The sequence below is a fragment of the Streptomyces sp. NPDC050564 genome (assembly GCF_044457265.1).
In the GTDB taxonomy this organism is placed as follows: domain Bacteria; phylum Actinomycetota; class Actinomycetes; order Streptomycetales; family Streptomycetaceae; genus Streptomyces.
Window position 1 is genome coordinate 56,096 of the sequence record NZ_JBITGS010000028.1, and the last position, 56,641, is coordinate 112,736.

52 protein-coding genes (2 of these 52 cut by a window edge) are annotated in these 56,641 nt (G+C 69.2%); 20 read left to right on the plus strand and 32 right to left on the minus strand.

Going from position 1 to position 56,641, the window contains the following annotated elements:
- The 4 genes from ACIBK0_RS35795 to ACIBK0_RS35810 form a co-directional block, all read right to left on the minus strand.
- On the minus strand, positions 1–1,330 hold the 5' portion of the coding sequence (locus ACIBK0_RS35795) for a GntP family permease (protein ID WP_399089249.1). The gene continues 155 nt to the left of window position 1, outside the view; 1,330 of the gene's 1,485 nt are visible here — the first part of the coding sequence; its start codon is at positions 1,328–1,330; the stop codon falls past the left edge of the window.
- 336 nt (positions 1,331–1,666) lie between these two features.
- Positions 1,667–2,077: a RidA family protein gene (locus ACIBK0_RS35800; protein ID WP_399089029.1), complete on the minus strand. Its 411-nt coding sequence runs from the start codon at positions 2,075–2,077 to the stop codon at positions 1,667–1,669.
- 9 nt (positions 2,078–2,086) lie between these two features.
- Positions 2,087–2,845 carry an IclR family transcriptional regulator gene (locus ACIBK0_RS35805; RefSeq protein ID WP_399089031.1) on the minus strand — a complete coding sequence of 253 codons (759 nt, stop codon included), beginning with the start codon at positions 2,843–2,845 and terminating at the stop codon, positions 2,087–2,089.
- The gene (locus ACIBK0_RS35810) at positions 2,842–4,017 is read right to left on the minus strand and encodes a sugar kinase (RefSeq protein WP_399089252.1); all 1,176 of its coding nucleotides are present in this window, start codon (positions 4,015–4,017) and stop codon (positions 2,842–2,844) included. Before ACIBK0_RS35810 ends, ACIBK0_RS35805 begins: the two co-directional genes overlap by 4 nt.
- A 269-nt stretch (positions 4,018–4,286) precedes the next feature.
- Here ACIBK0_RS35810 and ACIBK0_RS35815 point away from each other — a divergent pair, with 269 nt between their 5' ends.
- Both ACIBK0_RS35815 and ACIBK0_RS35820 read left to right on the plus strand, forming a co-directional pair.
- Complete coding sequence (locus tag ACIBK0_RS35815) at positions 4,287–5,564, plus strand: amino acid deaminase (protein WP_399089033.1); 1,278 nt, start codon at positions 4,287–4,289, stop codon at positions 5,562–5,564.
- Between the two features lie 9 nt (positions 5,565–5,573).
- Positions 5,574–7,184: an amidohydrolase family protein gene (locus ACIBK0_RS35820; RefSeq protein ID WP_399089035.1), complete on the plus strand. Its 1,611-nt coding sequence runs from the start codon at positions 5,574–5,576 to the stop codon at positions 7,182–7,184.
- Positions 7,185–7,218: 34 nt separating this feature from the next.
- Here ACIBK0_RS35820 and ACIBK0_RS35825 read toward each other — a convergent pair whose 3' ends face one another.
- The 3 genes from ACIBK0_RS35825 to ACIBK0_RS35835 form a co-directional block, all read right to left on the minus strand.
- The gene (locus ACIBK0_RS35825) at positions 7,219–8,079 is read right to left on the minus strand and encodes a trypsin-like serine peptidase (protein WP_399089037.1); all 861 of its coding nucleotides are present in this window, start codon (positions 8,077–8,079) and stop codon (positions 7,219–7,221) included.
- Between the two features lie 112 nt (positions 8,080–8,191).
- Positions 8,192–9,952 (minus strand): P-loop NTPase fold protein, encoded by a 1,761-nt coding sequence (locus tag ACIBK0_RS35830; RefSeq protein WP_399089039.1) that lies wholly within the window; start codon positions 9,950–9,952, stop codon positions 8,192–8,194.
- A gap of 46 nt (positions 9,953–9,998) precedes the next feature.
- On the minus strand, positions 9,999–10,649 hold the full coding sequence (locus tag ACIBK0_RS35835; protein ID WP_399089041.1) for a hypothetical protein: 651 nt from the start codon (positions 10,647–10,649) through the stop codon (positions 9,999–10,001).
- A gap of 126 nt (positions 10,650–10,775) precedes the next feature.
- Between ACIBK0_RS35835 and ACIBK0_RS35840 the strand changes: the two genes are divergently transcribed.
- The 5 genes from ACIBK0_RS35840 (at position 10,776) to ACIBK0_RS35860 (ending at position 15,422) form a co-directional block, all read left to right on the plus strand.
- Entirely contained in the window at positions 10,776–11,987 is a 1,212-nt protein-coding gene (locus ACIBK0_RS35840; protein WP_399089043.1) for a pyridoxal phosphate-dependent aminotransferase, read from the plus strand.
- Positions 11,988–12,090: 103 nt separating this feature from the next.
- Positions 12,091–12,513, plus strand: coding sequence for a hypothetical protein (locus tag ACIBK0_RS35845; RefSeq protein ID WP_399089045.1), 423 nt, complete (start codon positions 12,091–12,093; stop codon positions 12,511–12,513).
- Positions 12,514–12,800: 287 nt separating this feature from the next.
- Positions 12,801–13,316: a tetratricopeptide repeat protein gene (locus ACIBK0_RS35850; protein WP_399089047.1), complete on the plus strand. Its 516-nt coding sequence runs from the start codon at positions 12,801–12,803 to the stop codon at positions 13,314–13,316.
- A gap of 52 nt (positions 13,317–13,368) precedes the next feature.
- Complete coding sequence (locus tag ACIBK0_RS35855; protein WP_399089049.1) at positions 13,369–14,643, plus strand: glycosyltransferase; 1,275 nt, start codon at positions 13,369–13,371, stop codon at positions 14,641–14,643.
- Positions 14,644–14,819: 176 nt separating this feature from the next.
- On the plus strand, positions 14,820–15,422 hold the full coding sequence (locus ACIBK0_RS35860) for a tetratricopeptide repeat protein (protein WP_399089051.1): 603 nt from the start codon (positions 14,820–14,822) through the stop codon (positions 15,420–15,422).
- Between the two features lie 66 nt (positions 15,423–15,488).
- On the opposite strand, the gene rfbD is transcribed toward ACIBK0_RS35860, so the two are convergent.
- The 5 genes from rfbD to rfbA all read right to left on the minus strand — a co-directional run bounded on the left by rfbD (position 15,489) and on the right by rfbA (position 20,075).
- Positions 15,489–16,400: a dTDP-4-dehydrorhamnose reductase gene (gene rfbD, locus ACIBK0_RS35865; protein ID WP_399089053.1), complete on the minus strand. Its 912-nt coding sequence runs from the start codon at positions 16,398–16,400 to the stop codon at positions 15,489–15,491.
- Positions 16,397–17,371 (minus strand): dTDP-glucose 4,6-dehydratase, encoded by a 975-nt coding sequence (gene rfbB / locus ACIBK0_RS35870; protein WP_399089055.1) that lies wholly within the window; start codon positions 17,369–17,371, stop codon positions 16,397–16,399. The genes rfbD and rfbB overlap by 4 nt, the downstream gene beginning before the upstream one ends.
- A gap of 176 nt (positions 17,372–17,547) precedes the next feature.
- Entirely contained in the window at positions 17,548–18,306 is a 759-nt protein-coding gene (locus ACIBK0_RS35875; protein WP_399089057.1) for a hypothetical protein, read from the minus strand.
- Between the two features lie 161 nt (positions 18,307–18,467).
- Positions 18,468–19,112: a dTDP-4-dehydrorhamnose 3,5-epimerase family protein gene (locus ACIBK0_RS35880; RefSeq protein ID WP_399089059.1), complete on the minus strand. Its 645-nt coding sequence runs from the start codon at positions 19,110–19,112 to the stop codon at positions 18,468–18,470.
- Positions 19,113–19,142: 30 nt separating this feature from the next.
- The gene (gene rfbA / locus ACIBK0_RS35885; protein ID WP_399089061.1) at positions 19,143–20,075 is read right to left on the minus strand and encodes a glucose-1-phosphate thymidylyltransferase RfbA; all 933 of its coding nucleotides are present in this window, start codon (positions 20,073–20,075) and stop codon (positions 19,143–19,145) included.
- A gap of 137 nt (positions 20,076–20,212) precedes the next feature.
- On the opposite strand from rfbA, the gene ACIBK0_RS35890 reads away from it, so the two are divergent.
- Positions 20,213–21,493 carry a hypothetical protein gene (locus ACIBK0_RS35890; RefSeq protein WP_399089063.1) on the plus strand — a complete coding sequence of 427 codons (1,281 nt, stop codon included), beginning with the start codon at positions 20,213–20,215 and terminating at the stop codon, positions 21,491–21,493.
- A gap of 132 nt (positions 21,494–21,625) precedes the next feature.
- On the opposite strand, the gene ACIBK0_RS35895 is transcribed toward ACIBK0_RS35890, so the two are convergent.
- Positions 21,626–22,684: a glycosyltransferase family 2 protein gene (locus ACIBK0_RS35895; protein ID WP_399089065.1), complete on the minus strand. Its 1,059-nt coding sequence runs from the start codon at positions 22,682–22,684 to the stop codon at positions 21,626–21,628.
- A 129-nt stretch (positions 22,685–22,813) separates the two neighbouring features.
- On the opposite strand from ACIBK0_RS35895, the gene ACIBK0_RS35900 reads away from it, so the two are divergent.
- The 5 genes from ACIBK0_RS35900 to ACIBK0_RS35920 all read left to right on the plus strand — a co-directional run bounded on the left by ACIBK0_RS35900 (position 22,814) and on the right by ACIBK0_RS35920 (position 26,433).
- Positions 22,814–23,299, plus strand: a complete 486-nt coding sequence (locus tag ACIBK0_RS35900; RefSeq protein ID WP_399089067.1) for a GtrA family protein — start codon at positions 22,814–22,816, stop codon at positions 23,297–23,299.
- A gap of 143 nt (positions 23,300–23,442) precedes the next feature.
- Positions 23,443–23,727, plus strand: a complete 285-nt coding sequence (locus ACIBK0_RS35905) for a hypothetical protein (RefSeq protein WP_399089266.1) — start codon at positions 23,443–23,445, stop codon at positions 23,725–23,727.
- Positions 23,728–23,771: 44 nt separating this feature from the next.
- Positions 23,772–25,418, plus strand: a complete 1,647-nt coding sequence (locus ACIBK0_RS35910) for an IS200/IS605 family accessory protein TnpB-related protein (protein ID WP_399089069.1) — start codon at positions 23,772–23,774, stop codon at positions 25,416–25,418.
- Between the two features lie 108 nt (positions 25,419–25,526).
- Positions 25,527–25,841 carry a hypothetical protein gene (locus ACIBK0_RS35915; RefSeq protein WP_399089269.1) on the plus strand — a complete coding sequence of 105 codons (315 nt, stop codon included), beginning with the start codon at positions 25,527–25,529 and terminating at the stop codon, positions 25,839–25,841.
- On the plus strand, positions 25,828–26,433 hold the full coding sequence (locus tag ACIBK0_RS35920) for a hypothetical protein (protein ID WP_399089071.1): 606 nt from the start codon (positions 25,828–25,830) through the stop codon (positions 26,431–26,433). The genes ACIBK0_RS35915 and ACIBK0_RS35920 overlap by 14 nt, the downstream gene beginning before the upstream one ends.
- Before the next feature lie 7 nt (positions 26,434–26,440).
- Here the strand turns inward: ACIBK0_RS35920 and ACIBK0_RS35925 are convergent, their stop codons facing one another.
- The 7 genes from ACIBK0_RS35925 to ACIBK0_RS35955 all read right to left on the minus strand — a co-directional run bounded on the left by ACIBK0_RS35925 (position 26,441) and on the right by ACIBK0_RS35955 (position 34,132).
- On the minus strand, positions 26,441–27,604 hold the full coding sequence (locus ACIBK0_RS35925) for a hypothetical protein (protein ID WP_399089073.1): 1,164 nt from the start codon (positions 27,602–27,604) through the stop codon (positions 26,441–26,443).
- Entirely contained in the window at positions 27,601–28,398 is a 798-nt protein-coding gene (locus ACIBK0_RS35930) for a PP2C family serine/threonine-protein phosphatase (protein ID WP_399089075.1), read from the minus strand. The genes ACIBK0_RS35925 and ACIBK0_RS35930 overlap by 4 nt, the downstream gene beginning before the upstream one ends.
- A gap of 71 nt (positions 28,399–28,469) precedes the next feature.
- Complete coding sequence (locus ACIBK0_RS35935; RefSeq protein ID WP_399089077.1) at positions 28,470–29,231, minus strand: hypothetical protein; 762 nt, start codon at positions 29,229–29,231, stop codon at positions 28,470–28,472.
- A 99-nt stretch (positions 29,232–29,330) separates the two neighbouring features.
- Positions 29,331–30,401, minus strand: coding sequence for a hypothetical protein (locus tag ACIBK0_RS35940; protein ID WP_399089079.1), 1,071 nt, complete (start codon positions 30,399–30,401; stop codon positions 29,331–29,333).
- A gap of 117 nt (positions 30,402–30,518) precedes the next feature.
- Positions 30,519–30,983, minus strand: coding sequence for a hypothetical protein (locus tag ACIBK0_RS35945; protein WP_399089081.1), 465 nt, complete (start codon positions 30,981–30,983; stop codon positions 30,519–30,521).
- Positions 30,970–31,956: a serine/threonine-protein kinase gene (locus ACIBK0_RS35950; RefSeq protein WP_399089083.1), complete on the minus strand. Its 987-nt coding sequence runs from the start codon at positions 31,954–31,956 to the stop codon at positions 30,970–30,972. Before ACIBK0_RS35950 ends, ACIBK0_RS35945 begins: the two co-directional genes overlap by 14 nt.
- A 349-nt stretch (positions 31,957–32,305) precedes the next feature.
- Positions 32,306–34,132 (minus strand): phosphoenolpyruvate carboxykinase (GTP), encoded by a 1,827-nt coding sequence (locus tag ACIBK0_RS35955; protein WP_399089085.1) that lies wholly within the window; start codon positions 34,130–34,132, stop codon positions 32,306–32,308.
- 322 nt (positions 34,133–34,454) lie between these two features.
- Here ACIBK0_RS35955 and ACIBK0_RS35960 point away from each other — a divergent pair, with 322 nt between their 5' ends.
- Complete coding sequence (locus ACIBK0_RS35960; RefSeq protein ID WP_399089087.1) at positions 34,455–35,183, plus strand: hemolysin III family protein; 729 nt, start codon at positions 34,455–34,457, stop codon at positions 35,181–35,183.
- A gap of 156 nt (positions 35,184–35,339) precedes the next feature.
- On the opposite strand, the gene ACIBK0_RS35965 is transcribed toward ACIBK0_RS35960, so the two are convergent.
- Positions 35,340–36,755, minus strand: a complete 1,416-nt coding sequence (locus tag ACIBK0_RS35965; RefSeq protein ID WP_399089089.1) for an RNA-guided endonuclease InsQ/TnpB family protein — start codon at positions 36,753–36,755, stop codon at positions 35,340–35,342.
- Between the two features lie 258 nt (positions 36,756–37,013).
- Here ACIBK0_RS35965 and ACIBK0_RS35970 point away from each other — a divergent pair, with 258 nt between their 5' ends.
- Complete coding sequence (locus ACIBK0_RS35970; protein ID WP_399089091.1) at positions 37,014–37,697, plus strand: TetR/AcrR family transcriptional regulator; 684 nt, start codon at positions 37,014–37,016, stop codon at positions 37,695–37,697.
- Between the two features lie 4 nt (positions 37,698–37,701).
- Positions 37,702–38,439: a Mut7-C RNAse domain-containing protein gene (locus ACIBK0_RS35975; protein WP_399089093.1), complete on the plus strand. Its 738-nt coding sequence runs from the start codon at positions 37,702–37,704 to the stop codon at positions 38,437–38,439.
- On the opposite strand, the gene ACIBK0_RS35980 is transcribed toward ACIBK0_RS35975, so the two are convergent.
- The 6 genes from ACIBK0_RS35980 to ACIBK0_RS36005 all read right to left on the minus strand — a co-directional run bounded on the left by ACIBK0_RS35980 (position 38,436) and on the right by ACIBK0_RS36005 (position 47,752).
- Complete coding sequence (locus tag ACIBK0_RS35980; protein WP_399089095.1) at positions 38,436–40,859, minus strand: galactose oxidase-like domain-containing protein; 2,424 nt, start codon at positions 40,857–40,859, stop codon at positions 38,436–38,438. The genes ACIBK0_RS35975 and ACIBK0_RS35980 overlap by 4 nt on opposite strands.
- Positions 40,856–42,058 (minus strand): glycosyltransferase, encoded by a 1,203-nt coding sequence (locus tag ACIBK0_RS35985; protein ID WP_399089097.1) that lies wholly within the window; start codon positions 42,056–42,058, stop codon positions 40,856–40,858. The genes ACIBK0_RS35980 and ACIBK0_RS35985 overlap by 4 nt, the downstream gene beginning before the upstream one ends.
- On the minus strand, positions 42,055–43,695 hold the full coding sequence (locus ACIBK0_RS35990) for an ArnT family glycosyltransferase (protein WP_399089099.1): 1,641 nt from the start codon (positions 43,693–43,695) through the stop codon (positions 42,055–42,057). Before ACIBK0_RS35990 ends, ACIBK0_RS35985 begins: the two co-directional genes overlap by 4 nt.
- Positions 43,692–44,954 carry a glycosyltransferase gene (locus ACIBK0_RS35995; RefSeq protein WP_399089101.1) on the minus strand — a complete coding sequence of 421 codons (1,263 nt, stop codon included), beginning with the start codon at positions 44,952–44,954 and terminating at the stop codon, positions 43,692–43,694. The genes ACIBK0_RS35990 and ACIBK0_RS35995 overlap by 4 nt, the downstream gene beginning before the upstream one ends.
- Positions 44,955–45,147: 193 nt before the next feature.
- Positions 45,148–47,172: a thioredoxin domain-containing protein gene (locus ACIBK0_RS36000; RefSeq protein WP_399089103.1), complete on the minus strand. Its 2,025-nt coding sequence runs from the start codon at positions 47,170–47,172 to the stop codon at positions 45,148–45,150.
- Positions 47,153–47,752 carry an ArsR/SmtB family transcription factor gene (locus tag ACIBK0_RS36005; protein ID WP_399089105.1) on the minus strand — a complete coding sequence of 200 codons (600 nt, stop codon included), beginning with the start codon at positions 47,750–47,752 and terminating at the stop codon, positions 47,153–47,155. Before ACIBK0_RS36005 ends, ACIBK0_RS36000 begins: the two co-directional genes overlap by 20 nt.
- Before the next feature lie 93 nt (positions 47,753–47,845).
- Between ACIBK0_RS36005 and ACIBK0_RS36010 the strand changes: the two genes are divergently transcribed.
- Both ACIBK0_RS36010 and ACIBK0_RS36015 read left to right on the plus strand, forming a co-directional pair.
- A complete protein-coding gene (locus ACIBK0_RS36010; RefSeq protein WP_399089107.1) occupies positions 47,846–48,250 on the plus strand; it encodes a hypothetical protein in 405 nt (134 codons plus the stop codon).
- Positions 48,251–48,342: 92 nt separating this feature from the next.
- Positions 48,343–51,543, plus strand: a complete 3,201-nt coding sequence (locus ACIBK0_RS36015) for a tetratricopeptide repeat protein (RefSeq protein WP_399089109.1) — start codon at positions 48,343–48,345, stop codon at positions 51,541–51,543.
- 395 nt (positions 51,544–51,938) lie between these two features.
- On the opposite strand, the gene ACIBK0_RS36020 is transcribed toward ACIBK0_RS36015, so the two are convergent.
- Positions 51,939–52,190: a hypothetical protein gene (locus ACIBK0_RS36020; protein ID WP_399089111.1), complete on the minus strand. Its 252-nt coding sequence runs from the start codon at positions 52,188–52,190 to the stop codon at positions 51,939–51,941.
- The gene (gene mca, locus ACIBK0_RS36025) at positions 52,183–53,064 is read right to left on the minus strand and encodes a mycothiol conjugate amidase Mca (protein ID WP_399089113.1); all 882 of its coding nucleotides are present in this window, start codon (positions 53,062–53,064) and stop codon (positions 52,183–52,185) included. Before mca ends, ACIBK0_RS36020 begins: the two co-directional genes overlap by 8 nt.
- A 173-nt stretch (positions 53,065–53,237) precedes the next feature.
- Between mca and ACIBK0_RS36030 the strand changes: the two genes are divergently transcribed.
- Both ACIBK0_RS36030 and greA read left to right on the plus strand, forming a co-directional pair.
- The gene (locus ACIBK0_RS36030; RefSeq protein WP_399089116.1) at positions 53,238–53,639 is read left to right on the plus strand and encodes a DUF4307 domain-containing protein; all 402 of its coding nucleotides are present in this window, start codon (positions 53,238–53,240) and stop codon (positions 53,637–53,639) included.
- Positions 53,640–53,862: 223 nt separating this feature from the next.
- Positions 53,863–54,360: a transcription elongation factor GreA gene (greA, locus tag ACIBK0_RS36035; RefSeq protein WP_399089119.1), complete on the plus strand. Its 498-nt coding sequence runs from the start codon at positions 53,863–53,865 to the stop codon at positions 54,358–54,360.
- Positions 54,361–54,424: 64 nt separating this feature from the next.
- On the opposite strand, the gene ACIBK0_RS36040 is transcribed toward greA, so the two are convergent.
- The 3 genes from ACIBK0_RS36040 to ilvA all read right to left on the minus strand — a co-directional run.
- The gene (locus ACIBK0_RS36040; RefSeq protein WP_399089122.1) at positions 54,425–55,282 is read right to left on the minus strand and encodes an ABC transporter permease; all 858 of its coding nucleotides are present in this window, start codon (positions 55,280–55,282) and stop codon (positions 54,425–54,427) included.
- Entirely contained in the window at positions 55,279–56,289 is a 1,011-nt protein-coding gene (locus ACIBK0_RS36045) for an ATP-binding cassette domain-containing protein (protein WP_399089125.1), read from the minus strand. Before ACIBK0_RS36045 ends, ACIBK0_RS36040 begins: the two co-directional genes overlap by 4 nt.
- A 175-nt stretch (positions 56,290–56,464) precedes the next feature.
- Positions 56,465–56,641 carry the 3' end of a threonine ammonia-lyase gene (gene ilvA / locus ACIBK0_RS36050; RefSeq protein ID WP_399089128.1) on the minus strand. The gene runs 1,053 nt beyond the window's last position, so the window shows 177 of its 1,230 coding nt (coding positions 1,054–1,230); the start codon falls outside the window, past its right edge; it ends in the stop codon at positions 56,465–56,467.

Genomic DNA, 56,641 nt, shown 5'->3' on the forward strand with positions numbered 1-56,641 from the left:
TGGAGCCCGCGGAGATCGCCATGATGACGAGGGCGACGAAGGCCTGGGAGTGGTGGCCCTCGGCGAGCAGGGGCGCCACGATCCCGGCCGTGGTGACGATCGCGACCGTCGCCGAACCCTGGGCGACCCGCAGTACCACGGAGATCAGGTAGGAGAGGACGAGCACCGGAAGGCCGACGTCGTTGAAGGTGTCGGAGAGGGCCTGCGCTACACCGCTCGCCTTCAGCACGGCGCCGAAGATGCCGCCCGCGCCGACCACGAGCAGGATGTTGCCGACCGGCTTCAGGGACGAAGTCGACACCGTCTCGAGGGACTTGCGGGACCAGCCGCGGCGGATGCCGAGGAGGTAGTACGCGAGGATCAGCGCGATCGTGAGGGCGACGAAGGGGCTGCCGAAGAACTCGATGACCGAGCGGACGGTGGAGGGGTCGAGGGCGATCGAGGAGAAGGTGGCCGCGAGGATCAGCACCAGCGGCGTACCGATGATGCCGAGGACCGTGCCGAGCGGCACCGGCTTCTCGCGCGGCTCTACGCCGGCCGCGCGCTGTTCCTCGATGACGGCCAGCTTGGCCTCGGCCGCCGCCTCGACCATGTCCTGCGGTACGGCGACGAAGATCCGCTTGCCGATCCAGGCGGAGTAGACCCAGGCGGCGAGCACGGCGGGGATGCCGCAGACGATGCCCATGAGGATGACCCAGCCGAGCTGGACGTGGAGGAGACCGGCCGCCGCCACCGGGCCGGGGTGCGGGGGCAGGAACGCGTGGGTCATCGACAGGCCGGCCAGCAGCGGCATGCAGTAGAGCAGGATCGACTTGCCGGAGCGCTTGGCGGCGGCGTACACGATCGGCGCGAGGACGAAGATGCCGACGTCGAAGAAGACCGGGATACCGAAGATCAGGCCGGTGAGGCCCATCGCCAGCGGCGCCCGCTTCTCGCCGAAGAGGTTGAGCAGCCGGGACGCCAACACCTCGGCGCCGCCGCTGACTTCGAGGATCGCCCCGAGCATTGTGCCCAGACCGATGATGATCGCGACATGGCCGAGGATGCCGCCCATGCCGGACTCGATGACGGAGACGGCCGTGGACCGCTGGACCGTGCCGAAGAGCTCCGTGACCGAGAGTCCGGCCGCGAGGCCGACGGCTATGGAGACGGCGAGCAGGGCGACGAACGGCTGGAGTCTGGCCTTGATGATGAGGACCAGGAGGAGGGCGATACCGAGAGCGGCGACCGTGAGCAGGCCCGCGGTGCCGTCGACGAGGAGGAGCAGGCCACCGGTGTGGGGTGGGGTCTCGGGGGTGGCTGGGGCTGTCGCTGCGAGCGGATACGACAACAAGGGGGACGGCATGGAGGGCCTCTGTTTCGTAAGTGCATGGTCCGGGGGGTGGGAGGTGGGCGTCCCCCCACTGGGCACAGCCAGGGCAGGGGGGATCGCGGTGCGGCGCCCCGGGATGACGGGCGCCGCACCGTGACGACGTACGGAGTGCGGGAGTTGCGGAAGGAGCGTCAGCTCGCGAGTGGCGAGTGCGGGTTCACGAGCGGCGAGCGTCGGCTCACAGGTGACGAGCGCGGGTTCACGAGCGGCGAGCGTCGGCTCACAGGTGACGAGCGCGGGTTCACGAGCGGCGAGCGTCGGCTCACAGGTGACGAGCGACGGTCACGAGTGACGTCAGCCGAGTACGGCCAGTACGTCGATCTCGATGAGGAGTCCGGCCGGCAGGCCGACATAGACCGTCGTGCGGGCCGCGGGGGGCGCGGTGAGGCCCTGCTCCTCGAAGTAGGCGTTGTAGATCTGGTTCATCTCGGCGAAGTGGTCGACGTCCGTGAGGTAGACGCGGATCATCATCGCGTCGTCCCAGCTCGCACCGCCCTCTTCGAGGATCGCCCGGACGTTGGCGAGGGTCTGGAGGGTCTGCTCGCGCAGGGTCGGGCCGGCGGGCGTCGGGGGCCTGCCCTCCTCGGCCGGCAGGAAGCCGACCTGTCCGGCGACCTGGAGGATGTTCCCCTTCTTCACGCCGTGCGAGAACTTGGCGGGCGGGGTGGTGTGGGTCTTGGGGGTGAGGGCGATCTTGTCTGTCATGCGGGGTCCTTAGCTGGGCTCTTTCGAGGGCTTTCCGGAGTAGTCACGGCTGATGGCGTCGGCGGTACGGCGCACCAGCGGGAGCAGCGTGAGGAGTTCGTCGGCGGTGACGACGACGTTGGGCGCGGAGACCGACATGGCGGCGGCCACGCGTCCGTCTGCGCCGCGGATGGGGGCGGCGACGCAGTTGATGGACTCCTCGTGGCCACCGAGGTCGGTGGCCCAGCCCTGTTCGCGTACCGTCGCCAGCTCCTTGAGGAAGGCGGCGGCGTGGGGGATCGAACGGGCCGTGTACATGGGGTAGTCGAGCTTCTCCGCGAGGACACGGCGCTCGGCCTCGGGAAGGTCGGCGAGCAGCAGCTTCGCGACGGCGGCGACGGTGATGGCGACCGGCTTGCCGATCCGCGAGTACATGCGCACCGGGTAGCGGCTCTCCACCTTGTCGATGTAGAGGACCTCGTTCTCCTCGTACACCGCGAGGTGCACGGTGTGCCCGCACTGCTCGTTGAGACGTACGAGGTGAGGGTGGGCGATCTCCCGGATGTCCAGGTTCTCGACGGCCTCCTGGGCGAGGGCGAAGAGGCGGGCGCCGAGGCGGTAGCGCTGGTCGGACTGGCGGTAGACCAGACCGTGCTCGTGGAGCGTGCGCAGGAGGCGGAGCGCCGTGGACTTGTGGACGCCGAGGCGGTCGGCGACCTGCCCGAGGTCGGCGGGCCCCTCGGCGAGCAGCGGCAGGATGCTCAGCGCTCGGTCGACGGTCTGGCTCATGGGGTACGTACCTCCTCCTCGGCCCGATCGACGGCTTGGTCGACGGCTTCGGTCCAGCCGGGGCCGAGTCGAAGTGTCTCCCACGCGTCGTCGTCCAGAGCGGCCAGCCGGTCGGCGTGCTCCCGGCCGGGAGGCGCGGCGAGGTCGCCGGGCACGGTGAGCGCGGCGGCGGCCATGAGGTGACCGTGCCGCAGCCGGTCCTTGGCCGGGAGTCCGCGCAGCGTGGCGGAGAGGAATCCGGCGGCGAAGGCGTCCCCGGCGCCGACGGGGGCGACGACGTCGACGTGGAGCGAGGGGACGAAGGTGACGGTGTCACGGGCGGGTACGGCGACGGTGGGAGGCCTGCGGGTTGTCGCCCCCTCCTGTCCCGTACCCGGGGGCTCCTCCCCCGGAGCCCCGTATCGCGCTTCGCGCTCGTCCTCGAACTCCCCCGAGTTCTCGGCTTCGCTCGAACAGGGGGGACCCCCATGACGGGCTTGAAGTGAGTCCTCGGCCCGCTCGAAGAGCGTTGCTCCGCGTGCCCCCTGCTTGACGACCAGGGCCCGGGGTTCGGGCAGCGCCGCACGGATCGCCGCCGCGCCGCCGGTGATGCCCCACGCGGCCTCGGCCTCGTCCTCGCCGACGAAGACGAGGTCGCCGCCGCAGGCAAGCTCCAGGAGCACGGCGGCCGGGTCCTGGCCGTTCCAGAGGGTCACCCGGTGGTTCACGTCGAACGAGACGAGAGGGCGGCCGGGGCCGGGAGCGGTCAGCGTCCGCAGCAGGGCCAGGCAGTCGTCGGACAGGGCGGCGGTGATGCCGGACAGGTGCAGCACGCGGCCCGAACGGACGGCGGCCAGGTCCACGTTCTCCACCGCCATCGCGGATGCGGCGGATCCGGCCCGGTAGTACGCGACCTCGTGGGCGTCGGTCGCCCGGTCCCCCGCCGTACGGAAGTAGATGCCCGTAGGACGTGCGGCATCGCGCTGTACGGCGCTCACGTCGACCCCGTACGAGCCGATGCGCTCGGTCAGATGCTTTCCGAAGCCGTCGGCGCCCACCCGGCTGACCCATCTCGTGGTGTGCCCGGCGCGAGCCAGCACGCACGCCACGTTCGACTCCGCGCCCCCGATCCCCCGCTCGAACGACGGCACGTCGGCGAGGCGTCCCGGGCGGGTGGGCAGGAACGTGACCATGGACTCGCCGAGTGCGACAACATCGACGAGGCCGACGGCATCGGCATCGTGGGGCGCGGCACCTGCGGGTCCGTTGGGGGACACGATGACTGGGGCTCCTCGCTCTGGCGGCCAAAGGCGCTCCGTGCACCGTTGACCCTGCGTTGGCTGGGATGTTAGACAGCAGTAAGCGACATACGCAATGACCGTTGCACATGTCGCAATACGCCAGCAAGACCCCCGCACCGCATCCGCGGCGCACCGCACCTCACCTCGTCAAAGGAGGCCCCATGGGCGCCGACACCGCCGCAGCACAGCTGGCCGCACTCACGGCGGACCGCGTCGACCACCGCTTCAAGGGCCTCCCCCCGGACGCCGCGGGCCTGACGGTCGGTGAGCTGGCTGCCCAGCGCCGCAACCTCTTCACCGACGGCTTCACCACTCCTGTCCTCGCCCTCTCCGCCGAGCGCCTGACGCACAACCTCGAACTCATGGAGACGTACGCGGCCCGCCACGGCCTCGCCTTCGCCCCGCACGGCAAGACCTCGATGGCCCCGCAGCTGTTCTGGAAGCAGATCGAGCACGGCGCCTGGGGCATCACGCTCGCGGTGCCCCACCAGGTGCGCGTGGCGAGGGACTTCGGGATCGACCGGATCTTCCTCGCGAACGAGCTCGTCGACGCGGCGGCGCTGCGCTGGATCGCCGCGGAGCTGGCCGCGGACGCGGATTTCCGCTTCATCTGTTACGTCGACTCCCTGCGCGGCGTCGAGCTGATGGACGCGGCGCTGCGCGGGACGCCCCGCCCCCTCGACGTCGTCGTGGAACTCGCGGCCGGCGAGGGCGCGCGCACCGGTGTCCGTACGGAGGCGGAGTGCGCGGCGGTCGCCGACGCGGTGGCCGCGACGGGGACGCTCCGCCTGGTCGGCGTGGCGGGCTACGAGGGCGAGGTCCCGCAGGCGGACCCGGAGCGCGTGCACTCCTGGCTGCACCAACTGACCGCGCTGGCGACGGACTTCGACAAGGCGGGCCGGTTCGCGGAGCTCGACGAGATCGTGGTCAGCGCGGGCGGCAGCGCCTGGTTCGACGCGGTGGCCGACGTCTTCGCGCGGATCCCCGAGCTCTCCCTTCCCGTCCTGAAGTTGCTGCGCTCCGGCGCGTACGTCTCGCACGACGACGGGCACTACCGCAAGCTCACCCCCTTCACCCGCATCCCGCAGGAGGGCGCCCTGCACCCCGCCTTCCGCCTCTGGTCCCAGGTCGTGTCCCGCCCCTCCCCCGACCAGGCCTTCACCAACGCGGGCAAGCGGGACGCGGCGTACGACCTGGACCTCCCCTTCGCCCAGGTCGTACGCCGGGACGGCACCGAGCGCCCCGCCACCGGCATCACGGTCACCGGCCTCTCCGACCAGCACAGCTGGCTCCGTACGACCCCGGAGGCGGACCTCCAGGTCGGCGACTGGCTCGCCATGGGCCTCTCCCACCCCTGCACGTCCTTCGACAAGTGGCAGCTGATTCCGCTGGTGGAGGCGGACGGAACGGTCGTCGACTATGTCCGCACGTTCTTCTAGGAGGCCCTTGTGATGGATCTCGTCATCCGCGACGCGGAGGTCGTCGACGGCACCGGTGACCTCTCGTACCGCGCCGACGTGGGCATCGAGGGCGGCAGGATCACCACGGTGGTCAAGGAGGCCGCGGCGGCGGGCTGTCTGCGCCCGGTCGCCCGCCGCGTCCTGGACGCCGAAGGCCTGGCGCTCGCGCCCGGTTTCATCGACATGCACGCGCACAGCGACCTCGCGCTGCTCCGGGACCCGGACCACAGCGCGAAGGCGGCGCAGGGCGTGACCCTGGAGGTCGTCGGCCAGGACGGCCTGTCGTACGCGCCGGTGGACGACCGCACCCTCGCCGAGGTCCGCCGCGCGATCACCGGCTGGAACGGGTACGGCGACGACATCGACTTCGACTGGCGGTCGGTCGGCGAGTATCTGGACCGACTGGACCGCGGGATCGCGGTGAACGCGGCGTACCTCGTCCCGCAGGGCACCGTCCGTATGCTCGCCGTCGGCTGGGAGGACCGCGCGGCCACGCCCCAGGAGCTCGACCGGATGCGGCAGTTGGTCGCCGAGGGGATGGCGCAGGGCGCGGTCGGCATGTCCTCCGGGCTGACGTACACGCCCGGGATGTACGCCAAGGACGCCGAGCTCACCGAGCTGTGCCGGGTGGTCGCCGAGTACGGCGGCTACTACTGCCCGCACCACCGCTCGTACGGGGCGGGCGCCCTGGCGGCGTACGAGGAGATGGTGGCCCTCACCCGTGAGGCCGGCTGCCCGCTCCACCTGGCCCACGCCACCATGAACTTCGGCGTGAACAAGGGCAAGGCCCCGGACCTGCTCGCCCTCCTGGACAAGGCGCTGGCACAGGGCGCGGACATCAGCCTGGACACCTACCCCTACACCCCGGGCTCCACGACGCTCGTCGCCATGCTGCCGAGCTGGGCGAGCGAGGGCGGCCCGGACGCGATCCTCGAGCGACTTGCGGACGAGGACACCGCTGAACGGATCCGGCACCACATGGAGGTCGTCGGCGCCGACGGCTGCCACGGCGTGCCCATCGAGTGGGACACGATCGAGATCTCGGGAGTGAACGACCCGGCGCTCGCCCCCTACGTCGGCAGGACGGTCCGGCAGTCCGCCGACCGGCGCGGCGAGGCCCCCTGGGTGACCGCCCGCCGTCTCCTGCTCGACGACCGGCTCGGCTCGACGATCCTTCAGCACGTCGGCCACGAGGAGAACGTCCAGGCGATCATGCGGCACCCCGTGCACACGGGCGGCTCCGACGGCATCCTGCGGGGCGACAAACCCCACCCGCGCGCGTACGGCACCTTTCCGCACTATCTCGGGCGGTACGTAAGGGAGTTGGGCGTCCTTTCGCTGGAGGAGTGCGTCGCCCATCTCACCGGCCGCCCGGCCGCCCGCCTGCGCCTGCCCGACCGCGGGCTGGTCCGCGAGGGATACCGCGGCGACCTGGTCCTGTTCGACCCGGCCACGGTCGCGGCGGGCTCGACCTTCGAAGAGCCCCGCACGCTGCCGACGGGCATCCCACACGTCCTCATCGACGGCCGCTTCGTGATCGAGGACGGGCGCAGGACGGACGTACTGGCGGGACGGGCGGTCCGCCGTACTCCCCGGTGACCGCCCGCCTCCGCCTTCTTACGGCCTTACAGCCTTACGGCTTGGGCAGGGTGCACCCGGTGCGGCTCAGGTCGAGCTTGTTGTCGAGACCGAAGCAGGGGACGATCTGGTACGTCTCCTCGGCGTAGTTGATGCCCTGGCGGACGGTCACGTTGCCGTTCGCGTCGACCTCGCACGGGTTGTTCTCGGTGCAGCGCTCGCCGTCTTCGTTGCCCGTGTTGTTGACGGCGACGACCTTGCCGGTGGCGTTGTCGATGACCGGCGAGCCCGAGGTGCCGCCGATGGTCTTGCAGGCGGAGGTGTAGCGGACCGAGTCCTTCCAGGTCCAGTCGCCTTCCTTGAGGCGGTAGACGAAGCCGTCGACGTTGCACGCGTAGGTCCGCTTCCAGTAACCGGAGACGACCGTGATGGCGGTACCGGCGACCGGGTGCGTGTCCTGCACCATGAGCGCGCTGATGCCGTACGAGCTCTTGATCTGCGCGTAGGTGGTGGTGAGCTGGTAGATCGTGACGTCGGTGTCGGTCATCGTGGAGTACGCGACCTTGCTCGCGCGCAGCGTCCCGACCCTCGTGGCCGAGGAGTTGAGCAGACCGAAGCTACGGCTGGACGGCTGGTCGACGATGACCTCGCCGGGCTCCGGGAAGCCGGTCTCCAGGCAGTGGCCGTTGGTGAGCACCAGCGCCGGGTCGTCGTCCTGCGAGCCGGGGAAGCGGATGACGGATCCGGAGCAGTTGCTGAGCGAGACGGTGCCGGCGAAGTTGACGGCCTGGATCGCGGGCGCGGCCGTGGTCTTCGTGGTCACGCCGTCCGTGGTCACGGGTGCCGCGACCGCGGGTGCCACGCCTGCCCCGGCGATCACCAGGGCGAAGAGCGCGGCGACGAGAGGCTTTCTCATGTGGGGGGTCCCCTCTTGCGACTTGGGCGACCGAAGGTTTTCCGGTCACCTGTTGATTTGTCATGCGCATTGTGAGGGGAGAGGGGTTGAGGGGCAAGGAGTTGTTTTTGGCCTAGCGGTCGGCTTGTTCGAGTGCCGCGGCGACGTACTGGAAGAGCATCGGCCCGGTCGTGGCGACCCGTGCGTTGAGCGCCAGGGCGCGGGACTCGCGGTTCGGGGTGATGCGGCTGGTGAAGTACACGGCGGGCCCCTTGTAGCGGTCACGGTCGCGCCAGTCCTGCAGATCGGTGATCCCCGCGTCGCGGTCGCGACCGCGCTGCACGTCGGAGATCAGCAGGTCGATCCGGGTGACCCCGAGGACGTGCTCGGCGCGCTCCCGGTCCGTGGCCACCCAGACGCGGACGCCCTGAGACTCCAACTGCTCGACGAACTCGGTGTTGCGGGTGGGGTGGTCGTCGATCCACAGCACATGCTTTCCGGCGTACAGCACGGTGCTGCCCCGTCGCACGGCCGATCCCGCCGAGGGGGGCTCCTCGGAACGGATCACCGCGACCGAGGGGACGCCCTGCTGAAGTTGCTCCACCAAGGTGTCCAGCTCGTTCCTGAGGGCCAGCCAGTCGATGAGGTCGACGAAGTTCCGGTCGAGCGCCAACTCCGGGAATCCGGTGGGAAGATGCCCCTCCAGCTGCGCGAGCAGCGAGCCCCAGTCCTCGGAACGGTCCCGCTTCGGCCTGGCCAGACCGTACGCCTCCAGGCAGCCCGCCGTGATGGTCCAGGACACGTCCGAGGGCTGGGCCAACGGCTCGCTCAGCACCTGCCGGGCCGCGCGGTAGCGGTCGAACTCACGAACCGCGTGCACATCGGCCCCGTCGCGGGCCACCAACGTGCGGTAGAAGTCGGGGTACAGCTGCTGGAGCAGCAGAATGGGGATCACGACCGCCGAATCGAACGGCTCCCACACGAGGTTGAGTGCGTGCTCCAGCCCGAACCCGTTGATGAGCCGCTTGATCCGGCGCGGGTTGCGGGACGAGTGGGCCGCGATCAGGTCGACCAGGCTCTCGCGCAGCAGGTCATGAATGCCCGAGCGCTCGGCGCAGTGGCGGACGTACTCCTTGACATTGTCGACGCCCGGCAGCGGCACCCGGTAACTCGTCTGGAAGATCTTCTCCATGAACGCGGACCCGGCCGGAGACAGGTCCCGCAGCAGTCCCGAGGGCCCGAGCGCCGACCGGTCGCACCCGATGACGAAGGCGAGCCCGGGCACATCCAGATAGACCTTCACCGCCTCGCACACTGCGAGGATCGTCTCCTCCGAGCAGCGGTCGAGGTCGTCGACGAACACGACGAGCATCTTCCGGGTCTCGTACGGCGTGGACTGCGCCCACTCCGTCGCGAGCTCGCGCAGCCGGGTGCGCATCTCGTTGCGGGCCTGCGCGTCGATGGAGAGGTCCTGCCACAAGCGGTCGACGAGTCCGGCCGCCCCGAGCGGCCCCGCGGCGAGCGTCAGCGCGGTCCGTGCGACCCCGAAGACCGCCCGCTGCTCCGACACCCGATAGGCCGCCCGCCGCAGCAGCCGCTTGTCGAACTTCGCCAGGACCGACTTGATCAGCCCTTCCAGCGCGTCCGCCCCGGTAGAGGTCCAGGCGTTGTACCAGAGCGTCGGGACGCCGTGCTTCTTCCGCAGTTCCGCGTCCACCAGGCGCATCAAGGTGCTCTTGCCCATGCCCCAGCCGGCGTCGACGGCCAGGGTGAACGGGGTCGCGGCGCGGGAGTCGTACAAGAGCTTGGCGAGCTCGTGCGCGGCTCGCTCCGTCCCCAGTCGATCCTCACCCGGCTCCATCACCGGCTCGTCGTTCAACAGCGAGAAGTCCATGCCCTGCCTTCCCCTCACGGCAGGGCCAACCTACTGGCACCGGCGGCTACTTGGGCCGCTTCGTGGCTCCTTGGCCGTGGCCGTTGGAGTTGCCCCGGCCGCCCTCGGTCGTGGAGGTGGCGGTCGCGGGAGCCGAGGTCGCCGGGGCCGTCGAGGCGCTCGCGGACGGGGCCGCCCTCGGGGAGCCGGAGGCGGCGCCCGCGCTGCCGGACGCCCCGGGCGACGTGGTGGACGACGGACCCGCAGAGGTGCCGGCGGTCGCGGCGGAACCCTCCGTGGGTGCGACGGCCCCCGTGGCGAGGTGCGGTGGCGAGGCCGGCTCCCGACTCGGACCGCCCGACCCCTTGGACGACCCCGAGTCGAAGGCCCCCGAGATCACGAGGGCGAGGAGGACGACGCACACCGCCCCGCCGGCCACGGACAGCCGGCGCAGCAGCCGGGCACGGCGCCGGCGCAGCAGCCGGTCGCGGCGGCCCGTGGGATCACCGGGAACGGCAGCCTGTACGAGGGTGTCGTCGCCGTCCTCGTACGCCTCCCGCGTGCGGGGAGCACCGTCACCGCCCTCTTCGTACCCCTTCTGCCAGCCGTGCGCCTCGGCCGGGTCCGTGTACGTCTCATAGGCCGGAGGCGCCTCGCCGTCGCTCTGCGGGAGGTACACCCTCGGCGCGGCTTCGGGTTCGCCGGACTGCCAGGACATGGGCGCGCATTGTAGGGATCGCAAGGGCTTACGGCGTAGCGAGCGGACAAAGATGACCAAACCGCCACGTCTCACGTGGTGAAAAACACCCCCCGCGGAGCGTTACACGGCCGTAAGCTCACGGACATGCAGGTGATCCAGTCCACGAAGCTCGCCAACGTCTGCTACGAGATCCGGGGCCCGGTTCTCGAGGAGGCGATGCGGCTCGAAGCTGCCGGTCACCGCATCCTCAAGCTCAACACGGGAAACCCGGCGGCGTTCGGTTTCGAGTGCCCGCCCGAGATTCTGGAGGACATCCTCCGTAACGTCTCGTCGGCCCACGGCTACGGCGACGCGAAGGGCCTGCTCGCGGCGCGGCGGGCGGTGGTCATGCACAACCAGACCCTCGGTATCGAGACGGACGTCGAGCACGTCTTCATCGGCAACGGCGTCTCCGAGCTGATCGTGATGGCGATGCAGGGCCTGCTGGACGACGGCGACGAGGTACTCGTACCGGCGCCGGACTACCCGCTGTGGACCGCCGCAGTCTCGCTCTCCGGCGGTACGGCCGTGCACTACCGCTGTGACGAGCAGTCCGACTGGATGCCGGACCTCGCGGACGTGGAGCGGAAGGTCACCGACCGCACCAAGGCGATCGTGATCATCAACCCGAACAACCCGACGGGTGCGGTGTACGACGAGGCGATGATCCGGGGTCTGACGGACATCGCCCGGCGCCACAACCTCCTCGTCTGCTCCGACGAGATCTACGACAAGATCCTTTACGACGGCGCCACGCACACGGCGACCGCTGCGGTCGCCCCGGACCTGCTCACGCTCACCTTCAACGGCATGTCGAAGGCGTATCGGGTGGCGGGTTACCGGGTGGGCTGGATGTCGATCTCGGGCCCGCGCGCGCACGCGGACTCGTACATCGAGGGGCTGACGATCCTCGCGAACATGCGCCTGTGCGCGAACATGCCCGGTCAGCACGGCGTGGTCGCCGCGCTGAGCGGACGCCAGACGATCAACGACCTGGTGCTGCCCGGCGGGCGGCTGAAGGAACAGCGGGATGTCGCCTACGAGTTGCTGACGCAGATCCCGGGCGTGAGCTGTGTGAAGCCGAAGGGGGCGCTGTACCTCTTCCCGCGCCTCGATCCGAAGGTCTTCAAGATCAAGGACGACCGGCAGATGGTCCTCGACCTGCTGCGCCGCGAGAAGATCATGGTCGTCCAGGGGACGGGCTTCAATTGGCCCGAGTCGGACCACTTCCGGGTGGTCACGCTGCCGACGGTCGGGGATCTGACCGACGCGGTGACCCGGATCGGGAACTTCCTGGACGGCTACGGCCAGCCGTGACGCTCACGCTGTGTGCGCAGCGCGACGAGTTCTGCGACCGGGCTCAACTTTAGACGAAATCTAAGCTAGGATGGCTTCCTGTCAGAGCACAGGAGGCCATCCCATGTACGAACCGATCCGCACCAAGTCGGTCCACACGATGGCCGGCACCGCCCCCTCCGACTTCCCCCACCGGTCGCGCGAGGAGGAGCTGGACATCCAGCTCGCCGGTCACCTCGCGGCACTGCTCGCGATGACGGACGAGATCCGCGGACTCGCGCCGTCCGCCGACCTGGACGCCGCCGCCGAGCGGCTCGCCGAGCAGGTGGCGCGACTGCGGGGAGGGTCGGCACCCGTACGTTCCACGGTGGCCGCCGCCATCCATGAACCCGGCGTCGCGGCCCTCCACCAGCGGGCGCACGCCCTCGCCGGACGCGCCCTGGTCGTCGCGGCATCCCGCGCCGACACCGCCGCCGCGATCCTGGCGGCCGAGCGCATGGACGCCCACGAATCCGCCGCCGACCCCCGCGAACTCGCGTCCCACTGAGCCCCACGGCTCCCCTCGAACGGCCCCGGTCCACGCGTACTCGAAGCGACGTGCGGACCGGGCGCCACTTTTTTGTGCACACGACGCGTACATTCGGGTGGACTGCGCGCTCTTGGTGCCCGCCAAACGGCGGCTGCATCACCACTGCCTCGTAACGTCGGTGGAAATGACGGTGGTTCGGACTCCGGCACGCCATCGTCCCTCACTATTCCACGAGATGTGACAAAGTGAAACGTAGGCAATTGTTGGTGGGGCTCTTCGCTGTGGCTGCAGTTACCACCGGAGTGATGTCGTGGGCGATTCATTCCTTCTCGGCAGCGCCCCCGGATTCCAAGGCCCCGTCACCAGCGGACCAGAACCTGCAGGATGCCAATGCGCTTTTGCAGGCCGGCATTCTGCAGCAGAACAACCACGACTTCGCAGGGGCCGACCGTACCTACCGGCGAGTTCTGGAGCTGGACCCGCAGAGCAAGTTCGCCTGGTACAACCTCGGAGTCATCGCGCATGAGGACAGGAGGGTGGCCGATGCCCGTGCGGACTACGACAAGGCCCTGAAGATCGATCCAATGTTCCCGTCGGCCCTCTTCAACGAGGCGCTGCTGCTGGAGTCGAGCGATCCCGACCGGGCGGCCGAACTCCTGAAGCGTGTCATTGCCGGCCATCCCAAGGACGCCACGGCACATCTCCACCTCGGACGAATCTGGGCGCAGAAGAACCGTGACGACAAAGCCGCGGACGAGTTCCGTCGTGCGGTCAAGGCCGATCCCTCACTGCGTTCCCAAGTGCCGGAGGAATTCCGGTGATTCCCGACTCCTCAATCCCCCGACCGACATCGAGCCAAGCAGGGAGCAACAGATGACGTCGACGGCGACACCGAGGTTCTCCGTCTTCACCCCCAGCCACCGGCCCCGTTTCCTCGATGAGTGTCTGGCGACCCTGCAGGCGCAGACCTGTTCCGACTGGGAGTGGATCGTCCTGCTCAACAACGGCGCCCGATGGCGACCGGATCGACCCGACGACAGGGTCCGCGTGGAGATCGCGGACGACGTCAAGGGCGTCGGAGCGGCGAAGCGCAGGGCCTGTGAACTGGCCCGCGGCGAGATCCTCGTGGAACTCGACCACGACGACCTGCTGGCGAAGGCGTGCCTGGCGGAGCTCGGTATGGCGTTCGACGCGCACCCCGAGGCCGTGTTCGTCTACAGCAACACCGCGCAGATCACCGAGGACGGGAAGCGGGACGACAGCCGTTTCGACGAGACGTTCGGCTGGCAGTACGAGGAGGTGAAGGTCGACGGCCGCAAGCTGCTGCAGGTCGTCTCCCTGGCGCCGACACCGCACAACGTCGCCTACATCTGGTACGCGCCCAACCATGTGCGGGCGTTCCGCAAGGAGAGCTACGAGAAGGCCGGCGGGTACGACCCAGAGCTCACGGTCCTGGACGACCAGGACCTGATGTGCCGCCTCTTCCACGTCGGCGACTTCCACCACATCAACCGTTGCCTGTACCTCCAGCGGGTTCACCCCGGGAACACCCAGAGCGACGCGGAGATCAACGCGCACATCCAGCGCCAGACAGTCACCCTGTACGACAAGTACATCGAGGCCAACGCCCTCGCCTGGACCTACCGGCGCGGACTGCTCGCGCTGGACCTCGGCGCGGCCCACCGGAAGCCGCCGGGCTACGTCGGCGTGGACCAGCGGCCGGGCGAGGGTGTCGACATCGTCGCGACCCTGCCCGGGAAGCTGGACCTGCCCGACGGCTCCGTCGGCCTGATGCGGGCGGTGGACTTCCTCGAGTACGTGCCCGCGAAGGTGCCGCTGATCAACGAGTTGTACCGGCTGCTGGCGCCCGGTGGCATGCTCCTCACCATGACGCCCAGCTCCGACGGCCGCGGCGCGTACCAGGACCCGACCCACGTCGCCTACTACAACGAGAACTCGTTCTGGTACTACACGGACGACCAGTACCGCGCCTTCGTGCCGGACCTCGAGGCCCGATTCCAGTCGTCGCGGCTGGCCACCTACTTCCCGAGCGAGTGGCACTCCAAGAACGACATCTCGTACGTGGTCGCCAACCTCATCGCGATGAAGGACGACACCGCGCGGTGCGGCGGAAAGCTGCTCGTCTAGGCCGCCCGAAACAGCGAGCGCCCGGTGGACCGTGAGGTTCCACCGGGCGCCTGCTCTGTCATTCGGGTGGTTTGCACGCCCCAAGCGCCTGCCGAACGGCGGCGCCACCGGGCGGCCTCGTAACGTCGGTGTCGGCCACCTGAGATGAGCCATATCCATCCGTCCTCCACCATTCCATGAGATGTGACAAAGTGACACGTAGGAGATTGTGGGCAGGGCTCGCCGCGACAGCGGCGGTCGCCGCCGGGGTGACCATCTGGGCGCTTCCGTCCCCCTCGAACGTGCCGTCGGAATCCAAGGCCGCGTCCGTGATCCGGAACAGCAAGCCGGCAGAGGCACTCTTGCAGTCCGCACTTCAGCGCCAGACGCACCAGGATTCCCTTGGGGCTGCCCGGGATTACCGACGTGTGCTGGAACTGGACCCCAGGAACAAGCAAGCCTGGTACGGCCTCGGCCTCATCGAGCAGCAGGACGGCAGGGCGGCGGATGCCCGTGCAGCGTACGAGAAGGCTCTGGAGACCGATCCGAAATTCATGTCCGCGCTCTACAGCGAGGCGTTTCTGCTGAGGTCGAGCGATCCCGACCGGGCCATTGAGCTCTTGAAGCGTGCCGTTGCCGCCGATCCGAAGGCCACCTCGATCCAGATGCAACTGGGTAACCTCCTGGCCGAGCAGCACCGCAAGGGCGAGGCCGAGGATGTGTTCCGTCATGCGGTCGCGGTCGACCACCGGATCCTTTCCCAAGTGCCGGAAGAGTTTCGGGCTTCCGTGAGCCGCTGAGTGCCTGGCGGCGCGGACGACGCCCCGGAAGGCGCCCTGCGGACCGTCTGGTCCGCAGGGCGCCTTCTACGTGTGGCGGGCACTCGCGCGCGCCGCGGCGGCCGGCCCGGCGAACGCGGGTTCCTTCAGCGCGGCCGCCAGCTGGTCGTCCCACGGAGGGAGGGGGGCGAGGCCGGCCCGCAGCCAGTTGTCGTGGCCGAGGACACCGAAGGCCGGGCGGGCGGCCGGACGCGGGAACTTGTCCGATCCGACCGGGCGGATCCGCTCGGGATCGAGGCCGCTGAGCCGGAAGGTCTCACGCGCCAGACCGCACCATGTGGTGCGGTCGGCCGCTGTGCCGTGGTAGATGGCCGCCGGTGCCCGTCCGGTCAGCGCGGCGCGGCCGAGGGCGGCCAGCTGCCTGGCGAGCGCCCGGGACCAGGTCGGCTGGCCGTGCTGGTCGGCCACCACGTCCAACGTCTCGCGCAGGGCGGCGAGTTCAAGCATGGTGGCCACGAAGTTCGGGCCGTGCGCGCCGTAGAGCCAGGCGGTGCGCACGACGTAGCCGGTGCGCGGCAGCAGTTCGACGACTGCCCGCTCCCCCGCCAGTTTGCTTCGCCCGTACGCGTTGACGGGCCCCGTCGGTGCCTCTTCGGCGTACGGCCGACGGGCGTCACCCGGGAACACGTAGTCGGAAGAAATGTGGAGCAGGAGCGCGCCGCTGTCCGCGCAGGCGCGCGCGAGGTTGCGGACGCCCGTGCCGTTCACTGCTGTGGCCGCCGCCTCGGACCGCTCGGCGCCGTCGACGTCCGTCCATGCGGCACAGTTGACGACCACTCGGTGACCGGTGACGGCGGCGCGGACGGCTGTCGGGTCGGTGATGTCGAGCCTGTCCCGGCTCAGTCCCGTCACCATGGCGTCCGGATCGCCGGCGAGCTCGGCCAGCACGTCCTGGCCGAGGAGCCCGCGTGCACCGGTCACCAGCCAGCTCGTGGTCATCGCAGCTCGGCCCTCTCCTTGAGCGGCTCCCACCAGGACCGGTGTGCGCGGTACCAGGCCACCGTGGCGGCCAGGCCCTCCGTGAAGGACACCTGCGGGGCGTAACCGAGGTGCTCGCGGATCTTGCTGTCGTCCAGCGAGTAGCGCAGGTCGTGGCCCTTGCGGTCGGGCACGTACTCGACCCGGTCCCAGCCGGCGCCGACCGCGTCCAGCAGCAGGCCGGTGAGCTTGTGGTTGCTCAGCTCGGTCCCGCCGCCGATGTTGTAGACCTCCCCGGCTCTGCCGCCGCGCAGAACCAGGTCGATGCCCCGGCAGTGGTCGGAGACGTGCACCCAATCGCGGATGTTGAGGCCGTCTCCGTAGAGGGGGACCGTCTTCCCGTCGATGAGGTTGGTGATGAAGAGCGGGATGGCCTTCTCGGGGAACTGGTACGGCCCGTAGTTGTTGGAGCACCGGGTGATCACCACGTCCAGGCCGTGGGTGCGGTGGTAGGCGAGCGCCAGCAGGTCGGAGCCGGCTTTCGACGCTGAGTAGGGGGAGTTCGGCGCCAAGGGCCACCCCTCGGTCCATGAGCCTTCACTGATCGAGCCGTAGACCTCGTCGGTGGAGACGTGGACGAAGCGGCCGACACCGTGCCGGTGGGCCGCGTCCAGGAGCACCTGCGTGCCCATCACATTGCTGCGGACGAACGGACCGGCCCCGTCGATCGACCGGTCCACATGCGACTCGGCGGCGAAATGGACCACCGCGTCGTGGCCCGCCGTCACCTGGTCGACCACATCCGGGTCGCAGATGTCGCCCCGGACGAAGGTATATCCCGGGTGTTCCGCGACCGGTGCCAGATTGGCCTCGACCCCCGAATAGGTGAGTTTGTCGAGGACGGTGATCCGCGCTGTCGGACCCGAATTCAGATGTCGGCGGACATATTCCGAACCGATGAATCCAGCACCGCCGGTCACAAGGATGCGCATAGTTCTCCGAGTCTTTCTTGCTGCCCGGGATCCAGCGCCAAAGCCTCAGAGCCAGGCCGCGGGCGCGGGCATAATGCGGACGGTGCCCGCGAGGCCGAAGCCTCGGGGGCACCGTCGCTCATTCCCAGGGGAAGCGGTAGCGGATGGCCGGTGGCGCACTACCGCTCGCGTGGGAGTTACGGGGTGATATCGGCGCAGACCACGTACACGTCGACACTGGGCGGGGCGGTCGGCGGGACGGCGAGACCAGGCGGGAGGCTAACCTCCCACGCGTTGGGGCCGGTTCCGGGGCCGATGTGGACGGGCCTGCTGTTCTCGACGTTGGGGGCAAATGAATCGAATCCGCCGCCGGTGGCGAGGTCGCCGGGGTCGCATTCGGCAGTCCCCACCTGGTCGGTCACAGGGAACGAACTGGTGTTGACGTACGTCTTGATGCCCGAGGAGCCCTGCGCGCCCTGCGCACCCTGCGCGCCCTGGGCACCCTGGACCCCATTCTTACCCGGGCCACCCTGCGCGCCCTGAGCACCCTGAGCACCCTGCGGGCCCTGGACACCGTTCTCACCGTTGGCGCCCTGAGCACCCTGGGCACCCTGGGCGCCCTGGGCGCCCTGATAGCCCCGCGGACCCTGCGGACCCTGCGGACCCTGCGGACCCCGCGGACCCTGCGGACCCTGCGCGCCCTGCGGACCCCGCTTGCCATCATGGCCAGGCTTGCCCTGGGGCCCCTGGGGGCCCCGGTCGCCCTTGGGGCCCCGGTCGCCCCCGTGGCCGCCGGCGGGCACCGCGTGGGAGACAGCGTTGTCTACGCCCGACCTGTGGATCGCATCGGCGATGGCCACCGAGCTCGGCGCAACGTTGAGCACCACCGCGAGAGCGCCCGCCGACACCAGCGTGGCGGACCTCAGGCGTGAACTTCGAATCGTTCTACGGTTCAAGAGAACCTTCCTCAGGAACTGGGAGGGAATCAGGCCGCAAGCGCGCGCACCCGGTGCGCTTTATTCGCATGCGCGTCACGTCGCCTTTGGCTACGGACAAAGCCATTCTTAATCTCTCGGCAATTGAATGGTCACGGATCACGCCACGACTTGCGCGAGGATCACCCGTGCGGCCTCAATGGACCTACTTTTTCCGTGCCTTCCTCGTACATTCCTTTGGCGAGCCCTCTGCGATACGCGGCGCAGCCCTCGAAGGAAGGCAGCAGACCTTGTCGCCCGGCTTCCTCCAGCGTGGGCGCAGCGGCGTCCTTGTCGGAAAGGTGCGGGGCGAGTTCCTCGGGCCAGGCGATGGCCAACTCGGGGTCGAGGGGGTTGATCCCGTGTTCGCGCTGCGGTGCGTATCCCTCTGAACAGAGGTACACGACGGTGGAATTGTCCTCCAGCGCCATGAAGGCGTGGCCCAGCCCTTCCGAGATGTACACGCAGTGGTGCGTCGTGTCGTCGAGTCTGACCGCCTCCCACTTCCCGAAGCTCGGAGAACCGGTGCGGATGTCGACCACCACGTCGAGGACGGCGCCGCTGACGCAGGTGACGTACTTGGCCTGGCCCGGTGGGACCGATGCGTAGTGGATGCCGCGGAGAGTGCCGAGAACGGAGCGGGAGCAGTTGGCCTGTTCGAGTCGAAACCCCTGGCCGGTGAAATCACGAAACCCTTCACTTTTGAACCACTCATGGAATCTGCCTCTGCCGTCCGTGAACACCTTGGGCCTGTCCACCCAGGCCCCTTCGATGCCAAGTGGCTCCATGTGAATACTCCTTTCCACCGCGCAGTCGGTTCAGGGTCGGCCCAGCGGTTCTTGGTGGCGCGATCCGCCACCTCTCTGGGGCAGGACGACATGTCGGTAGTCCTCCAGCAGCCCCAGCAGGTAGTGGCCGTATCCGCTCTTGAGCAGGGGCTGGGCCAGTTCCCGGAGCCGGTCGTCATCGATCAGGCCGGCACGCCACACCGCTTCCTCCACGCAACCGACCTTGAAGCCCTGGCGCTCCTCGATCACCCGGACGAATTCCGAAGCCTGCATCATGGAAGTGAAGGTCCCGGTGTCCAGCCAGGCGGTGCCGCGGTCCAGCCGGGTGACATGCAGCGCCCCGGCTTCCAGATAGACCCGGTTGAGGTCGGAGATCTCCAACTCCCCCCGGGCGCTGGGCCGCAGACTGCGAGCGATGTCCACGACGTGATGGTCGTAGAAGTAAAGGCCGGGCACGGCATAGCGGGACTTCGGCCGGGCCGGTTTCTCCTCGATGGACAGGGCCCGGCCCGACTCGTCGAACTCCACCACGCCGTAAGCCGAGGGGTTGGCGACCTGGTAGGCGAACACCCTCCCGCCCTTGAGGTCGTCGTCGTGGCGGGCCAGCCGGGTGCCGAGGCCGCTCCCGTAGAAGATGTTGTCGCCCAGGATCAGGGCCACCGACTCGCCTCCGATGAAGTCGGCCCCCAGAAGAAAGGCCTGGGCGATGCCCTCCGGGCGCTCCTGCGCCATGTACTCAAGGCGCAGGCCCAGTTGACGGCCGTCGCCGAGCAAGCGGCGGAACTGGTACTGGTCTTCGGGGGTGGTGATGATCAGGATCTCGCGAACACCGGCCATCACCAGTGTGGAAAGCGGGTAGTAGATCATCGGTTTGTCGAAAACCGGCAGCAGTTGCTTCGACACCGAGCTGGTCAGTGGCCACAGTCGCGAGCCGGTGCCCCCGGCCAGGAGAATTCCGCGCATGGCAGCACCATAGGTGAATTGCCCCTTAACACCGGTTTGTTACACGTCACCAAGGGGTGTTTCGGACATACTGATCGCCGTCGCGCCCGGATGCCGTCCGCACGGCGCGATCGAGCACGACCTGAACGGAGTCCGGAATGCCCGACACAGCCGCCGAGGCCCCCCACCGGCACACCGCCGATTCGACGGTGCTGGCGCTCACCGCGTACATCACGGTGGCGGTAGCCCTCTTGGTCCGTGTACTTCTGCTGCCCGGCGAGTCGGGGGACTACCTCACCTTTCTCGAGCCCTGGTACTGGCACATCGTGAGCCACGGCGGGTTCCACGCCCTCGCCGACCCCAGCTTCTCGAACTACAACGTCCCCTACCTCTATCTGCTGGCCGCGCTGACCTACCTGCCGCTGCCGTCGCTGGTGGGCATCAAGTGCGTCTCGATCCTTTTCGACCTGGTGCTGGCGTACTACACCTTCCGGATTGTGTTCCTGCTCCGGCCCGCGCACCGGTGGGCGGCCTTCGGCGCGGCCGCGGTCGTACTCTTCCTGCCCACCGTCGTCACCAACAGCGCGTGGTGGGGGCAGTGCGACGCCGTCTTCGCGGCCTTCCTGGTCGGTGGGACCTATCACGCGCTGCGCCCACGGCCGTGGTGGGCGTGCGCGTTCTTCGGGATCGCGATGGCGTTCAAGTTCCAGGCAGTTTTCCTCTTCCCCTTCCTGCTCGTACTGGTGCTGGTGGGACGGGTGCCGTGGCGGTGCCTGCTCGCCGTTCCCGCGGCGTACCTCGTACTCGATGTCCCGGCCCTCGCGCTCGGCGCCGACCCGGGACAGCTGCTGACGGTCTACGCCCGGCAGACGGACACGTACCACCTCCTCACCATCTACGCGCCGTCCGTCTACCAGTTCCTGTCGGTGCCCGGTAACCCCGACCCCGTGCGCAGCGCGGGCGTTCTGGTCGCGGGGGTGCTTGTGTCGCTCCTGATGGGGCTGGCGGTCCGGTCCCTGCGGCGCGGCCGACGCGGCGTGCCGGACTCCGGCCTTCGCGCGCCGGGGCTCACGGACACCCGGATCGTGTTGCTGGCCACCTGCTCGGCGATCGTGGTGCCGTTCCTGCTGCCCTCGATGCACGAGCGGTACTTCTACATCGCAGACGTGTTCACCGTGATGGCCGCGTTCCTACTGCCCCGGCAGCTTTGGTACGTACCGGTGCTGGTGCAGCTCGCCTCGTTCGGCAGTTACCTGGCGTGCGTTGCCCCGCTCGTGGCTCCGTATCTGTCGATGCCCGCGCACGGTGTGCTGATGCTGCTGGCGCTGATGGCCCTGCTCCGGACGACAGTCCACGAGTTCCGCCACGGGTCCGAAGCGCCGACCGTGCCCGGCCGACGGGTCCCGGGCAGCACCACGACCGAGCCGGCCCGGACGTAGCAGCCGCGAAGGACTGGCAGTGGCAGCCGGCGCAGTAACCCGGCCCGACGTGGTCCGGTAACGGAAGGTCCTCCCCTACCGACGGCCCGGCGCGATGACATAGCGCGCCGGGCCGTCGCAGGAACCCGAGTCCTATGAGAGGCCCTGGCCGCCGAGGGAGTCCTCTCTGGTTCCCTGGCCGCGTCGCGGGCCCGGCCAGGCGATGCCCATCGTGGGGGCGGCCGCCGTGCCGGTGTCTTCGGCGACGTAGTAGGTCGGGCGTTGCCGGACGGCGGTGTAGATGCGGCCGAGGTACTCGCCGAGCACGCCCAGGCAGATGAGCTGGACGGCACCGATGAAGAGAACGGCGATGATCAGGGAGGTCCAGCCGGGGGCGGTATCGCCCGCCGCGTACACCGCCAGTGTGTACACGAGCGTGCCGAGGCAGACGAAGAAGGCGAGGGTGCCGAGCCAGATCGCCAGCCTGAGCGGGGCTACGGAGAAGCTGATGATGCTGTCGACCGCCAGCAGGATCATCTTGCGCAGGGGGTACTTGGTGTGACCGGCGACGCGTGGGTCACGGTGGTAGGTGACCTCTCCGCTGGGGAAGCCGAACCACGGGACGAGGAGCCGGTACACCTGTGGCTGGTCGGGCAGGGCTTTCAGTGCGTCGAGGGTGTTGCGTGACAGGAGGCGGAAGTCGCCGGCCTGGGCGGGGACATGGGTACCGACCATGCGCCGCATGAGCCAGTAGTAGGCACTGGCGGTGCGGCGTTTGAAACCGCTGTCGGTGGAGCGGTTGGCGCGTACGCCGTAGACGATGTCCAGGTGCTGGGAGCGGGCCAGGGCGAGCATCTCGGGGATCTTCTCCGGGGGGTCCTGAAGATCGGCGTCGAGGCTCACGGCGTACTGCCCGAGGGCGCGGTGCAGGCCAACGGTCAGCGCGGCCTGGTGTCCACTGTTGCGTCGCAGTCGTACGACCCGCAACTGCGGCCAGGTGGCCCGCAGTTCGACGAGTTGTTCGGCGGTCCTGTCCGTGGAGCCGTCGTCCACCGCGACGACCTCGTACGGCTCACCTGTCCCGTCCAGCACCGGCCGCAGCCGCCCCACCAGCGCCGGCAACGCCTCTTCCTCGTTGAACATCGGAATCACGACCGACAACTCAACCGATGATTCGATCCGGTCAGTCGGGTCGTGGAGCACATCAATCATTCGAAGATCCCAGCCCATTCTGGAGCGGGTGGGCGCACTAAAACGCCCCGATTTACTCATGTACGCTACAGTCTGGGGCTGTTTCAGCACGTTCAGACACACGTCCTCGAACCCTGGGTGCCGTAACCGATGCCGAAAACCACCGAGCCCGTCCGGGACTCCACTGTGCCCTCCACCGAGCTCTCCGCGGCACCAACGGCCGACATCCCCGCCGACGTGACCGAGGCCGGGGTCGCCCGGCAGCTGCCGGTGTTCGCAACCATCGGCGTGCTGTCCACCGCCGCCTATCTGGGCCTGTACACGGTGCTCAGGCCGGCGCTCGACGCCCAGCCCGCCAATCTGGTCTCGCTGCTGGTCACCGCCGTGGCGAACACCGCTGCCAACCGCCGATTCACCTTCCGGGTACACGGCGTGGAGGGGGCTGCCCGCCATCAACTCCAGGGGCTGGTGGCCTTCTTCGCCGGGCTCGCGCTCAGCAGCGGCGCCCTCGCCGTGGTGCACCGGACCCTGCCGGACGCGCCGCACATGGAGGTCGGCGCACTGATCGTGGCCAATGTCGCCGCGACCGCACTTCGCTTCGTGTTGCTGCGGCTGTGGGTGTTCAGAGGGCCGTAGAGCGACGCGCCCCACCACCGTGGTCTCCTCGCGGCCCCACGTAGTGACACCCCCGGTTCCGGTTGCGTACCGGGACCCGGTGGTCACCCCGTGTTCACCCCCCGAGACGGGGAACGTTGGATTCCGAGGTGCACGCTCCAGGCGTGAGACGTATCGCAGGAATCGTCCTGGCGGTACTGCTGATCGGCGGAGTGGTAGCAGCCGTCGTCGCGGGCCGCAATGGTCAGGACAAGGGCACGGCAACGAAGACCGTGCAGGGAGTGATCGGTTCGGAGAAGGCGGAGTTCTACGCCGCTCCCGAAAACTGCTGTCACTTGGCCGAGCAGGAGTGCGCTTTCGCGAGCATGAGTGAGCGCCGTTGCCGCGGTGGCGGCATACGGACGGGTTGCCGGGCGACGGGAACGGAAGTTTGTCCGTCGAATGTGTGACCTTTGAAGTGGGGGCTCGTTGAGCGAGGGTGAGGGATGTAGCGGTGCCGGGCGGGAGTGACGAGGTGGGTGGTCTGCGGGAGTTGGCAGCGTCGTTCGTGGTGCCCGGCCCTGCGGGGGTTGCGATCCGGACCCGGCTGCGGGTATCGGAGACGGATGCCGCGGTGCTGGCCGAAGTGGGTGCCTTCCTCGGCTCGCTGGCCGCGGGTGATCTCGTGATGCATTCCCGGCAGGGACTGGAGCAGGATGCTGCCGCGTGGGCGGTATGCAAGCGGGAGCTGACCGGTGTGTCCTCGGCCAGGTGGGCGGGCAGTGTCACCAAGGCCACGCATGATCAGTGGGCGCTGGCCCGGCGCGGGCAGGCGGCGGAGATGGCGTGGCTGCGCGGGCAGATCACGTCGATCCAGGCGCGGCTGGCCCGCCCGCTGGGCGCGAAGGCGGACAAGCAGGAGGGGCTGGCACGGGGGTACGGTTCGCGGGCCGAGTGGCATGCCAAGTCCCGGCGCCTGCATGCGCTGAAGTCCCGGCTGGCGGGGGTGGAGGCGGACTGGGCGGCCGGCCGGGTACACGTGGTGCGTGGCGGGAAGCAGCTCGCGCATCTGCGCCACCACCTGGATGAGGCCGGGCTGGACCAGCGGGGGTGGCGGGCGGCGCGGATGTTCCTGGCCGCGGACGGGGAGTCCGGCAAACGCTTCGGCAACGAGACCCTCCGCATCACCGACACTGGACAGCTCTCGATCAGACTCCCCGCCGTGCTGGCAGATCTGGCCAATGCCCCGCACGGCCGGTATGTGCTCGATGCGACCGTGTCCTTCAGGCACCGGGGTGAGGAGTGGTTGGACCGGATCACGAACAGCAGGGCGGTGGCCTACCGCATCCACCACGACGTGCCGCGGGGCCGCTGGTATGTGTCCGCCTCCTGGCAGCGCACCCCCGCCCCGGTCCTGCCACTGGACGCGGCGCTCGCCGGGGGTGTGGTAGGGGTGGACATGAACGACGATCACCTCGCCGCCTGGCGGCTGGACGTGCACGGCAATCCTGTGGGCGAGCCCCGGCGGTTCTTCTACGACCTGTCGGGCACCGCAGCCCATCGGGATGCCCAGATCCGGCATGCCCTCACGAGGCTGCTGCACCACACCCGCACCACCGGGGCAGCCGCAATCGCCATCGAAGACCTCGACTTCACCGACGGACGGTGCCGGGAGAAGCACAGCCGCAACAAACGCTTCCGCCGCCTCATCTCCCGCTTCCCCACCGCGAAGCTGAGGGCACGGCTGGTGGCGATGGCCGCCGAGCAGGGCATCGCGGTCGTCGCGGTCGACCCCGCCTACACCTCACGGTGGGGCGCCCAGCACTGGCAGCAACCCCTCACCAGCAGCAACCGCACAGTTTCCCGGCACGATGCAGCGAGCATCGCGATCGGGCGACGCGCCCTCGGACACCCGATCCGGCGACGGACGGCACCGCCCCCGCACGACCAGAGAGATCGTGCGGGGCATCGGACCGTCCAGGCCCGACCGGAGGCCCGACGGCGTGAGGGACCCCGCCCCCGCATCCCCGGACCACGGACGAGATCCGTGCCGCCCGGCACCGGAGCGAACGCGGGCGACCAGCGTGCCCAACACCGTTCGGAGCACGCGACTGAGCACCAACGGTCCTGGAAACAGGACCCACTCCCGCTCAGTCCCTAGGAACGGTACGACTTCGCCTTCCCGTCCAGCCAGGCGCCGGCCGACGAGCTCGCCGACAAGTACCACGTACGGCAGCCCCTCCCCCGGCCCTTCTACTCGCCCCTTGTCGTGGCGGCCCATCGCAGCGCGGCCCACGTACTCGCCGCAGGCGGACTCGCCACCCTCGCCGCCGTGGACCTGCTCGCGCAGGGCAAGGCGGACAGCTCGTACGACGCAATCTGGCTGTCCTCCAACGACTACCTGCACCTTCGCCCGGAGGTGGCGAAGAAGGTCGTCTCGGGGACCCCCGTCTTCCCGATCCTGTTCGGCGACTCCGACCGCGGCGAGCTCCAGCACATCGCCGACCTGACCGGCGGCCGGCTCTTCGACGCCCGGAAGGGTTCGCTCGACGGCGCCTTCGAGGAGATCCGTGGCTACCAATAAGTTTATCGGCTTCCTCGAGTCCCGCAAGAACCTCACCGGCAGCGCCTGCGGGCTCGTCGGCCTGGCGCTGACCTTCAGCGGGGTCGCGGGTCCGTACTGGCCCGTCGTCGTCGCCGGTCTGTACGGCGCGGGCGCCCTGATCGCCCCGCCGGAGCGCCCGCCGCTCCCGGACTTCCCGGACCCGTCGGCCCAACTCGACGAGCTGCGCCGCGACTTCGGCGAGCTGCGGGAGTACCTGGACGGGGTCGAGCTGCCACCGGCCGCGGCCGGCCGGCTCACCGAGTGGACGGAACTCCTGGCCGCGCTGCTGGACCCCGGCTGGGTCTCCGAGGTCCTCGCCCAGGACCCGGAGGGCGTGCACACACTGTCCCGTGCTGTGCGGCAGGACATTCCCGAGGCAGTCGACACCTTCGTACGGACGAGGTGGTGGACCCGGCTGCCCCCCGGCAGCGAACCGCCGGAGCGCCATCTGGAGCGCCAACTCACCCTGCTGCACGAGGAGTCGGACCGGCTGGCGGCTTCGCTGCGGGAGACGGAGGCGCGGCGGCAGGAGTCGCACACGCGCTATCTGGAGGACCGGGGGCGCTCGTAGTAACGGCTCATCCCCCGTGCGTGGCGATGACGACGAGGATCACCACCACCGCGATCAGCAGGGCGATCTTCAGCGCCTTGCCCCAGGCTCCGCCCGTCTGCTCCTGCTGCCCCGGCGCGTCCGGCAGCGGGACCGGCACCGGCCCGTTGAACACGTCGTGGCCCGTCACCGCCGCCCGTGTGCACCACGGGCAGGACGTGAGATGGGAGCCGTACATGTGCAGCGGGCGGTTCTGGCAGACCCGTACGAGGGAACGCTCCTTGTCCAGGGCGCGCAGCCAGGCCTCCGCCGGGGGGCGGGCCGCGGGGGCGTGCACGCCGGGGCCGAAGGCGGCGCGGGCCAGGGTGAGGAGTTCGGGGGGCAGCACGGAGGGGTCGATGGTGCCGCGTGGGATGACGACCAGCTCGGGGCGTACGACGTAGGAGCAGCTGGCAGCGATGTTGTCCTTGACGGTCGACTCGGAGGCGCTGTCGTGCGGGACGCCGCCGAAGGGGTGGTTGCCTGCGGTCAGCAGCTGGTAGACGAGGACCGCGAGGGCGAAGTCGTCGGTGGCGCGGGTGGCGGGGCCACCCGCTTGGCGCTCGGGGGACGAGTAGTCGGTGGTGTGCATCAGACAGGGGAAGAGTTCCCCGGTCACCGGATCGTTGAAGGCGATGGAGTCGCAGTCGAGGAAGGTGACGAAGCCGTTGGCGTCGACCACCACGTTGCTGCTGGAGAAGTCGCCGATGACGAGGTTGTCGTAGTGCATGCGGGCGGTCATGAAGGCGAGGTTCCAGGCGACGCCGAGCAGAAAGCGCCAGTCGGCCCGGTCGGGGAAGAGCTTGAGGCGCTGGGCTCGGGTGAACAGGCCGATCAGCTGGACGTGCTGGGGCTCGCCGAAGCGGCGCATGGCGTAGCCGAGGAACTCGCCCTGGGGGCCGCGGGCCAGTGCGGTCGGCCAGGCCAGTTCGGGCGGCTGGGACACGTCGGTGGGGCGGGCGGCGAGCGGGGACATGGTCAGCATCCGCATCAGCCGGCGCTCCTGGTCCAGGCCCGGCGGTTCGCGGTAGAGCTTGACGACGATCCCGTCGTCGCCGACGACCGGGAAGACGGCCGCCTGGCCGCCGCCCTTGAGCGGCAGCTCCGCGAGGGTGACGGGCTTCCCGTCCAGGAACACCGTGAGGCCGCTCATGGCCGCGCCTTGAGCACGGCCCGCAGCAGGGTCTTGTCGTCGGCGTTCAGGGCGGTGAGCCGGTCCGACCTCAGCAGGGTCGCGAGACCCTCGTGGGTGTTGTCGGTCACGGTGTCGAGGGAGCGGAACACGGCGTCGACGAAGGACGTGTTCGGGGACAGCGCGCCGCCGCCGGAGCGGTTGAGCGCGGCCTGCACGAGTCCGTCGGTGGACAGCAGCACCCCGTCGACCCCGTCGTCGGACACGCAGTCGGTGTGCACCCAGCGGGCCGCGTCCGGCGAGGTGAGGAAGACCGTCTCGTTGCTGTACTCGCTGGCCGCCATCGCCTGCGGCAGCAGATGGAACTGGCGCTCCCCGTCCTCCGTGCCGGCGCGCAGGACGACGAATCCGTCGCCCACGGTGAGATGCCCCAGCCAGCCGGGCGCGAGCACCACGACGGTGAGGGTGGTCGCGAAGTCCGCGGCGTCGGCGCCGGTGGCGTCCAGGAACATCTTGCTGACGTCGTGGAAGGCGTCTTCGAGCAACTCGTGCACGGCCTCCCCGGGATGGCAGTCCGTCGCCGCGGCCGCCCGGCGCGCGAACTGCTCCGCGGCCAGTTCTACGGCGAGCCGCGACCCTTCCTCGGAGCGCGGCCTGCTGCCCGCGCCGTCCGCGACCGCGAGCACCGCCACGGACGACGACACCGTGTACGCGCACGCGTCCTGGCAGGGCAGTCCCTGGCGGCGGTGGCGGTAGCCCTCGACGCTCATGCCGTGGATCCGCCACCGCGACTCACGCTCGTCGACTCCGGTCATCGGTCAGGATTCCCATCCGGTCGTGAGCCAGGACTCGTATCCGGTCGTGAGACCGGATTCGTACGCGGTCATCAGGATTCCCAGGCTGGGCGTTGCGTCTTGAACTGGCTGAAGATCTTCTCGAAGACCTCGTCGCCCGCGCCCTTCTGCTCGGCGTTGGCGCTGGCGGACATCATCTGGAGCAGCTCGCGGAAGGGGAATCCCTGCAGACGGGCGTTGAACTTCGGCGCGAACGCCTGGAGCACCTGCTCGCCCATGTCGGTGATGCCGCCGACCCCTATCGCGTACAGCCGGAAGCGGCGGGCGCGCTGCTCCTCGGCCAGGACCGGGATCAACCGGTGCCAGGAGTCGGTGAGATGGCCCGTCCCGTCCGTGGGCAGTCCGTCGGTGACCAGGCAGATCTGCGGCCGGTAGTACTGGAGTCCGGAGGCGCGCAGCTCGGCCTTACGGGCCGCGACGATGTGCATCGACAGCTCCAGCGCCTCCGTCATCAGGGTCACCCCGGCCGCGGTGAGCTGCGGCGGCCGGAACATGTGCGCGGGCACGAAGGGGCTCACCGGGGCGCGCGGGGCGAGGAGTTGGGGACCACGCCAGGCGGCGACGCCCTGACCGCCGAAGGTGACCACGGCGACCTCGACGCTGTAGCTGAGGCTGACGTCGTCGTGCAGCTCCCGGGTCCACTCCATGAGCGCGTTGTTGAGCGTCTGGATCGGCTGTCCCGCCATGGAGCTCGAGGTGTCGAGACAGAGCACCAGCGGCAGGCGCTGCGCGTTGTTCTCGAACTCGATGTCGGCGTACTCCGCCGGCAGCGTGGGCGGGTATTCGCTGTGCATCTCTGTTTCTCCTGGTCTCGGGCCGGGTGCCGTTGTTCTCGGGTCCGGGCGCCGTCGTTCTCAGGTCCGGGCGCCGTTGTCATCAGGGCGCCGTCGTTCTCAGGTCCGGGCGCCTTTGGCGTGCCGTCCGGTGGTCGGCGGGAACGCGTACAGGACGTCGGAGTCCCGCTCCCGCGCGTCGGTGACGTCGACGAGTCCGCCGGGAGCGGGCGGCGGCCGCCCGGGTTCGGCCCACACCGCCCGGTACAGCACGCGGTCCAGCTCGACATAGCCCTGCGGATGCAGTTCGGTGCGGACGACGGCGGACCTGGCGGGGCCCGGCACGTTCCCGACCCGCCGCCCGTACTTGGGCGTCGGCGTGACTCGGAGGCGGGTGGTGGTCTCGTCGTGTGTCCGGGCGCGGGCGGTCGCGGGCACGGCGCCCACGCCGGGCGCGGCGAGGGCACGGCGAGGCAGCGCGCCCACCGCCTGGGAGGACCGCCGGATCAGGAACAGCAGGACGGTGAGGAGGAGGACGAGTACGACGCAGAGCACGGCGAGGATCTGGGTGGTGGTGTCCCAGCCCGCGCCGGAGGAGCCGGCGTGGGACGGAGGCGACGGGGACTTTGTGGGAGACGGACTCTTGGAAACGGGCGTTCGGCCGTCGGCGATGCTGTACGCGTGCTGCTTGGAGAGGTCGGTCGCCTGACTCTGGGCGATCAGGTCATGACCGTTCAGCGCACCCTTGGCGAGCTGGGCGCACAGGTCCTTGGGATTGTTGGAGTTCTTGGGGTCGCAGACCGGGAGGCTCGCCAGCTCGTTCACGGCCTCGGGCGTCAGCGAGTCGATCGTGGCGCCCGGATCGACGAGACGGGCGCCGGGCCTCGCCAGCAGGAGGAGCGCGGTTCCACCCGCTCCGGTGTGCCCGCCCTTCGGTACCTCGACCACGAGCTTGGCACGGTCGCCCCACAGGGTCTGCTCGACGTCCTTGCGCTCCTTCGCGCTGCCGTCGAACGCCACCGCCTCGTCCAGGGTGACCCGGACGGTCCCCTGGTCGATCCACCGGGACCAGCACTGGAGGCGCTCCTTGAAGTCCTTGCCGCACACCTCGTCGGCCGACGCCGTCGCCCCCGCGGGAGCCAGCACGATCAGCACGCCGAAAAGCACGGTGAAGTAGAGCGAACGCCGCATCGGCAACCCCCCGTGGCCTGAAAGGCACACCCCCGTGGCCCTGAAAGGCACTCGCCCATAGTGGGGGCAACCGGCGTGCGCCCGGAAGGGGTTTGGGGCACACGACGGATTTCACTTCTACAACTTGAAGACCTGATGGCAGCGGGTGAACATCTGCCGCGCCCGTTCCACCCAATCACTGGCCAAAGCATCGAAATCCGCTTGCGTCATCCGGCAGGTCAACGGGAGATCGCAGACACCGGCGAGACAGGGCCGCGGCCCCCGTACGTCCCACACGGACAGCATGGGATTCAACTGTTCGGTATTCCATGCGTTCGACGCCGCCGCGGCGACGGCCAGTTGATCCTGACGCAGATAATGGCCGTCGCTCGCAAAAGCGACAAGGAGCCGTTTGGTGGTCATGAATCTCACCGTGACCATTCGCCCCGTTTCCTTGAGATCGAATTGCATGGACACGGAAACGGTGTCGGTCACGGTGTGGTAATTCCGCCGGGCCACCCAGTTCTGCACCAACTGTCGCCAGTGCGTGCCTATTTCGAGGATCTCGTGGCCGCGGCCGGGAAAGGACTCAGGCGTCGCCACGGCCCACCGCCTCGGCGACCATCGCGTCGGTCAGCCCGGCGTCCAGCAGCGCCTGGGCATGCAGCAGCAGACAGGAGGGCACGGACACACTCGTCCCCTGCTTGCGGCGGCCGGCCAGGTCACGGGTGCGCGCCTTGATGCTGTGCGCCACGGTGGGCGGCGGCCAGGACGCGGACTTCGGCGCCTGCTCCAGCAACTCGGCCAACAGCTCGCCGAGTTGGGGCCGGTCCTCGGGCCGCTTGGCCAGACAGTGCGCGATCAGCTCGCGCATGGACGCGGGTACGCCGTCGAGCTCGGGCTCGGCGAGGACGACCCGATAGCGCACCGCCTCCCCGCTGCCGTGCGGCGGGCGGCCCGTCAGGGCGTAGACCAGCACCCCGCCGAGGGAGAAGACGTCGCTCGGCGGGCCCACAGGCGCGCCCTTGATCTGCTCGGGCGACATGAAGGGCGGGGTGCCGACGACGACGCCCACCTGAGTGAGTCCGGGGGCGCCGTCGACACGGGAGATGCCGAAGTCGATGACGCGGGGCCCGTCGGAGGCGAGGAGCACATTCGCCGGTTTCAGGTCCCGGTGCACCACGCGAGCGGCGTGGATGGCCTGAAGCGCCTCGACCAGGCCCGCGCCGAGCGGCCGCACCTGCGGCTCGGGCAGCGGTCCGTCCGTACGAACGGCCTCGGCGAGCGAGGGTCCGGGCACATACATCGTGGCCAGCCACGGCAGTTCGGCCTCGGTGTCGGCGTCGATCACGGCTGCGGTGTACGCGCCGCTCACCACCCGCGCGGCCGCGACCTCGCGCGCGAAGCGCTCTCTGAACTCGCCCTCCGCCGCGAGCTCGGGCCGCACCACCTTCACGGCGACCTCGCGTCCGGCCGGGGAACGGCCGAGATACACCCATCCCATCCCGCCGGAGCCCAGCCGCCCCACGATGCGGTACGGCCCGATCTTCATGGGGTCGCTGACCGGTGTGCGCACCCCGCTCACCTCATTTCGGGGTTCGTTGCAGGATGTCCCGAGTGTCCCGCGAAATACGGTGCGCGGCAGAGGTGATGACGGAAGTGGGGGGCAGGATTACGTTCGACGCGCGCGGCGGTGGGCCGGAGGTTTTCCGCCCCCTTCGCCCCTACCCGTCCCGCACCTGGGGGCTGCGCCCCCAGACCCGCACCAAAAGATCGCGCAGTTCCCCGCGCCCCTAAAAGGGGCGCGGGGAACTGCGCGAACAACCCCCGGCGACAGAACCCGGCATCGACGTCACCGCGGCCGGTCTTGACGACGTCGCAGGTCAGGGCGGAGCCGGACCGGCCGCGGAGCTTGACGGCGGGCGTCAGCCCAAGCGCTGTACCAGCGCGCGGTACTCGTCCCACAGCTCCTTCGGCGTGTGCTCGCCGAAGGTGTTGAGGTGCTCGGGAACCAGCGCGGCCTCCTCGCGCCACACGTCCTTGTCGACGGTGAGCAGGAAGTCGAGGTCGGACTCCGAGAGGTCGAGACCGTTGGTGTCCAGGGCCCCCTTCGCCGGCAGGATGCCGATGGGCGTCTCGACGCCCTCGGCCTTGCCGTCGAGGCGCTGGACGATCCACTTCAGGACCCGGCTGTTCTCACCGAAGCCCGGCCACACGAACTTGCCCGCGTCGTTCTTGCGGAACCAGTTCACGTAGTAGATCTTCGGGAGCTTCGCCTGGTCCTTGTCCTTGGCGACGTCGACCCAGTGGCCCATGTAGTCGCCCATGTTGTAGCCGCAGAACGGCAGCATGGCGAACGGGTCGCGGCGCAGCTCGCCGACCTTGCCCTCGGCCGCGGCGGTTTTCTCGGAGGCTACGTTCGCACCGAGGAAGACGCCGTGGTTCCAGTCGAAGGACTCCGTCACCAGCGGCACCGCGCTGGCGCGGCGGCCGCCGAAGAGGATCGCCGAGATCGGCACGCCCTTGGGGTCCTCCCACTCGGGCGCGATGATCGGGCACTGCGAGGCGGGGACGGTGAAGCGGGCGTTGGGGTGCGCGGCGGGCGTGCCGGACTCGGGGGTCCAGTCATTGCCCTTCCAGTCGGTGAGGTGCGCCGGAGTCTCCTCCGTCATGCCCTCCCACCAGATGTCGTTGTCGTCGGTCAGCGCGACGTTCGTGAAGACGGAGTTGCCCCACAGCGTCTTCATCGCGTTGGCGTTGGTGTGCTCACCGGTGCCGGGCGCGACGCCGAAGAAGCCGGCCTCGGGGTTGATCGCGTACAGCTGCCCGTCCTCGCCGAACCGCATCCACGCGATGTCGTCGCCGATCGTCTCGACCGTCCAGCCGGAGATGGTGGGCTCCAGCATGGCGAGGTTCGTCTTGCCGCAGGCGCTCGGGAAGGCGGCGGCGACGTACTTGGACTCACCCTGCGGCGGCGTCAGCTTCAGGATGAGCATGTGCTCGGCCAGCCAGCCCTCGTCGCGCGCCATGACGGAGGCGATGCGCAGGGCGTAGCACTTCTTGCCCAGCAGGGCGTTGCCGCCGTAGCCCGAACCGTACGACCAGATCTCGCGCGTCTCGGGGAAGTGCGAGATGTACTTCGTGGAGTTGCAGGGCCACGGCACGTCCGCCTCGCCCTCGGCCAGCGGCGCTCCGAGCGTGTGCACAGCACGCACGAAGAAGCCGTCGGTGCCGAGTTCGTCGAGGACCGGCTGACCCATGCGCGTCATCGTGCGCATGGACACGGCGACGTAGGCGGAGTCGGTGATCTCGACGCCTATCGCGGACAGGTCCGAGCCGAGCGGGCCCATGCAGAACGGGACGACGTACATCGTCCGGCCCTTCATCGAGCCACGGAAGACGCCCTGCTCACCGGCGAAGATCTCCCGCATCTCGGCGGGGGCCTTCCAGTGGTTGGTCGGGCCCGCGTCCTCCTCCTTCTCGGAGCAGATGAACGTCCGGTCCTCGACCCGCGCGACATCGGTCGGGTCGGAAGCGGCGTAGTACGAATTGGGGCGCTTGATCGGGTCGAGCTTCTTGAAGGTGCCCTTGCGGACGAGCTCCTCGCTCAGTCGCTCGTATTCGGCCTCGGATCCGTCACACCAGACCACGCTGTCCGGCTGGGTCAGTTCTGCGATCTCGTTGACCCACGAGATCAGTGCTTTGTGATGGGTGGGGACGACCGTAGTGGGAGCCGCGATGTCGCGCGCCACGATTGCTCCTAAATGAGGGGTTTTGTTGTTGGCCCCGTGGGGGCTGCGACCCGGATGCTTCACGGTGGTGAACCTCTGGCGCTCATCCGGTGCCGACCGCACTCATTTGATCATCCGACTGAACCGCGCATATGTCCAGAGGACGTCACACCTGAGCGGCGTGAGCATCGCCACTCGCCGGAAGGTTTCCCTCCACACACCCCGGGTTCACCCTGGGTACCCCTGGGAAGTCCCGCCACCCGCGTGAGAACATGGCCACTATTGGCGGCTCATTACGCCGGACCGATACGTAACTTACGGTTCCGTAGGTACGATTCGACGCATGACTGCGCCCGTCCCCGACGCGCCCACGGACCCACCGGCCGCCGGCCTCGGTTCCCTCGCGCGCCCCCTGCCGCACCCGTCCCTGCCGGACGAGATCAAGCCCAAGCTCCGCGGCTGGCTGCATCTCGGCATGTTTCCGGCCGCACTCGTCTCCGGCCTGGTGCTCACCGCTCTTGCGGACTCGCCACGCGGCCGCATCGCCTGCGGGATCTTCGCCCTCACGGCCTGCCTGCTGTTCGGAGTGAGCGCGCTCTACCACCGCGGCAACTGGGGCCCGCGCATGGACGGCGTGCTGCGCAGGCTCGACCACGCGAACATCTTCCTGATCATCGCGGGCACCTACACACCCCTGACGATGCTGCTACTGCCGGGCGCCAAGGGGCAGTGGCTCCTGTGGGGCATCTGGGGCGCGGCGGCGGCCGGCATCATCTTCCGCGTGTTCTGGGTCGGCGCCCCGCGCTGGCTCTACACCCCGTGCTACATCGCGATGGGCTGGGCGGCCGTCTTCTTCCTCCCGGACTTCATGCGCACCGGCGGGATCGCCGTCCTCGTGCTGGTGATCGTCGGCGGTCTGCTCTACAGCGCGGGCGGCGTGATCTACGGGATCAAGCGCCCCAACCCGTCACCGCGCTGGTTCGGCTTCCATGAGGTCTTCCACTCCTTCACCCTCGCGGCGTTCGTCGTGCACTACGTCGGAATCTCGCTGGTGGCCTATCAGCACGGGTGACCTGCGGCCCGGCTCCCCGCCGGGTCTTTCCGACCGACTCCTTCTCAGTGGCCGCGGCTGAGAACCACGGCCATTCTTCATGTCGGCCCATACGCCTGGGAAAAATTGGGAGTAACTCCCTTTTGAGAGTTACTTCCATTTCATGGTCACCGTCACTCAAGATGACATGACGATCCTCAATTTGACCTCCTCCATCGACCTGAAGGCCGAAGGATTCTCCACCTGCGGCTGGTCGCCCTGGGTGGGGATCTCCCGCTTCGGGTGGGTTCCTGGTTCCTCCCCACGCGAGTGGGGATTGTGCGCGCTGCCTGGCCTCCGCCGGGTCTTACGTGCGCTCTGCAGGCGTTTACCGCCACCGTTACCAGCAGCGGGCCCCAGGTCCTGGGGTGGGTGGTGCTGCGCCGCGAGGATGCGGCGGCCTTCATGGCGGACATTGCGTCCGGCATTCCAGTCCCGGTCGTGCTGGACCCCGCAGTTTGGGCATGTCCACTGCCTCACGTGCAACGGCTTGGGGCCGTCGCGGTGTCCGCAGGCGGAACACATCTGGGAGCTGGGGAAGTACCGGGCGACCTTTCCGAAGGACCGGCCTCGCCGGGTCGCCTTGTACTCGCAGAACGTCACGAACTGGGCCCAGCCCGCATCGTGCACGCTCTTGGCCAGCCGTGTGCGCGCCAGTCCTGTCAGGCTCAGGGTCTCCGTAAAGACGGCTTGGTTTTCGCGCGTCAGCTTGTGGGACCACTGATGGTGAAAGTTCCGACGCGCATCCGCCACGGCGGCGTGAGCGCGAGCGACCTTGATCCGGGCCTTGTCCCGATTCCTCGATCCCTTCTGCTTCCGCGACAGCTCACGCTGCCGCTTCTTCAGCTTCTTCTCCGCCCGGCGCAGATACCTCGGCGAGGCGATGTGCGAACCGTCGGCGAGCACGGCGAAACGACTCAGGCCCAGGTCGATGCCCTGGTCTCCGTCGACCGGGGGAAAGACGTCGGCGGCCGGATCAGTCTCCACGACGAAGGACACCCAGTACCGGTCGCACCGGTCCTTGATCAGCGTTACCGAGCTGGGCTCGGACGGCAGGTCACGGGTCCACTTCACCCGCACCTCACCGACCTTCGGCAGGCGCAGCTTGCCGTCCTGGGCAATGGACCACCGGTCGGAACGGGTGAACCGGGCGGTCTGCCGATGGTCCTTCTTCGACTTCAGCTTCGGTGGAGCAACGCGAGGGCCCGCCCGCTTGCCGGACTTGGAGTCCTCGTGCGCCCGCCACGCCGCGTCCAGGTCACGGAGGGTCTGCTGGAGCACGCCGACCGGGGCATCGGACAGGAATGGCCGCCCGGGGGTCTTCTTCGCCTGGGTGATCAGCGTCTTGCCCAGCTCTGCGTTCTTCGGAATACGGTGCCAGGGCCCCTCGGCGATCCGGTGCTTCACACTGCCCAGCAGCTTGTTCGACGCCTTGCGCGACTTCTGGACTGCCAGAGCATCGTTCCAGACCACGCGCTTACACCCGAACACCCGGGCGGCGCGGGTGTGCTGGCCCGGCGTCAGTGTGACGCGGTACTGGTAACGATGTTGCATGTCGCTCACCGTAAGGCGGCCGGTCCGCCGCAGAGCACCGATCCACCGGAACTGATCGATACTGCATACTCCTCCCGCACACCTACGCGATCACCATGATCAAGCGCGGGCGCTATGCGTTCGAGGATGACCACCTTCAGCGCATGGAGACGATCATCTGCAGGATTGCAAGGGCTTCGTCGCCCGGCGCACCGACGCCGCCCAGCCGCAGGCTGCGGCCGTGGTCAGCCCGCAGGCGGATGCCCGACAATGGACTTTATGAGGGACGCGCGCAGCACCACCCCCGCCGATCGTCCCCGGCTGGGACTTCGTGAGCGGAAGAGGATCAAGACCCGGACGGCGATCCGCGACGCAACGTACGCGCTGATCCAGGAGCAGGGGTACGACGCGACGACCATCGAGCAGATCGCGGAGGCGGCCGAGGTCTCCCCGTCCACGGTGTTCCGCTACTTCCCAACCAAGGAGGACATCGTCCTCATGGACGAGTACGACCCGATCCTCGAGCAGGAGCTGCGGGCGCGGCCCGCGGACGAGCCGTGGTTCGACTCCCTGCGGTGCGTGTTGCGCAAGGCCATCGGCCTCGGGAACACCGAGGAGCCCGAGGTGACACGGCTGCGGACGCGGCTGATGGTCGAGGTCCCCGCGGTGCGCTCCCGGATGATGGAGAGCATGTCGGTCACCGGCCGCCTGCTGTGCCGGGCCATCGGGGAGCGCGTCGGCCGGGACCCGGAGAGTCTCGAAGTACGCGTCTTCGCGATGTCGCTGATCGGCGGCCTGATGGAGACCTCTCTGTACTGGGCCGAGGGCGGCCACCAGGAGGACTTCGCCGATGTCGTCGACCGCGCGGTGGACGTCCTGGAACACGGCCTGACCCCCGCGGCCCGGACCCTGCCCGCCGCCGGAAACCCGGAGGCCACGGGCACCCCCGACATGACATCCTGACCATGTGAACGGTCCGGAGATCCACGTCGAATTCGCCCCCGAACTGGGGCTGTTCGTCCCGCACGGGCGACGCGCCGGTGCCACGCAGGTCGGCACCGACGGCTCCTCCACGCTCGGCCATGTCATCGAGTCGCTGGGCGTCCCGCTGACGGAGGTCGGCGCCCTGGTCGTGGACGGCCGTGAGGTGCCGTTCGCGCACATCCCGGCGGCCGGGGAGACCGTGGAGGTCCGTGCGGTCGAGCGCCCGCAACAGGTCCCGGGGGCCCCGCTCCGCTTCCTCCTCGACGTCCACCTCGGCACGCTCGCCCGCCGCCTGCGCCTGCTCGGCGTCGACACGGCGTACGAGTCCACGGACATCGGCGACCCGACCCTCGCCGCCCGTTCGGCGGCCGAGCGACGCGTGATGCTCAGTCGCGACCGCGGACTGCTGCGCCGCCGCGAGCTGTGGGCGGGCGCCTTCGTCTACAGCACCCGGCCCGATGACCAACTCCGTGACGTACTGGCCCGGTTCGCGCCCGAGCTGAAGCCCTGGACGCGCTGCACGGCGTGCAACGGCCTGCTCAAGGAGGCCACCAAGGACCAGGTCGCCGACCAGCTGGAAGGCGGCACGCGCCGGTCGTACGACGTCTTCGCGCGGTGCGAGGAGTGCGGGCGCGCCTACTGGAAGGGCGCGCACCACGACCGGCTGGAGACCATCGTGGAGCGCGCCCTCGCGGAGTTCGGAGCTGACGAGAACAGCTAACGGCGCCTCTTCAGATCAGCCTTTCCGCAGGCCAGTCCGTCCTTGTTCGGGTCGAGCCCCAGCGGATCGTCCTTGCCGTTGATCTTCAGCCGCCCGTAGTCGTTCTTCTTCAGCCAGGAGCAGCGGGAGGCAGTCGTCTTCTTCACGCCGTCCGGGAAGACCGTCGGTACGCAGACGTTGATCGTGCCGTAGTGGCGGTCGCAGCCGGAGATCGTGGTGCTCACCTTCTGCGAGCTCCGCTTCCTGCCCGCCTTCGTGATCGTCCCCTCGAGGGAGTCGGCGAAGGAGTGGACGTGTGCCGAGGCGGTGTCCGTGGCCAGCGCGGACGGGCCCTGGAGGTGCACCCACTTGGCGACCGACGGCACGCCGTTGGCGTCGACCGCGAAGAGCATGTACCAGCCGGGCGGCGCCAGGTTGGGGTTGCTCGTCACGTTCAGGTCGACGTTGTTGCCGTCCACGCTCAGCGGCAGGTCCACGAACCGCTGATTCGGGTCCGAGGAGTGCGTCACCGCGGCGGGGCGGACGAGCTCGGCCTTGACGATGGGCCGGTCCACGGTGATGCGCTGGGTGTCGCCGTACACCCACTCGTTGTCGATCACCGAAGTGATCGTCGGGCGGGTGCCCTTGAGCAGGTAGGGCGGGGTGTAGATGGACACGTTGTGGTTCCAGGTGCCGTTGCCCGGGTTGTCGCCGGTGGCCATCACCCGGCCGTCGGGCAGCAGGAACGCTGAGGAGTGGTAGCCGCGGGCCTCCGGGTCGGCGGCCACCGGGTCGAAGGTGGTGGTCGCCGGGTCGAAGATCGACGCCTCGTAGACGGGGTTGGCGCGGTTGTGCAGGCCGCCGCCCGTCTCCAGGACCTTGCCGTCGGGCAGGAGTACGGCGGAGACGTACATCTTGCCCTGGTTGCCGGTCTCGGCCACCTTGCCGTTGCCCAGGTCCACCGCGCCCTGCGGGATCTGCGGGCCGACGGTGTACGTCGGGTTGGCGGCCTTCAGGTCGATGATGTCGGTCAGCCGATTGGCGTCCGGGTTGGAGTCGATGTTGCCGCCGCCGATCGTCAGGACCTTCTGGTCCTGGGCCGGGGGCAGCAGCACGCTCGCGGACTGGTCGCGTTCGTCCTTGTTCTGCAGTCCGGGGACCGCGGTCGTCGTGTTGGCGTCGTAGTCGTAGATAGCCGAACCCGTGCCCGGGGTGCCGTTGCCGAAGACATGGCTGCCCGAGTAGAAGAGCCGCCCGTCCTGCATCAGGATCATCGACGGGTACAGGCCCCAGAACGACCAGGTCTGGTTGACCTGCCACAACGGCAGCCACTTCTGCTCCGCGGCCGACCAGCGCTCGGCGGTCACCGAACCGGACGAGTCCTCGCGCAGACCGCCGAACGAGATGATGTCACCGTTGCCCAGCTCGGTGGCCGACGGATACCAGTGGCCGTCGTTCAGGTCGTTGGTCTTGCTGTACGTCTCGGTGACCGGGTCGAAGATGTACGAGTCCTTGTACCCCTCGTACCCGTGCCCGCCCGCGACCGGGAACGCCTTGTTGCCGCTCATCACCAGCACCCGGCCGTCAGCGAGCTGGACGTGCCCCGCGCAGAACATGTCCTTGGGCGTGGGGATCGTCTTGTACGTGCCGTTGGCCGGGTCGTAGACCGCGCTGGTGAACGTGCCCGCGTTGAACTGCTCCTCGCTGTTGCCGGAGCCCGCGATCAGCAGCACCTTGCCGTTGTTGAGGACGACGGAGTGCATGGAGCGGACCGGGTTCTGCGTGGGCAGTACCGTCCACTTGCCGTCGGCGCACTCCTTGGCGGTGCCGGTGCAGGTGGCCGGCGGGATCGGGTCGGAGACCTGTTCCATCGTGTAGTCGTCGGTGGTGGCGGAGCCGGTGCCGTAGACCGAGACGCCCCAGGTGATGCGGTCCGTGCCGGCCGGCACGGCAGGGGTCCGGACGGTCGCCTGGGTATAACTGCCCGCCATGTCCAGCGTCTTGAGGTCGGTCCAGTACTGCCAGCCGGCTGTCGTGTCGTGCCGGAAGAGCGTGATGGCGGCGTCGGAAGTCGTCGTCTTGTACCAGAGTCCGAGGTCGTACTGCTTGCCCGCGGTGACCACCGGCGCGCAGGTGGTGTCCTCGGTGATCAGCGCCTTGCGGTCGCCGTCGGCCCGGCGGGTCAGCGTGACCTTCATGGCCCTGGAGCCGGAGTGGGAGTCGGCCACGGTGGAGAAGGTGAAGTCGTTGTCGCCCCAGCCGGACTTCTCCCAGCAGTACGGCATGCCGTCGGTGCCGTCCGTCTCGAAGCCCGGGTTCTTGACCAGGTTGGCGGCGGACGCCGGCTGCGGCGAGATCAGCAGCATCCCGGCGGCGAGGCCCGCCACGGCCAGTAGTGAGGTTCTCCGCCGTGGTCGTGCCACATGGTGCGTACGTGTCATGCGGCTCTCCTCGCTGTGCGGCTCCCGCCCGCGGACTTGCTGTTGCGGCGCGGCAGATAGACCAGCGCTTCGGTCCCTGCGAAGCGCAGGACGAAGGTCGTCACCAGGGCCAGTGCGGTGGCGGAGAGTGCGCCCATCCCGAAACGGTCGACGAAGAGCGCGATCAACGGGATGCGCAGCACCAGATCGGCGTTGGCGAGCAGCGCGAACCGGCCGACACGGTCCCACCAGTGCCGGTGCTTTCGGCGCTCACGGAAGAGAAGGTGCTCGATGAGCAGGAAGTTCCAGGCGACCCCGAGCTGGTTGGCGAGGATCTCGGCCGGTACGTAGTGCAGTCCGGCGGCGGTCAGCGCGTACAGACCGAGCAGGTTCGGTACGAAGCCGGTGGCGCCGATCAGCCCGAAGACCACCATGCGGGCGACCGGCGAGGCGGTACGCAGCCCGACGAGGTGGCGCAGGAACCGGAAGCCCTCCTGCGCGGTCGACTTGGACTCGCCGGCGAACCGGTCCTGGAAGATGAAGGGCACCTCGGAGACCCGACGGGGGCGGCTGCGCACGGCGAGTTCGAGGAGGATCTTGTAGCCGAGCGGCTGGAGGACCTCCGCGGTGACCGCGCTGCGGCGGATCGCGAAGAACCCGCTCATCGGGTCGCTGATGCCGCGCAGCCTGCGCGGGAAGAGCGTCTTGGTCAGCCAGGTCGCGCCGCGCGAGACGGCGATGCGGTAGCCGCCCGCGAGTCCGGCGCGGCTGCCGCCCTTGATGTAGCGGCTGGCGACGACGAGCCCGGCGTTCGCCCGCTCACCGGTGGCGACCAGTTCCGGGACCAGCGACGGGGGATGCTGGCAGTCGCCGTCCATGACGACGATCCAGTCGGACCCGGCCGCCGTCATCCCCTCGACGACCGCGCCGCCGAGTCCGCCGACCGGCTCCTCCCGGTGCAGGACGGTGACCGGGAAGGGGCAGTCCTTCGCCGCTTCGTGGATGACCGCGGGTGTGTCGTCCGTGGAGTCGTCGACGAAGACGACCTCGCAGGGCAGTCGCGCGGGCACCGACTCGGTGATCTGCTGCAGCAGCTCCCGTACGTTCGCGGACTCGTTGAACGTCGGTACGACGATGGTGACGGCGCCCGGCTCGGGCACCTCGGCACCGCGTACGGCCGGGTCGCCCAGCTCCTCGGGAACAGTGGACTCGTAACTCATCGGGAGCCTCCCACGGTCTCGATGCGGCGGATCTCGATGCGGTCCTCGCCCTTGCCGAAGGTGGCCACCGGCGTCGAATGGTCGATCGCCGCCTTGACGTTGGGCAGGTCGACCGCGTCGCGGCGTACCGTCGGGGAGGCCACGACGTAGTCGAGGTCCCGCCAGCCGCGCGGCATCGTCTTGGTCACGGCGGGGTCGAGGTCGGCCTTGTAGAACCAGATGACGCCGAGCCCGGGCCGGTAGCCGTCGTGGACGAGGTCGAGCCAGAGGGCGTCGTCGACGAGGACGCGGGTGTCCTTCGGGTCCTTCACCTCGGTCTTCAGCCATGAGGAGGCCGCCCGGTAGGGGGCGTTGGCGTCGGCGGTCACGGCGGTGTGGTCACCGTCGTACCAGCGCGGCACGACATAGCCACCGGCGGCCACCACGAGCACGGCCGCAAGGCCGCGGCGCCCCCAGGTGACGTACGTCTTCTCCTCGTCGCTGTGCCACCTGCGCAGCACGGCGTGGGCGACGCTCGCGGTGCCCCCGGCGAGGACGAGCGCGAGGAAGGGCAGGGCCTGGATGACGTACATCGCGGGCAGATAGCCGCTCGGGCGCAGCGCCACCAGGGCGAGGATCGCCACGGTGAGCGCGGGTCCGGCCAGGGCGCGCGCGGTCACCGACCAGCGCCAGGTGACGAGGAGCAGCAGGGCGCCCGCGAGGCCGCCGAGCGGCAGCACGCGGTCGTAGTACAGCCAGGACTGCAGGACGCCGTGGGAGCCGGTGCCCCGGTCGAGGATGAAGCCGGAGCCGGGGCGGCTCATCTGGTACGTGATGCCGTCCCAGAGCGAGACATGCCCCGGGCCGGGGAACAACTCGCCCTTGAGCAGCGCGAAGAGCGGGTAGGCCAGGCCGATCAGGGCGCAGGCGGTGACGGCGCCGGTCAGGGCGAACTTGCGGGTGTCGCGGTGGCTGTGCCGCCACATGGTGACCATCAGCGCGGGCAGGATGACGAGCATCGTCTCCTTGGTGAGCACGGCGGCCGCGGCCGCGATGCCCGCCCCGAAGTGATGCCAGAGATGGCGACTGGGGGACGCGGCCAGGCAGAAGGCCAGCAGCGTCCACATCACCGCGATGTTGTCGAGGAAGATCTCGCGCTGGAGCACGACCGACAGCGGCGAGAGTCCGAAGAGCACCATGGCGAGACCGGCGGCCCACCGCGGCAGCGAGAGGCGGCGGGCGAGGATGTACACCAGGACCGCACTGATGGCGCTGATCAGCAGCATCGCGAGGCGCATCGAGCCGACGGTCATCAGGGACGGGCCGAGGTGCGCGGGGATCCAGGTCAGCACGGCTATCTGGATCCAGCCGAGCGGCGGATGGTCGTACCAGTACGTGTAGTGGGCCAGGCCCTTGCCCTGCTGGACGGCCCAGGCCTGGGCGAGGTAGGTGCCCTCGTCGTCGCTGAGCGTTGGATAGGCGGCGATGTTCCAGCCCTGGACGACGAGGATCGCCGCGAGGAGCACCGCACACAGGATCAGATCCGAGCGCGAGCTGCGAAAACGCAGGACCGGATGGGCGTTGGGGACGATTTTGGGCGCACGAGGCCGCTGCGCGGGGACCGTGGGTGTGGTCGCCGCGGGAAGGGTGGAGGTCACGCAGGAACGTCCTCTCGGATCACTTCGGGGAGATGCGCGCCGACGTGACTGGTCAACTCCCAGTCATTGCGCCCCCGTTGTTCGCGCCACACGGCACGCACGGCGGCGCCCGCCAGCAGCACCTGGTAGAAGGGACCGCCGACAACGAGCTTCAGGTAGTGGATGAAGCGGACTCGAAGCCCGTACTGCTTGCCGAAGTCATGGAGTCCGACGAGCTCGAAGACGAAGGTGACCAGAGCGGTCACGGCCGGCAGGAACGTGATGAAGGCGATGCCGACCGGCACGTCGAGGAAGAGCGCGATGGCCACGTTGAGCGGGATGACCACGCCGGAGACGGCCTGCAGGTACGGCGTCATGAGCGTGTAGCGGGCGAGCAACCGCTGGCCGAAGTTCGGGAGTTGCTTCCAGTCCTTCTTCCGGTAGACCTGCAGGAAGCCCTGGTTCCACCGGGTGCGTTGTTTCATCAGCGACATCAGGCTGCCCGGGGTCTCCTCCCGGGTCACCATGTCGGAGTCGTACGCGACGACGACCTTCTTGCCGACACTGGAGAGCCGCACCCCCAGGTCGCAGTCCTCGGCGAGGCAGTTGGGGTCCCATCCGTCGGCTTTCCGCAGGACCTTGGTCCGTACGAAGACGGTGTTGCCGCCGAGCGGGATGAAGCCCTTCTGCGCGTGCAGATGGAGCCGGGAGCGGAACCAGAAGAAGTACTCCAGGCAGTTGCGCAGGCTGTACCAGCTGGAGTGGAAGTTGATGAGCTGGACGCCGCCCTGGACGACGTCCGCGTCCGTCGTACGGAAGGCGTGGTCGACGTGGGCGAGCAGTTCCGGATGGACCTGGTCCTCGGCGTCGAAGACTCCGACGACGTCGCCGCGGCAGTGCGGCAGCGCCGTGTTCATGGCCTTGGGCTTGTTCTTCTTCTCGTGGGTGTCGACGACGACACGGACGCGCGGGTCGCGCTCCTCGGCGGCCCGGGCGACCGCGGTCGTCTCGGGGTCGTCGTGGCCGACGATCACGATGATCTCGAAGTCGGTGTGGCTGGATTCCAGCAGCCGCTGGATCGTGTGGTCGAGCACGGCCTGCTCGTGCCGCGCGGGCAGCAGCAGCGAGAAGGACAGGCTCTCACCGCCGTCCGGACTGCTGAACCGGGTGGAGGCCAGCACTTCGGGCGTACGCCACGCGTGCATCTGCCACCACAAGGTGAAGGCTGCCATCCAGAAGAGCGCCAGAGAAACGGCAGCGATGAAGACAGACGTGAGCAACAGATCCCCCCAGATCCCCAAAAGCCCCCACTCGCGACAGTGAGTGACATCCGTCGCGTCATGACGCAAAGGCTATGGTTGATCTGTGAAGGGCACAGGATGTTCTGGTGAAGAGCGTGTTTCATCACACTCGGTCGACTAACTGAACAATCTGAACACTGGTGGCGTTTGGGCCGGTTGGGGATCAGTCGTTTCAGCCGCTCAGCGCCGTGCGGAGCCGGTCGGGATCGGTCGTCGGAGCGTCACAAGTGAAGTTACGGCAGACGTACGCGGCCGGCCTTCCGTCCACCAGAGGTCGGCCGGAAAGCAGCGGCAGCTCCTCACTCTCCGGCACTCCCACCGCGACAACGGCGCCCGGGGCGGTGCCCAGAAGTGCCGTACGGTGCAGGGCTTCGGTGGCGGGATCGTCGGCGGGCCCCACGATCGCGACCTCGCGCGGCCCGTCGAGGAGCGCCTCGGCGACCGCCAGACCCCAGCCGATGAAGCGGGGCGCGCGTGGACCGAGCGCCTTTACGACGCCCAACGCCCGCTCGGCGGCGGTGCGATGGGGTTCGGCGCCGGTCTGGGCGGCATAGCTCAGCAGCGCCCCGGCCGCCGCGCTCCAGCCGGAGGGCGTGGCGTTGTCGGTGGGATCCTGCGGTCGGCGGATCAGCCGCTCGGCGTCGGCCGCCGTGTCGTAGAGCGCGCCCGACTCGGAGTCGATGAACTGCACGATCACGTGGTCGAGCAGGAACCCGGCGAATTCCAGCCAGACGCCTTCCCCGGTGACGGACGCGAGCGCGAGGAAGCCCTCGGCGACATCGGCGTAGTCCTCCAGCACTCCCGCGTTCGCGCCGACTTGACCGTCCTTGCTGGTACGGGCGAGGCGCGCGCGATCGTCCATGTGCAGCCGTACGAGGAGGTCGGCGGCGCCGATCGCGGCATCCACGAGGTCGGGGCGCCCGAAGTAGGCGCCGGTCTCCGCGAGGGCGGCGACGGCGAGCCCGTTCCAGGCGGCGACCACCTTGTCGTCGCGGCCGGGGGCGGATCGCCCGGCGCGCGCGGCGAGCAGCCGCTCATGGACCGAGGCGATCCGCGCGGCGTCGAACACGCCTTCGCGCTGCGGGAGTTGGAGAACGGAAGCACCCTCCTCGAAGGTACCCTCCTCGGTCACCCCGAAGTAGTGGGTGGCGAGCTCGGCGTCGTCGCCGAGGACTTCACGGAGCTGCTCGGGCGTCCATACGTAGTACGCGCCCTCGACATGCCTGCCGGTCCCGTCGTCGCTGTCGGCGTCGAGGGCGGAGGCGAACCCGCCCTCGTTGGTGCGCAGTTCACGCACCATGAAGTCGGCGGTCTCGAGGGCGACGCGGCGGGCGAGTTCGGAGCCGGTGGCACGCCAGAGATGTGCGTAGACACGGCACAGCAGGGCGTTGTCGTACAGCATCTTCTCGAAGTGGGGCACGATCCAGTCTCGGTCCACGGAGTAGCGGGCGAAACCACCGCCGAGCTGGTCGTAGATGCCGCCGCGGGCCATGCGCTCGCAGGTGTCCTGTGCCATCTGCAGGGCACCGTCGGAGCCGGTCCGCGCATGATGCCGCAGCAGGAACTCGATCACCATGGACGGCGGGAACTTGGGCGCCCCGCCGAATCCGCCGCGCGCGGCGTCGTACTCCCGGGTGAGCCCGAGGAGCGCACCGGCCAGTTCCTCCTCGCCGGGCACCCGGTCGTCGCCGAAGCTCATCTCCCGTCCGGCGAGATCCCGCACGATCTTGCCCGCGACCTCGGTGACCTCGTCCCGCCGGTCGGTCCAGGCGCTGTGCACACCCTCCAGGACCTGCCGGAAGGCGGGCATGCCGTGACGGGGCGCGGGCGGGAAGTAGGTACCGAAGTAGAAGGGCTCGGCGTCCGGCGTGAGGAACACGGTCATGGGCCAGCCGCCCTGCCCGGTCGCCGCCTGTACGGCCTCCATGTACACGGCGTCCACGTCCGGTCGCTCCTCGCGGTCGACCTTGACGCTCACGAAGTGCTCGTTCAGATAGGTGGCGGTCGCCTCGTCCTCGAAGGACTCGTGCGCCATGACGTGGCACCAGTGGCAGCTGCTGTAGCCGACACTCAGCAGCACCGGCACATTGCGTTTGCGGGCCTCGTCGAAGGCCTCGGCCGACCAGGGCCACCAGTCGACGGGGTTGTCGGCGTGCTGGAGGAGGTACGGGGACGTCTCATGGGCCAGTCGGTTCACTCTCCCACTCTCCCACGGTGTCCGGGACCGCGTAGAAGCGCAGGTGCACCGGACGCGCTCCGCCGGGGGCGTCTTCACGAGCGTGGCCGTACCGGTCCAGGAGCGCCCGGTACTCGCGTACGAAGTCGAGGAGTTCGTCCCTGGTCATCCAGTTGCCGGAGCGCTGGACCTGGGCCCATCCCTCCGGGCCCGCGTACTCCTTGTGGGCGCGGAGATAGAGCTCGGTGTCCATCTCGATCTTCAGAATGGCCACGCCCTCGGCGGCGGCGTACTCCTCGGCGGTCATCATGGCCGGATCGGGTGTGGTGTGGCTGAACGGCAGCGCCCGCCACCAGCGTTCCCGGCCGCCCGACTTCTCCGGGATCTCCTCGATGAGGCGCTGCTCGGCGAGTTTGCGCAGGTGGTAGCTGGTCGTGCCGGAGCTCTCGCCGAGCTCTTTGGCGAGCACGGTCGAGTTCGCCTCGCCGTGCCGGCCGAGGTAGTCGAGGATGCGGCGGCGCAGCGGGTTGCCTAGGGACTTGTACAGGGCGGTGCGTTCGACGCTGGTCAGCTCGGGGCCGGGCGTGTCGGGGTCGGGCATGCGACCACGGTATCCCCGGCCCCTTTCCGTCCACAGAGGAAGTTCTGCAGAATTTTCTTTGCAGAATTCTCTCTGCGGTTCTATCGTGGTGGCATGCGAACGAAATGGGCTCCGGTGTTACCGAAATGGGCGTTGGTGCTGCTCGGCGCCACCGCCGTGGTGCTCGTGCCGTGGATGGTGCTCCTCGTCCGGATGCTCCCGGCGAGCGCCGAGGTGCGGAACTGGCAGATGGCGTGGGTGGGACTCGACGTCCTGATGGCCGCGGGGTGCGCGGCCACCGCCGTGCTGGGCTTCCGCCGCAATCCGCACGCCCGGCTGACCGCGTCGGCCACGGCCGCGGTCGCGGTGCTCGACGCCTGGTTCGACATAACCACCGCGCAGCCGGGCGCCGCCCTCGTCCAGGCCCTGGCCTGCGCGGTGGCGGAGGCGGGGCTCGCCTGCGCCTGCGTGTATCTCGCGCTGTCCGAGGGACACGCGGTGTGTGAAGGAGCGGGGTAGCCCTGCCCGAATGATCGCCGGGCCTCTCGCGTTCCCGTCCCGCACGAAGGACACTCATGGGCAAAGGAGTTGCTGCCGGAGGGGGACGTGACATGCGGGACAGCCATCGGGCGGAAGCCGAGCGGCTGTTGGCCCGGGCCGTCGAGGAAGAGGTTCGGCGGTCGGGTGGGCGCGTTGACGGGGGTGTGGTGCTGTCCCGGGCGCGGGCCGCGCTCGACGCGATGGGGCAGACGGCTGCCGAGGAATACGAGGCGTATACGCGGGCCCTCGACGACACGGAGGCGGGACGGCTGACCTTCGGGCAGCGCTATGCCCAGGAGGGCACCGGAACACCCTTACTCGTAGCGGCCGTTGCGGCGCTCGCGGCCGTCGTGGCTGACCTGGCGCTGGGCACGGGTGCGGGGACGGCGATCGGCGCGGGTGCCACGGTGGGGGTGGTGGGCGCGGCGGCCACGGTGCTCAAGGTGACAGCTTCGCATCTGCCGGCCGCGAGCCGCCGGGCCGGTGCCATCGGGCAGCCCGGCGGCCCCGAACAGCTGCGCCTGCAGTGGCTCACGGCCCTGGAAGTAAGGGGCATCCGACCGTTCCTCGACCAACAGCGGGTACTCAGCGCCTCCACGGGCGCTAAGCAGGGCGCGCCCCAGCTGCGGCGCACCGACAAGAGCGCGGCGGCGCGACGGCGCAGTGTGCTGGAGCAGTCGTTCGGTCAACTGCCGGAGCCGGCCGAGCCGTTCGCGGGACGCCGTGCCGAGCTGTCACGGGTCGCGCAGTGGGTGCACGCGGCGCGCGCGAGCACCGAGACAAAACCGACGGTCGTCGTACTGCACGGCGCACCCGGCTCCGGCCGCAGCAGCCTCGCGATCCGGGCGGCACACGACCTCAGGGACCAGTTCCGCGGTGCCTGCGTGGTGGACCTGCGCGGCGACAGCCCGGACGACCCCCCGCTGACCACACGCGATGCGCTGCTCCACCTTCTGAACCGGCTCGGCGCACCCCGTGAGCAGCTCCTCTTCCGCGAGCGTTCCTCACCCGACCAGCAGGTCAGGCGGCTGAGCGAGCTGTACCACCAGCACCTGACGGGCCTGCCGGTGACGATCGTCCTGGACGACGCGAGCGACGCCGAGCAGGTGCGCACCCTGATCCCCGAGCGTTCGGAGAGCCTGGTCCTGGTCACCGCCCGCAAACCGCTCGACCTGCCCGCCGACCTCCCCGCCTGGGTGCACCAACTCCCCGTCGAGGCGCTGGACGCGGCAGGCGCCGAGGAGCTGTTGAACGCGGCGGCACAGGACAAGTCCGGCCCGTACGACGCCGAATCCGCCGACCACGTGCGGAAGTTGTGCGGCGGCCTGCCCTTGGCCCTGCGCATCGCGGGCTCCTCCCTCGGCCCCCGCACCCCGCGCCAACTGGCCTCCGACCTCGCGGCGTACGGCCCCGTGGAACCGGTCGAGCGGGTGCTGTGGCTGCGCTACACCGACCAGTCGGACATGGCGCGCCGGCTCCTGCGCCGCCTGGCCCTGGCCGGCCGCGCCTCGCTGGGCACGGCCGCGGCCGCGTCCCTGCTGGCCACCGACGAGCCGGAAGCCACCCGCCACCTGACCGCGCTCTCCCAGGCGGGCCTGATCGACCACGTCCGCGGCAGCCGCTACCGCCTGCACGACCTCGTGCGGGCCTTCGCGGGGGCCCGCCTGCTGGACGAGGAGGAACCCGCCGAGCGCACGGCCGCGCAGGAACGCCTGATCGTGAACTACGCGGAGCTCGCCGACTCGGTGATCCGCCTGGTCGACGGCAAGACGTCCACGCGCGCCGATCAGTTCGGGCCGCACGGCTTCACCTCCCTCGACGCTGCCCTGCGCTGGCTGGACGACGAGTCGAGCTTCATCACGGCAGCACTGCGGCACGCGGAAGGAGTGAACCAAGCCGCGGTACTGAACCTCCTGGGCGCCCTGTGCGACTACTGCCTGCTGCGCGGCGACCTCTACCGCCTGGGCGAGATCAGCGAGTTGACCCAGGCGGTCGACCAGGGCCTGCTCGTGCGCTCGGTCCAGTGGCGCACCGGCATCGCGGCCCGCCAGCTCGGCGAACTCGACAAGGCGCGCACGACCCTGGCCTCGGTCGTGGACCTCTACTTCGAGGCCCACCACGACGCGGGCGCCGCCAGGGCGCTCTGCTCCCTCGGCATCACCCTGCACCACCAGGGAAACCTCAGCGAGGCGGCGGCCAAGCTCCAGGAGGCCATGGACCTCCAGGCCTCCCCCGGCCTCGCGGCCGACCGCGCCTGGACGATGCACGCGCTCGCGGCGGTGGAGCGCGACAGGTCGCGGCTCGCCCGGGCCCTGGACCTGCTGACCCAGGCCCTGGTCCTGCACCGCAAGGGCGAGTCCGTGCACGGCGAGGCGTGGGCCCACTTCCAGCTCGGCCAGCTCGGTCTGCGGATGGGCGACGTACCGCGCGCGGAGCGCGAACTGCGCGAGGCCCTCGACCTGTACGGCCGCACCCGCGACGCCCGCGGCGAGGCCTGGGCCCTCACCCAGCTGGCCCGCGCCCGCCTCGTCGACGGCGACCCGTCCTCCGCGGTCGCCGGCCTGCGCCAGGCGGCCTCCCGCCACCGCGAGAACGAGGACGCTCGCGGCGAGGCGTGGACGATCTACTACCTGGGCCAGGCCCTGGAGGAGACCGGGAATCTGGACCAGGCGGTCCGCGAACTGGAGCGCTCCCGCACGATGTTCTCGCGCATGCGCGATGTGTACGGCCTCGCCTGCGCCCGCCACCACTCGGCCCGCGTCACCCGGGACCAACGCGCTGCCCAGACCGGCTCCCTGCGCAACTCCGGCTTCGCCCGCCAGCTCCTGGTCGACGCACGCGCCGACTTCCAGCGCATCGGCGTCGCCCACGGCGAGGCCTGGACCTGCCTGGAACTGGCGGTCGTCGACGCCGGCAACGCCCGTACGCAACAGGCCCTGGCCCTGTGCGAGGAGGCGATCGGCCTCTTCACGTCGTACGGCGACCGCCGGGGCGAGGACTGGGCCAAGTTCCTGAGGTGCACCCTGCTCCCCTACGCCGCCCCCGGCGGCTACGAGGTAGGCGCCGCGGTGGCCCAGGAGGAACTGACCCAGCTCTCCCGCACCGGGCACCCTTCCCGCGACGGAAAACTGGACGACTACATCGAGGCGTACCAGCTGCTGCTGGAGCGGGGCGTGGACCTGGACGCCGGGTGGCAGGCCTGGCGCCTGGGGATGGTGCCGGGGCGGCATGCTCGGGATGTGATGGGGGTGGCGGTGCCTTCGGCTATGTAGGGCGTCGGATTGCCCGGGGACGCGGGGGATCCGCTCGGGGACGAAGGGGATCCGGTGGCGTTGGTCGCGCCACCGGCCTCTGACATCTGCGTGCCGCGAGGCGGGCGGGCACCGGGAACGCGGCGATCGATCGGCACCGCGCCCGCGCCCGTCTCCGGCCATCACGATGCGGTGCGTCGACCAGCCGTATCCGCAGGACGTCCTCGACCACCGCTTCGTCCGTCTCGACGCGAGCGAGGTCCACGTCCGCGGGAACGGGCCGACGGGCGCGCACTCCGACCATCTGCGGCCGGAGTCCGCGCACCTGTTGCTGTCCCTGGCGGATCACTCCCCCAAGGCCCCTCACCCGGAGGTGAGCCGGTCAGCCGGAAGTTCCGGCTCAGCCCTTCGCGGGCTCAGCCCTTCGCGGGCGAGGCCTTGCCGCCGGCGGAATTCTTGCCGGAGGCCGCCGCGTCCTTCTGCGAGTCCTCCTCGAAGGTGACCTTGCCCATGTGCCGGTTCATGGACTTCATCAGGCCCCACACCGCCAGGGCCATCACCGCGAAAACGATGAAGCCGAGGACGCCGGGGGTGACCTTGTTCTGGTCGACCTCCTTGGCGAGGGGGACGAGGTTCGTCAGTGCCAGGCTTGCGCTCATGTCAGGCATTGTCGCGGATGCCCGCAAAGAGGTCGTGCTCGGGGAGGGAGGTATCCACGAAGGACTTCGCGAGCTCGTACTCCTCGGTCGGCCAGACCTCCTTCTGGATGTCCATGGGGACCTTGAACCAGCCGCCGTCGGGGTCGATCTGCGTGGCGTGCGCGATCAGCGCCTTGTCCCGGATCTCGAAGAAGTCGGCGCACGGAACGTGCGTGGTCAGCGTGCGCTCGGTGCGCTCGAACTCCGACCAGCGCTTCAGCCACTCCCCGTACGGCGACTCCAGGCCGCGGTCGAGCAGGGCGTTGTGCAGAGCTTCGGTCCGCGGGCGGTTGAAGCCCTGGTTGTAGTAGAGCTTCTGCGGCTGGAACGCCGGGCCGAACTCGGACTCCGGGTACTTCTCGGTGTCCGCCGCGCCCTCGAACGCCACCATCGAGATCTTGTGGGTCATGATGTGGTCGGGGTGCGGGTAACCACCGTTCTCGTCGTACGTGGTGATCACCTGCGGGCGGAAGGAGCGGATCTGCTTGACCAGCTCGCCGGCCGCCTTGTCGACGTCCTCCAGGGCGAAACAGCCCTCGGGGAGCGGGGGCAGCGGGTCGCCCTCGGGCAGGCCGGAGTCGACGAAGCCGAGCCACTCCTGCTTGATCCCGAGGATCTCGCGGGCCTCGTCCATCTCCTTCTTGCGTACCTCGTGGATGTGCTCCTCGATGTACTTGTCGCCCTGAAGCTTCGGATTGAGGATGGAGCCGCGCTCCCCGCCCGTGCAGGTCACGACCAGCACGTCCACCCCCTCGGACACGTACTTCGCCATGGTGGCCGCGCCCTTGCTCGACTCGTCGTCGGGGTGGGCGTGCACGGCCATCAGTCGCAGCTGGTCAGTCAAGACTCAATCCTCGGTCAGTCGGCTGTCGCCTCGTAGGTCGGCTGTCGGCGCCCGGCGTGAAACAGCGCGATGGGCGGCTTCTATAGTGACGGAATCGGGGGGCCAATAATTCCAGGGGCCCGGTCTCCGGGTCCCTTCCAGGACATTGGTCCCGGCCTGCCGAGAGGACGATCATGAGTACGGCGAGCACGCAGCTGCCCGAGGGCCGGTACGGCCGCTCCGCGGACGAGCGCGCCGACCGCAAACTCAAGGTCATCGGAGCCGCATTGGGCGTCGCTCTGCTCGCCCTGGTCGGCTGGTTCGGCTTCCACTATGTCGTCGGCAACAAGATCAGCGCCGAGGTGATCACCTTCAAGGCGGTCTCGGACAGCGCCGTCGAGGTGCACCTGGAGGTGCGCAAGGACGCGGACGCCCACGGCTACTGCACCCTGCGCTCGCAGGACGCCGACGGCACCGAGGTGGGTCGCGCGGACTTCCGTTTCGACCAGGACTCCTCACGCATCGACAAGGTGGTTACTCTGCGTACGACGGCTCGTGGTTCCACGGCGGAGCTGCTCGGCTGTCACGCGGACTGAGCGGACCGGTATGGGCACGGGCACAGGCGCTGACACAGGCACCGACACAGGTCGGGGTCACTCCCACCTCCTACCCGCTGACCTGCATTGACGTAATTCTGATGCCTTATGTCCTCCCCCTTGAGCCGTTGAATTGTTAGGCTCGTGGTTTCGCCCACCCGTGAAGGAACATTCTTCTGGGTAGGGCGATGCTTTGTATTCCCAGTACCTACGAGGAGCACCTGTGACCCAGACCAGCGAGAACGTCACCTGGCTGACCCAGGAGGCGTACAACCAGCTGAAGGCCGAGCTGGAGCACCTGTCTGGTCCTGCGCGCACGGAGATCGCCGCCAAGATCGCGGCCGCGCGCGAGGAGGGCGACCTGCGCGAGAACGGCGGGTACCACGCGGCCAAGGAGGAGCAGGGCAAGCAGGAGCTCCGTGTGCGCCAGCTGACCCAGCTCCTGGAGAACGCCAAGGTCGGCGAGGCTCCCGCGGCGGACGGCGTGGTCGCGCCGGGCATGGTCGTCACCATCGCCTTCGACGGCGACGAGGACGACACCCTGGACTTCCTGCTGGCCTCGCGCGAGTACGCCAGCTCCGACATCGAGACGTACTCGCCGCAGTCCCCGCTGGGCTCCGGTGTGAACGGCAAGAAGGTCGGCGAGGACGCCCAGTACGAACTGCCGAACGGCAAGTTCGCCTCGGTGAAGATCCTCAAGGCCGAGCCGTACCAGGGCTGAGCCCAGGACCAGCGACTACGGCGATGCCCCCGGCCACGCGGCCGGGGGCATCGTCATGTCCGGGTCACGCCGTGGCGGATCGGTACTTGCGCACCGCCAGCGTCCTGAATATCAGGATGATCAGGACCGAGTAGATCACCGAGGCCCAGACCGAGTGCTGCATGGGCCAGGCGCCCGATGTCGACTGGCCCGGGTTGGCGAACAGCACACGGCAGGCCTGCACCGTGGCGCTGAACGGGTTCCAGTCCGCGATGTGCCGCAGCCAGGGCGTCATGTGGCTGGTGTCCACGAATGCGTTCGAGATGAAGGTGACCGGGAAGAGCCAGATCAGCCCGCCGGACGTGGCCGCCTCGGGCGTACGGACGGAGAGGCCGATCAGGGCGCCGATCCAGGTGAACGCGTACCCCAGCAGAAGCAGCAGCCCGAAGGCGCCGAGGACCTTGCCGACGTTGGTGTCGCCGTTGGAGCCCACGCGCCAGCCGACCAGCAGGGCGACGATCGCGAGGACCAGCAGGGTCAGCGCGGTCTGCACGAGGTCGGCGAGCGTACGGCCGGTGAGCACCGCGCCGCGCGCCATGGGCAGCGAGCGGAAGCGGTCGATCAGCCCCTTGTGCATGTCGTCGGCGATGCCCGCGCCGGCGCCCGCGGTGGCGAAGGTGACGGTCTGCGCGAAGATGCCGGCCATCAGGAAGTTGCGGTAGTCGGTGGGGCTGGTGCTGCCGCCGATCTGCATGGAGCCGCCGAAGACGTAGCTGAACAGCACCACGAACATGATCGGCTGGATCAGCCCGAAGATCACCATCTCCGGGATCCGGGACATCCTGATCAGGTTGCGCTTGGCGACGACCAGCGAGTCGCGGATGGACTGGCCGAACGGGTTCGAGGGTGCCGCGACCTGCACGGCGTCGGTGACGGCACTCACTTGCCGGCCTCCTTCTTGCGCTTGGGACCCTTGACGTCGTCCACCGCTCCGTTGGCCTCGTCCCGCTCCTCGGCCATGTGGCCGGTGAGCGAGAGGAAGACGTCGTCCAGGGTGGGGCGGCGCAGGCCGATGTCGTCGATCTCGATGCCACGGGTGTCCAGCTCGCGGATGACCTCAGCGAGGAGCTTCGCGCCGCCGGTGACGGGCACGGTGAGCTTGCGGGTGTGCTCCTCGACCGTGGTCGCGCCCTTGCCGAAGCTGCGGAGCACCTCCGAGGCGGTCTCCATGTGCTCGCGCTCGTGCACGACGACCTCGACGCGCTCGCCACCGGTCTGCGCCTTGAGCTGGTCGGCGGTGCCGCGGGCGATGACACGGCCGTGGTCGACCACGCAGATGTCGTGCGCGAGGTGGTCGGCCTCTTCCAGGTACTGGGTGGTCAGCAGCAGTGTCGTGCCACCGGAGACCAGGTCCTTGATGACGTCCCACAGCTGCTGGCGGTTGCGCGGGTCCAGGCCGGTGGTCGGCTCGTCCATGAACATCACCGGAGGTGACACGACAAGCGCGGCCGCCAGGTCGAGGCGACGGCGCATACCGCCCGAGTACGTCTTCGCGGTGCGGTCGGCGGCGTCCGCGAGGTTGAACTGCTCGAGCAGTTCGTCCGCCCGTATCTTCGCGGCCTTGGCCTTCATCTGGTAGAGCTGGCCGACCATCTGCAGGTTCTCGCGGCCGGTCAGGTACTCGTCGACCGCGGCGAACTGTCCGGAGAGGCCGACCCTGCGCCGTACCGCGTCGGGGTGTTCGAGTACGTCGACGCCCGCGACGACGGCCTTGCCGCTGTCAGGACGGAGCAGGGTCGTCAGGCAGCGGACCGCGGTCGTCTTCCCCGCGCCGTTCGGCCCGAGCAGGCCCAGCACGGTGCCCTCCGGGACATCGAGATCGACGCCGTCCAGAGCCCTTACGTCACCGAAGGTCTTGACCAGGCCTTCGGCATAGATGGCGCCTGGCATGTGAGTTCTCCACGTCGTTGGGGATTTTCACGAAAAGTATGACTTTTACTGTTTCGTACCACCGATGGGCGAACGCTTCGTCCGCCCGGCAGTTCTACGGCGGGGGACACACCCTAACGCGATGTATCGCGTTGCTCAACGGATTTTTCCAGGGGAGACGACGGCGCTCATGATCTCAATCGATGACCGTGTAACCAGCCTCGCGCAGCGCCCGGTTCACCTCGGCGCAGTGCTCGTGCCCCTTCGTCTCCAGGTGCAGCTCGACCTCCACCTCCGTGAGCCCGAGCCGTGGATCGGTCCGGACGTGACTCACATCGAGCACGTTAGCGTCCGCCACTGACAACACCCCGAG

Excerpts from the sequence above, each read along its gene's own strand:
- ACIBK0_RS35800 (WP_399089029.1), bottom strand. The coding sequence starts at position 2,077 with ATGACAGACAAGATCGCCCTCACCCCCAAGACCCACACCACCCCGCCC.
- ACIBK0_RS35805 (WP_399089031.1), bottom strand. The coding sequence starts at position 2,845 with ATGAGCCAGACCGTCGACCGAGCGCTGAGCATCCTGCCGCTGCTCGCC.
- ACIBK0_RS35810 (WP_399089252.1), bottom strand. The coding sequence starts at position 4,017 with ATGGTCACGTTCCTGCCCACCCGCCCGGGACGCCTCGCCGACGTGCCG.
- ACIBK0_RS35815 (WP_399089033.1), top strand. The coding sequence starts at position 4,287 with ATGGGCGCCGACACCGCCGCAGCACAGCTGGCCGCACTCACGGCGGAC.
- ACIBK0_RS35825 (WP_399089037.1), bottom strand. The coding sequence starts at position 8,079 with ATGAGAAAGCCTCTCGTCGCCGCGCTCTTCGCCCTGGTGATCGCCGGG.
- ACIBK0_RS35830 (WP_399089039.1), bottom strand. The coding sequence starts at position 9,952 with ATGGACTTCTCGCTGTTGAACGACGAGCCGGTGATGGAGCCGGGTGAG.
- ACIBK0_RS35835 (WP_399089041.1), bottom strand. The coding sequence starts at position 10,649 with ATGTCCTGGCAGTCCGGCGAACCCGAAGCCGCGCCGAGGGTGTACCTC.
- ACIBK0_RS35840 (WP_399089043.1), top strand. The coding sequence starts at position 10,776 with ATGCAGGTGATCCAGTCCACGAAGCTCGCCAACGTCTGCTACGAGATC.
- ACIBK0_RS35845 (WP_399089045.1), top strand. The coding sequence starts at position 12,091 with ATGTACGAACCGATCCGCACCAAGTCGGTCCACACGATGGCCGGCACC.
- ACIBK0_RS35850 (WP_399089047.1), top strand. The coding sequence starts at position 12,801 with ATGTCGTGGGCGATTCATTCCTTCTCGGCAGCGCCCCCGGATTCCAAG.
- ACIBK0_RS35855 (WP_399089049.1), top strand. The coding sequence starts at position 13,369 with ATGACGTCGACGGCGACACCGAGGTTCTCCGTCTTCACCCCCAGCCAC.
- ACIBK0_RS35860 (WP_399089051.1), top strand. The coding sequence starts at position 14,820 with ATGAGATGTGACAAAGTGACACGTAGGAGATTGTGGGCAGGGCTCGCC.
- rfbD (WP_399089053.1), bottom strand. The coding sequence starts at position 16,400 with ATGACCACGAGCTGGCTGGTGACCGGTGCACGCGGGCTCCTCGGCCAG.
- rfbB (WP_399089055.1), bottom strand. The coding sequence starts at position 17,371 with ATGCGCATCCTTGTGACCGGCGGTGCTGGATTCATCGGTTCGGAATAT.
- ACIBK0_RS35880 (WP_399089059.1), bottom strand. The coding sequence starts at position 19,112 with ATGGAGCCACTTGGCATCGAAGGGGCCTGGGTGGACAGGCCCAAGGTG.
- rfbA (WP_399089061.1), bottom strand. The coding sequence starts at position 20,075 with ATGCGCGGAATTCTCCTGGCCGGGGGCACCGGCTCGCGACTGTGGCCA.
- ACIBK0_RS35890 (WP_399089063.1), top strand. The coding sequence starts at position 20,213 with ATGCCCGACACAGCCGCCGAGGCCCCCCACCGGCACACCGCCGATTCG.
- ACIBK0_RS35895 (WP_399089065.1), bottom strand. The coding sequence starts at position 22,684 with ATGATTGATGTGCTCCACGACCCGACTGACCGGATCGAATCATCGGTT.
- ACIBK0_RS35900 (WP_399089067.1), top strand. The coding sequence starts at position 22,814 with ATGCCGAAAACCACCGAGCCCGTCCGGGACTCCACTGTGCCCTCCACC.
- ACIBK0_RS35925 (WP_399089073.1), bottom strand. The coding sequence starts at position 27,604 with ATGAGCGGCCTCACGGTGTTCCTGGACGGGAAGCCCGTCACCCTCGCG.
- ACIBK0_RS35930 (WP_399089075.1), bottom strand. The coding sequence starts at position 28,398 with ATGACCGGAGTCGACGAGCGTGAGTCGCGGTGGCGGATCCACGGCATG.
- ACIBK0_RS35935 (WP_399089077.1), bottom strand. The coding sequence starts at position 29,231 with ATGCACAGCGAATACCCGCCCACGCTGCCGGCGGAGTACGCCGACATC.
- ACIBK0_RS35940 (WP_399089079.1), bottom strand. The coding sequence starts at position 30,401 with ATGCGGCGTTCGCTCTACTTCACCGTGCTTTTCGGCGTGCTGATCGTG.
- ACIBK0_RS35960 (WP_399089087.1), top strand. The coding sequence starts at position 34,455 with ATGACTGCGCCCGTCCCCGACGCGCCCACGGACCCACCGGCCGCCGGC.
- ACIBK0_RS35965 (WP_399089089.1), bottom strand. The coding sequence starts at position 36,755 with ATGCAACATCGTTACCAGTACCGCGTCACACTGACGCCGGGCCAGCAC.
- ACIBK0_RS35970 (WP_399089091.1), top strand. The coding sequence starts at position 37,014 with ATGAGGGACGCGCGCAGCACCACCCCCGCCGATCGTCCCCGGCTGGGA.
- ACIBK0_RS35980 (WP_399089095.1), bottom strand. The coding sequence starts at position 40,859 with ATGACACGTACGCACCATGTGGCACGACCACGGCGGAGAACCTCACTA.
- ACIBK0_RS35985 (WP_399089097.1), bottom strand. The coding sequence starts at position 42,058 with ATGAGTTACGAGTCCACTGTTCCCGAGGAGCTGGGCGACCCGGCCGTA.
- ACIBK0_RS36005 (WP_399089105.1), bottom strand. The coding sequence starts at position 47,752 with ATGCCCGACCCCGACACGCCCGGCCCCGAGCTGACCAGCGTCGAACGC.
- ACIBK0_RS36010 (WP_399089107.1), top strand. The coding sequence starts at position 47,846 with ATGCGAACGAAATGGGCTCCGGTGTTACCGAAATGGGCGTTGGTGCTG.
- ACIBK0_RS36015 (WP_399089109.1), top strand. The coding sequence starts at position 48,343 with ATGCGGGACAGCCATCGGGCGGAAGCCGAGCGGCTGTTGGCCCGGGCC.
- ACIBK0_RS36020 (WP_399089111.1), bottom strand. The coding sequence starts at position 52,190 with ATGCCTGACATGAGCGCAAGCCTGGCACTGACGAACCTCGTCCCCCTC.
- ACIBK0_RS36030 (WP_399089116.1), top strand. The coding sequence starts at position 53,238 with ATGAGTACGGCGAGCACGCAGCTGCCCGAGGGCCGGTACGGCCGCTCC.
- ACIBK0_RS36045 (WP_399089125.1), bottom strand. The coding sequence starts at position 56,289 with ATGCCAGGCGCCATCTATGCCGAAGGCCTGGTCAAGACCTTCGGTGAC.